Origin of the sequence: Hydrogenophaga sp., assembly GCF_041913525.1 — a bacterium.
Classification (GTDB): domain Bacteria; phylum Pseudomonadota; class Gammaproteobacteria; order Burkholderiales; family Burkholderiaceae_C; genus Hydrogenophaga.
The window spans coordinates 52,203-106,982 of the sequence record NZ_JAYSFD010000009.1; the positions used below are offsets into that span (position 1 = coordinate 52,203).

General features: G+C 66.8%; 55 protein-coding genes and 1 riboswitch (2 of these 56 running past the window's edge). Of the genes, 25 read left to right on the plus strand and 30 right to left on the minus strand.

Translation table 11 applies throughout. From position 1 onward, the window contains the following. The 5 genes in view from ACE3RQ_RS12375 to ACE3RQ_RS12395 are tightly spaced (at most 40 nt apart) and all read left to right on the plus strand, a layout consistent with a single transcriptional unit that may run on beyond the window. Positions 1-503: the 3' portion of an energy-coupling factor ABC transporter ATP-binding protein gene (locus tag ACE3RQ_RS12375; protein WP_374522318.1), read on the plus strand. The gene continues 220 nt to the left of window position 1, outside the view; only the last 503 of its 723 coding nucleotides appear in the window; its start codon lies off the left edge, out of view; it ends in the stop codon at positions 501-503. 9 nt (positions 504-512) lie between these two features. Continuing rightward, the gene (locus tag ACE3RQ_RS12380) at positions 513-1,106 is read left to right on the plus strand and encodes an energy-coupling factor transporter transmembrane protein EcfT (RefSeq protein ID WP_374522319.1); all 594 of its coding nucleotides are present in this window, start codon (positions 513-515) and stop codon (positions 1,104-1,106) included. 40 nt (positions 1,107-1,146) lie between these two features. Then, positions 1,147-1,719 carry a biotin transporter BioY gene (locus ACE3RQ_RS12385; RefSeq protein WP_374522320.1) on the plus strand — a complete coding sequence of 191 codons (573 nt, stop codon included), beginning with the start codon at positions 1,147-1,149 and terminating at the stop codon, positions 1,717-1,719. Beyond that, positions 1,716-3,122, plus strand: coding sequence for an AMP-binding protein (locus ACE3RQ_RS12390; protein WP_374522321.1), 1,407 nt, complete (start codon positions 1,716-1,718; stop codon positions 3,120-3,122). Before ACE3RQ_RS12385 ends, ACE3RQ_RS12390 begins: the two co-directional genes overlap by 4 nt. Further along, positions 3,101-4,276 (plus strand): acetyl-CoA C-acyltransferase, encoded by a 1,176-nt coding sequence (locus ACE3RQ_RS12395; RefSeq protein WP_374522322.1) that lies wholly within the window; start codon positions 3,101-3,103, stop codon positions 4,274-4,276. Before ACE3RQ_RS12390 ends, ACE3RQ_RS12395 begins: the two co-directional genes overlap by 22 nt. Before the next feature lie 7 nt (positions 4,277-4,283). Here ACE3RQ_RS12395 and ACE3RQ_RS12400 read toward each other — a convergent pair whose 3' ends face one another. From ACE3RQ_RS12400 to ACE3RQ_RS12410, 3 genes are all read right to left on the minus strand, one after another. Beyond that, complete coding sequence (locus ACE3RQ_RS12400) at positions 4,284-4,967, minus strand: nitroreductase (RefSeq protein WP_374522323.1); 684 nt, start codon at positions 4,965-4,967, stop codon at positions 4,284-4,286. Positions 4,968-5,031: 64 nt separating this feature from the next. Then, complete coding sequence (locus ACE3RQ_RS12405; RefSeq protein ID WP_374522324.1) at positions 5,032-5,619, minus strand: DUF937 domain-containing protein; 588 nt, start codon at positions 5,617-5,619, stop codon at positions 5,032-5,034. Between the two features lie 31 nt (positions 5,620-5,650). After that, positions 5,651-6,055 carry a DUF3597 domain-containing protein gene (locus ACE3RQ_RS12410; protein ID WP_374522325.1) on the minus strand — a complete coding sequence of 135 codons (405 nt, stop codon included), beginning with the start codon at positions 6,053-6,055 and terminating at the stop codon, positions 5,651-5,653. A 176-nt stretch (positions 6,056-6,231) separates the two neighbouring features. Between ACE3RQ_RS12410 and ACE3RQ_RS12415 the strand changes: the two genes are divergently transcribed. Further along, positions 6,232-7,488: an Hsp70 family protein gene (locus ACE3RQ_RS12415; RefSeq protein WP_374522326.1), complete on the plus strand. Its 1,257-nt coding sequence runs from the start codon at positions 6,232-6,234 to the stop codon at positions 7,486-7,488. Between the two features lie 176 nt (positions 7,489-7,664). Here ACE3RQ_RS12415 and ACE3RQ_RS12420 read toward each other — a convergent pair whose 3' ends face one another. From ACE3RQ_RS12420 to ACE3RQ_RS12470, 11 genes are all read right to left on the minus strand, one after another. Beyond that, positions 7,665-9,767 carry a ShET2/EspL2 family type III secretion system effector toxin gene (locus ACE3RQ_RS12420; RefSeq protein ID WP_374522327.1) on the minus strand — a complete coding sequence of 701 codons (2,103 nt, stop codon included), beginning with the start codon at positions 9,765-9,767 and terminating at the stop codon, positions 7,665-7,667. Positions 9,768-9,850: 83 nt separating this feature from the next. After that, positions 9,851-10,507 (minus strand): hypothetical protein, encoded by a 657-nt coding sequence (locus ACE3RQ_RS12425; RefSeq protein WP_374522328.1) that lies wholly within the window; start codon positions 10,505-10,507, stop codon positions 9,851-9,853. Next, positions 10,507-11,181, minus strand: a complete 675-nt coding sequence (locus ACE3RQ_RS12430) for a cysteine hydrolase family protein (RefSeq protein WP_374522329.1) — start codon at positions 11,179-11,181, stop codon at positions 10,507-10,509. Before ACE3RQ_RS12430 ends, ACE3RQ_RS12425 begins: the two co-directional genes overlap by 1 nt. Further along, positions 11,178-11,987 carry a creatininase gene (locus ACE3RQ_RS12435; RefSeq protein ID WP_374522330.1) on the minus strand — a complete coding sequence of 270 codons (810 nt, stop codon included), beginning with the start codon at positions 11,985-11,987 and terminating at the stop codon, positions 11,178-11,180. Before ACE3RQ_RS12435 ends, ACE3RQ_RS12430 begins: the two co-directional genes overlap by 4 nt. Next, on the minus strand, positions 11,984-12,886 hold the full coding sequence (locus tag ACE3RQ_RS12440) for a DMT family transporter (RefSeq protein ID WP_374522331.1): 903 nt from the start codon (positions 12,884-12,886) through the stop codon (positions 11,984-11,986). Before ACE3RQ_RS12440 ends, ACE3RQ_RS12435 begins: the two co-directional genes overlap by 4 nt. A gap of 11 nt (positions 12,887-12,897) precedes the next feature. Then, entirely contained in the window at positions 12,898-13,659 is a 762-nt protein-coding gene (locus tag ACE3RQ_RS12445; protein WP_374522332.1) for an SDR family NAD(P)-dependent oxidoreductase, read from the minus strand. Next, the gene (locus ACE3RQ_RS12450) at positions 13,656-14,429 is read right to left on the minus strand and encodes an SDR family NAD(P)-dependent oxidoreductase (RefSeq protein ID WP_374522333.1); all 774 of its coding nucleotides are present in this window, start codon (positions 14,427-14,429) and stop codon (positions 13,656-13,658) included. Before ACE3RQ_RS12450 ends, ACE3RQ_RS12445 begins: the two co-directional genes overlap by 4 nt. Before the next feature lie 11 nt (positions 14,430-14,440). Beyond that, positions 14,441-15,451 carry a fatty acid desaturase gene (locus ACE3RQ_RS12455; RefSeq protein ID WP_374522334.1) on the minus strand — a complete coding sequence of 337 codons (1,011 nt, stop codon included), beginning with the start codon at positions 15,449-15,451 and terminating at the stop codon, positions 14,441-14,443. 62 nt (positions 15,452-15,513) lie between these two features. Beyond that, positions 15,514-16,539, minus strand: coding sequence for an ABC transporter substrate-binding protein (locus ACE3RQ_RS12460; RefSeq protein ID WP_374522335.1), 1,026 nt, complete (start codon positions 16,537-16,539; stop codon positions 15,514-15,516). Positions 16,540-16,590: 51 nt separating this feature from the next. Further along, positions 16,591-16,694: riboswitch (guanidine-I (ykkC/yxkD leader) on the minus strand. 209 nt (positions 16,695-16,903) lie between these two features. Continuing rightward, on the minus strand, positions 16,904-17,329 hold the full coding sequence (locus tag ACE3RQ_RS12465) for an Hsp20/alpha crystallin family protein (protein WP_374522336.1): 426 nt from the start codon (positions 17,327-17,329) through the stop codon (positions 16,904-16,906). A 58-nt stretch (positions 17,330-17,387) separates the two neighbouring features. Beyond that, complete coding sequence (locus ACE3RQ_RS12470) at positions 17,388-17,837, minus strand: host attachment protein (RefSeq protein WP_374522337.1); 450 nt, start codon at positions 17,835-17,837, stop codon at positions 17,388-17,390. A 191-nt stretch (positions 17,838-18,028) separates the two neighbouring features. Between ACE3RQ_RS12470 and ACE3RQ_RS12475 the strand changes: the two genes are divergently transcribed. Then, positions 18,029-18,454 (plus strand): universal stress protein, encoded by a 426-nt coding sequence (locus ACE3RQ_RS12475; protein WP_374522338.1) that lies wholly within the window; start codon positions 18,029-18,031, stop codon positions 18,452-18,454. Between the two features lies 1 nt (position 18,455). On the opposite strand, the gene ACE3RQ_RS12480 is transcribed toward ACE3RQ_RS12475, so the two are convergent. Further along, on the minus strand, positions 18,456-19,322 hold the full coding sequence (locus tag ACE3RQ_RS12480; RefSeq protein WP_374522339.1) for a LysR family transcriptional regulator: 867 nt from the start codon (positions 19,320-19,322) through the stop codon (positions 18,456-18,458). A gap of 286 nt (positions 19,323-19,608) precedes the next feature. On the opposite strand from ACE3RQ_RS12480, the gene ACE3RQ_RS12485 reads away from it, so the two are divergent. The 18 genes from ACE3RQ_RS12485 to ACE3RQ_RS12570 all read left to right on the plus strand — a co-directional run bounded on the left by ACE3RQ_RS12485 (position 19,609) and on the right by ACE3RQ_RS12570 (position 39,484). Next, positions 19,609-20,958: an FAD-dependent oxidoreductase gene (locus ACE3RQ_RS12485; RefSeq protein WP_374522340.1), complete on the plus strand. Its 1,350-nt coding sequence runs from the start codon at positions 19,609-19,611 to the stop codon at positions 20,956-20,958. Then, the gene (locus ACE3RQ_RS12490; RefSeq protein WP_374522342.1) at positions 20,955-21,941 is read left to right on the plus strand and encodes a ketoacyl-ACP synthase III family protein; all 987 of its coding nucleotides are present in this window, start codon (positions 20,955-20,957) and stop codon (positions 21,939-21,941) included. The genes ACE3RQ_RS12485 and ACE3RQ_RS12490 overlap by 4 nt, the downstream gene beginning before the upstream one ends. A 47-nt stretch (positions 21,942-21,988) precedes the next feature. Further along, positions 21,989-23,197 (plus strand): multidrug effflux MFS transporter, encoded by a 1,209-nt coding sequence (locus tag ACE3RQ_RS12495; RefSeq protein WP_374522343.1) that lies wholly within the window; start codon positions 21,989-21,991, stop codon positions 23,195-23,197. 71 nt (positions 23,198-23,268) lie between these two features. After that, positions 23,269-24,297: an aldo/keto reductase gene (locus tag ACE3RQ_RS12500; RefSeq protein WP_374522344.1), complete on the plus strand. Its 1,029-nt coding sequence runs from the start codon at positions 23,269-23,271 to the stop codon at positions 24,295-24,297. Positions 24,298-24,400: 103 nt separating this feature from the next. Next, a complete protein-coding gene (locus ACE3RQ_RS12505; RefSeq protein ID WP_374522345.1) occupies positions 24,401-25,219 on the plus strand; it encodes an AfsA-related hotdog domain-containing protein in 819 nt (272 codons plus the stop codon). Positions 25,220-25,281: 62 nt separating this feature from the next. After that, positions 25,282-25,953: an HAD family hydrolase gene (locus ACE3RQ_RS12510; protein ID WP_374522346.1), complete on the plus strand. Its 672-nt coding sequence runs from the start codon at positions 25,282-25,284 to the stop codon at positions 25,951-25,953. A gap of 99 nt (positions 25,954-26,052) precedes the next feature. Then, on the plus strand, positions 26,053-28,764 hold the full coding sequence (locus tag ACE3RQ_RS12515; RefSeq protein ID WP_374522347.1) for a LuxR C-terminal-related transcriptional regulator: 2,712 nt from the start codon (positions 26,053-26,055) through the stop codon (positions 28,762-28,764). 149 nt (positions 28,765-28,913) lie between these two features. Then, positions 28,914-30,014: a TRAP transporter substrate-binding protein DctP gene (dctP, locus tag ACE3RQ_RS12520; protein WP_374522348.1), complete on the plus strand. Its 1,101-nt coding sequence runs from the start codon at positions 28,914-28,916 to the stop codon at positions 30,012-30,014. A 122-nt stretch (positions 30,015-30,136) separates the two neighbouring features. Then, a complete protein-coding gene (locus ACE3RQ_RS12525; RefSeq protein ID WP_374522350.1) occupies positions 30,137-31,447 on the plus strand; it encodes a TRAP transporter large permease in 1,311 nt (436 codons plus the stop codon). A gap of 11 nt (positions 31,448-31,458) precedes the next feature. Beyond that, positions 31,459-31,998 carry a TRAP transporter small permease gene (locus tag ACE3RQ_RS12530; RefSeq protein ID WP_374522351.1) on the plus strand — a complete coding sequence of 180 codons (540 nt, stop codon included), beginning with the start codon at positions 31,459-31,461 and terminating at the stop codon, positions 31,996-31,998. A 1-nt stretch (position 31,999) separates the two neighbouring features. Then, on the plus strand, positions 32,000-32,827 hold the full coding sequence (locus tag ACE3RQ_RS12535; RefSeq protein WP_374522352.1) for an SDR family NAD(P)-dependent oxidoreductase: 828 nt from the start codon (positions 32,000-32,002) through the stop codon (positions 32,825-32,827). After that, entirely contained in the window at positions 32,824-33,882 is a 1,059-nt protein-coding gene (locus ACE3RQ_RS12540; RefSeq protein ID WP_374522353.1) for a phosphotransferase family protein, read from the plus strand. The genes ACE3RQ_RS12535 and ACE3RQ_RS12540 overlap by 4 nt, the downstream gene beginning before the upstream one ends. 18 nt (positions 33,883-33,900) lie before the next feature. Continuing rightward, positions 33,901-35,148 carry an acyl-CoA dehydrogenase family protein gene (locus tag ACE3RQ_RS12545; RefSeq protein WP_374522354.1) on the plus strand — a complete coding sequence of 416 codons (1,248 nt, stop codon included), beginning with the start codon at positions 33,901-33,903 and terminating at the stop codon, positions 35,146-35,148. Between the two features lie 36 nt (positions 35,149-35,184). Continuing rightward, entirely contained in the window at positions 35,185-35,988 is an 804-nt protein-coding gene (locus ACE3RQ_RS12550; RefSeq protein ID WP_374522355.1) for an enoyl-CoA hydratase/isomerase family protein, read from the plus strand. 37 nt (positions 35,989-36,025) lie between these two features. Further along, positions 36,026-37,021: an NAD(P)H-dependent flavin oxidoreductase gene (locus ACE3RQ_RS12555; RefSeq protein WP_374522356.1), complete on the plus strand. Its 996-nt coding sequence runs from the start codon at positions 36,026-36,028 to the stop codon at positions 37,019-37,021. Positions 37,022-37,023: 2 nt separating this feature from the next. Further along, positions 37,024-37,350, plus strand: a complete 327-nt coding sequence (locus ACE3RQ_RS12560; protein WP_374522357.1) for a hypothetical protein — start codon at positions 37,024-37,026, stop codon at positions 37,348-37,350. After that, positions 37,278-38,651: a class I adenylate-forming enzyme family protein gene (locus ACE3RQ_RS12565; RefSeq protein WP_374522358.1), complete on the plus strand. Its 1,374-nt coding sequence runs from the start codon at positions 37,278-37,280 to the stop codon at positions 38,649-38,651. Before ACE3RQ_RS12560 ends, ACE3RQ_RS12565 begins: the two co-directional genes overlap by 73 nt. A gap of 23 nt (positions 38,652-38,674) precedes the next feature. Further along, positions 38,675-39,484 (plus strand): enoyl-CoA hydratase/isomerase family protein, encoded by an 810-nt coding sequence (locus ACE3RQ_RS12570; RefSeq protein WP_374522359.1) that lies wholly within the window; start codon positions 38,675-38,677, stop codon positions 39,482-39,484. Positions 39,485-39,506: 22 nt separating this feature from the next. Here the strand turns inward: ACE3RQ_RS12570 and ACE3RQ_RS12575 are convergent, their stop codons facing one another. From ACE3RQ_RS12575 to ACE3RQ_RS12645, 15 genes are all read right to left on the minus strand, one after another. Next, positions 39,507-41,387 carry a polysaccharide biosynthesis protein gene (locus ACE3RQ_RS12575; RefSeq protein ID WP_374522360.1) on the minus strand — a complete coding sequence of 627 codons (1,881 nt, stop codon included), beginning with the start codon at positions 41,385-41,387 and terminating at the stop codon, positions 39,507-39,509. A gap of 62 nt (positions 41,388-41,449) precedes the next feature. Further along, on the minus strand, positions 41,450-42,010 hold the full coding sequence (locus ACE3RQ_RS12580; protein WP_374522430.1) for a sugar transferase: 561 nt from the start codon (positions 42,008-42,010) through the stop codon (positions 41,450-41,452). Then, on the minus strand, positions 42,007-42,939 hold the full coding sequence (locus tag ACE3RQ_RS12585) for a UDP-glucose 4-epimerase family protein (RefSeq protein WP_374522361.1): 933 nt from the start codon (positions 42,937-42,939) through the stop codon (positions 42,007-42,009). The genes ACE3RQ_RS12580 and ACE3RQ_RS12585 overlap by 4 nt, the downstream gene beginning before the upstream one ends. Next, a complete protein-coding gene (locus tag ACE3RQ_RS12590) occupies positions 42,936-44,072 on the minus strand; it encodes a glycosyltransferase family 4 protein (protein WP_374522362.1) in 1,137 nt (378 codons plus the stop codon). The genes ACE3RQ_RS12585 and ACE3RQ_RS12590 overlap by 4 nt, the downstream gene beginning before the upstream one ends. Positions 44,073-44,148: 76 nt before the next feature. Next, positions 44,149-44,976: a glycosyltransferase gene (locus ACE3RQ_RS12595; protein WP_374522363.1), complete on the minus strand. Its 828-nt coding sequence runs from the start codon at positions 44,974-44,976 to the stop codon at positions 44,149-44,151. Then, positions 44,966-46,219 carry a hypothetical protein gene (locus ACE3RQ_RS12600; RefSeq protein ID WP_374522364.1) on the minus strand — a complete coding sequence of 418 codons (1,254 nt, stop codon included), beginning with the start codon at positions 46,217-46,219 and terminating at the stop codon, positions 44,966-44,968. Before ACE3RQ_RS12600 ends, ACE3RQ_RS12595 begins: the two co-directional genes overlap by 11 nt. A 16-nt stretch (positions 46,220-46,235) precedes the next feature. Next, positions 46,236-47,459: a glycosyltransferase family 4 protein gene (locus ACE3RQ_RS12605; protein WP_374522365.1), complete on the minus strand. Its 1,224-nt coding sequence runs from the start codon at positions 47,457-47,459 to the stop codon at positions 46,236-46,238. Then, positions 47,456-48,373, minus strand: coding sequence for a glycosyltransferase family 2 protein (locus tag ACE3RQ_RS12610; protein ID WP_374522366.1), 918 nt, complete (start codon positions 48,371-48,373; stop codon positions 47,456-47,458). The genes ACE3RQ_RS12605 and ACE3RQ_RS12610 overlap by 4 nt, the downstream gene beginning before the upstream one ends. Positions 48,374-48,377: 4 nt before the next feature. After that, complete coding sequence (locus ACE3RQ_RS12615; RefSeq protein ID WP_374522367.1) at positions 48,378-49,247, minus strand: alpha-1,2-fucosyltransferase; 870 nt, start codon at positions 49,245-49,247, stop codon at positions 48,378-48,380. Beyond that, positions 49,244-49,930, minus strand: coding sequence for a methyltransferase domain-containing protein (locus ACE3RQ_RS12620; RefSeq protein WP_374522368.1), 687 nt, complete (start codon positions 49,928-49,930; stop codon positions 49,244-49,246). Before ACE3RQ_RS12620 ends, ACE3RQ_RS12615 begins: the two co-directional genes overlap by 4 nt. A 113-nt stretch (positions 49,931-50,043) precedes the next feature. Then, a complete protein-coding gene (locus ACE3RQ_RS12625) occupies positions 50,044-50,814 on the minus strand; it encodes a DUF268 domain-containing protein (protein WP_374522369.1) in 771 nt (256 codons plus the stop codon). Between the two features lie 30 nt (positions 50,815-50,844). Beyond that, positions 50,845-52,167, minus strand: coding sequence for a lipopolysaccharide biosynthesis protein (locus ACE3RQ_RS12630; RefSeq protein WP_374522370.1), 1,323 nt, complete (start codon positions 52,165-52,167; stop codon positions 50,845-50,847). Continuing rightward, positions 52,164-53,153: a UDP-glucuronic acid decarboxylase family protein gene (locus tag ACE3RQ_RS12635; RefSeq protein WP_374522371.1), complete on the minus strand. Its 990-nt coding sequence runs from the start codon at positions 53,151-53,153 to the stop codon at positions 52,164-52,166. The genes ACE3RQ_RS12630 and ACE3RQ_RS12635 overlap by 4 nt, the downstream gene beginning before the upstream one ends. A 30-nt stretch (positions 53,154-53,183) precedes the next feature. Next, positions 53,184-54,317: a GDP-mannose 4,6-dehydratase gene (gene gmd, locus ACE3RQ_RS12640; protein WP_374522372.1), complete on the minus strand. Its 1,134-nt coding sequence runs from the start codon at positions 54,315-54,317 to the stop codon at positions 53,184-53,186. After that, a protein-coding gene (locus ACE3RQ_RS12645; protein ID WP_374522373.1) for a GDP-L-fucose synthase family protein crosses the window boundary here: on the minus strand, positions 54,314-54,780 show its 3' portion. It continues 511 nt past the right edge of the window; 467 of the gene's 978 nt are visible here — the last part of the coding sequence; its start codon lies beyond the right edge, outside the window; its stop codon occupies positions 54,314-54,316. The genes gmd and ACE3RQ_RS12645 overlap by 4 nt, the downstream gene beginning before the upstream one ends.

Sequence of the window (54,780 nt, forward strand, 5' to 3'; positions counted from 1 at the left end):
CCGGCACCGTGGGGCTGATGTTCCAGAACCCCGACGAGCAAATCATTTTTCCCACGGTGGAAGAAGAGCTGGCCTTCAGCCTGAGTGCGCGTGGCCTGCCCCGGCGCGAAGCGCGCGAGCAGGCGCGGGCCTTCCTGGCCCAGCGCGGCCTCTCGGCCTGGGGCGAGCGCGCCATCGGCAGCCTCAGCCAGGGCCAGCGCCAGCACGTGTGCTGGCTGGCGCTGGTGATTGGCGCGCCGCAGGTGCTGCTGCTGGACGAGCCCTTTGCCAGCCTCGATTTGCCCGGCCAGGCCCTGCTGCGCCAAGAGATCGCGCAGGCCGCGCAAACCGTGATCGTCTCCACCCACTTGCTGGACCACGTGCGCGACTTCGGCCGCGTGCTCTGGCTGGAGCGCGGCCGCGTGCGCGCCGACGGCCCGGGTGCCGAGGTGTGCGCCGCCTACGAGGCCGACGTGGCCGCCCGCCTGGCCGCGCACCAACTGTCGCTGGCCGACGCCGCCTGAACACACCCCATGCACAGCCTCTACAGCGAACACCGCACCTGGCTGCACCGCGTGCCCGCGGGCACCAAGCTGCTGGCCCTGGCCGCGCTGGGCACGGGCCTGTTCTGGCTGCAGACCTGGCAGGCCCTGGTGGCCTGCACCGTGGTGTGCGCGGCCTTGCTCGTGTCGCTGGGCCCGGCGGCGCGTGGGGCCTGGCGCGTGATGCGCTCGCTCTTGGTGGCGGCGGTGCTGATCGCCGCTTTCCACGCGCTGTGGCAGCAGCCGCTGCTGGGCATCACCAGCGCCTTGCGCCTGCTGTGCACCGCCTCGCTGGGTACCATGCTGACCCTCACCACCCGCCACACCGATCTGCTGGCGGTGATGGAGCGCCTGCTGGCGCCGCTGTCGCGCTGGGGCCTGCGGCCCGAGCGAATGGCCCTGCAGGTGGCGCTGATGCTGCGCTTTGCCGAGCATTTTTTTGTGCAATGGAAGCGGCTGGACGACGCCCACCGCGCCCGATCGGGCCGCGCTGGCGGCTGGCGCCTGATGGCGCCGCTGACGATTCAGATGCTCTCGGCCGCCCGCCGCGTGGCCGACGCCTTGCACCTTCGCCTGGGGCCTTAATGCCCCAGCCTTTCTGGTTTTCAACGAGGAGAGACCGACCATGAACAACCCCCGCCACACCACCGCGCTCGTCGCCCTGTTCGCCGCCCTCATGGCGGTGTTCGGCCTCATCCCCAAGCTCGACCTGCCCCTGGGCGTGCCCATCACCCTGCAGACCCTGGGCGTGATGCTGGCCGGTGCCCTGCTGGGCCCGCGCCGCGCCTTGCTGGCCATGGGCCTGTTCCTGGGCGCGGTGGCCATTGGCCTGCCGCTGCTCTCGGGTGGCCGGGGTGGCCTGGGCGTGTTCTTCGCGCCCTCGGCCGGTTACCTGGTGAGCTGGCCGCTGGGCGCTTTTGTCACGGGCCTGGTGATGGCGCAACTGCCCACCGGCACGCCGCGCGCGGCCGCCCTGAGTGCCTTCGTGGCCGCCTGCGTGGGTGGCCTGCTGGTGGTGCACGCCGGTGGCGTGGTGGGCCTGGTGCTGCTGGCCAAGATGGGCTGGGCGCAGGCCATCACCGGCACCCTGGTGTTCGTGCCGGGCGACCTGATCAAGGCCGTGCTCACCGCCGCCGTGGTGCACACCGTGGCCCGTGGCCTGCCCGACTGGCAACTGGGCGGTCGCGCCGCGCGATGAGCGATTTGGCCGAGCGGGTGCACGCCCCGCTGGCCCGCTGGGCCCATGAGCGCGGCCAGGCCATCGCCATTGACGACGGCCATTCGCCGCTGAGCTTTGCCGCGCTGCACGCCGCCGTGCAGCAGGCCCAGGCCGCGCTGGCCGACGCGCCGCGCCACCTGCTGGTGGACGATCGCCAGCCCACCGCGGCTCAGTTGGTGCAGTTCCTGTCCATCGTGGCCTCGGACCGCTGCGCCGCCGTGAGCGACCCCGACTGGACACCCGCCGTGCGCCAGGCCGTGCAGGCCCTCATTGGCGGCCTGCGCGATGCGCCCGTGCCGCCATCGCCCACGCCGCCGTTCTACATTGGCTTCACCTCGGGCAGCACCGGCGTGCCCAAGGGCTTTCGGCGCGACCACCGTTCGTGGACCGAGAGCCTGCGCGTGTGCGTGGACACCTTTGGCCAGGCCGTGACCGGCACCGTGCTGGCGCCGGGGCGCGTGTCGCATTCGCTGTTTCTGTTTGGCATGGCCCTGGGCCTGTGGACGGGCGGTGGCGTGGTGGTGCAAGACCGCTTCTCGGCCCCGCGCTGCCTGCAGACCTTGCGCGAAGGCCGCGCCACCTGCCTGGTGGTGGTGCCCAGCCAGTTGCTGCTGATGCTGGAGTGGGCCGCGCACCGGCAGGCCGCGCCCATCGAGGCCACGCGGCTCATCCTCATCAGCGGCGCGCGCTGGATGCGCGAGCGCACGGCCGAGGTGCGCGCCCTGTTCCCCAATGCCCGCGTGGTGGAGTTTTATGGCGCGTCCGAGACCAGCTTCATCGCCTGGCAAGACGCCGCGCCCGACACCCCGCCCGAGGTGGTGGGCCGCCCCTTCGCCAACGTGCAGATCGACATTCGCCAGCGCACCGGGCCGCAAGAGCCTGGCCTCATCTTCGTGCGCAGCCCCATGCTGTTCATGGACTACGTGGGCGGGCAGGGCGACGCCACCGCCGCGCTGCGCGAGGGCGATTGGCTCTCGGTGCGCGACATGGGCCAGCTCGACGCCCAAGGCCGCCTGTGCCTGGCCGGGCGGCAGAACCGCATGATCGTGACCCAGGGCAAAAACCTGTTCCCTGACGAGGTGGAATCGGTGCTGCTGGCCCACCCGGCCGTGGCCCAGGCCTCGGTGTTGGGCCTGCCCGATGCGCTGCGCGGCCAGCAGCCGGTGGCCGTGCTGCAGTGGCGCGCGGGGCAAGCGCCCGTGCCCACCGCCGAGCTCGCCGCCTGGTGCCGCCAGCGCCTGGAGGCGCACAAGGTGCCGCGCCGCTTCTGGCACTGCGCCGACTGGCCGCTCACCCGCAGCGACAAGACCGACCACGGCCGCCTGCGCGAGTGGCTGCTGGCCCACCCCGAGACCCCACCATGCCTGAGCCCCTTGCCCTGATTCCTGCGTGGGCGCGTTGCGCGGTGGCCCCGCTGGGCGGCGCGCTGGGTCAGTGCGCGCCCCACGAATTGGCCGCGCCCGTGGTGCAGGGCCTGCTGCGGCGCGCCGGCCTGCCGGCGCAGGCGGTGGACGCGGTGGTGGCCGGCAACGCCATGGGCGCGGGCGGCAACCCGGCGCGGCTGGTGGCGTTGGCCGCTGGCCTGCCCGAGCGCGTGGCCACGTATTCGGTGGACACGCAGTGCTGCGCCGGCCTGGACGCGGTGGCCCTGGGCGTGGGGCTGATCGCCTCGGGCCAGGCCGAGCTGGTGGTGGCCGGCGGCGTGGAGGCCTGGAGCCGCGCGCCCATTCGCCAGCACCGCCCGCGCCACCCAGGCGATGCCCCGGTGCCCTTTGATCGCCCGGCCTTCGCGCCCGAGCCCTGGCGCGACCCCGACATGCTGTGGTCGGCCGCGCAGCACGCGCTGGTGCAAGGCGTCACGCGCGCCGCGCAAGACGCGTACGCGCTGCAAAGCCACGCCCGCGCCCTGCAGCACCAGGCGCAGTTGGCCGACGAGATCGTGCCGGTGGCCGGCGTGGCGCACGACCTCTACCCCCGCGCGCTGGACCCCAGCCGCATGGCCCGGCTGCCCGCCGTGGTGAAGCGCCGCGAACTGGGCCTGCCCCTGACCGAGGGCGAGCCCGACACCAGCCTCAGCGCGCTCACCATCTCGGCCAAGGCCGATGGGGCGGCCTTCGTGCTGCTGGCCAGCCCGGCCGCCTGCCAGCGCTGGGGCCTGCGCCCGCGCGCGGCCTGGGTGGGCCACGCCTCGCTGGGCGGTGACCCGGCCACGCCGCTGGTGATGGCGGCGCAGGCCGCCTTGGCGCTGCTGCGGCGCCAGGGCGTGTTGGCCGATGCCTTGCACACCATCGAGTTGCACGATGCCTTTGCCGTGCAGGGCCTGCAGTTCGCCCAGGCCCTGGGCCTTGACCCGCAGCGCCTGAACCGGCGCGGCGGCGGGCTGGCGCGCGGCCACCCGATTGGGGCCTCGGCCGCGGTGGCGCTGGTGCGCGCGCTGGCCGACCTGTGGCGCGATGGGGTGGCCGGCGACCTGGGCCTGTGCGCCGTGGCGGGCGCGGGTGGTCTGGGCTCGGCAGCGCTGCTGCGCCGCCTCTGAACCCCGCTTAGCCGATCACGCGGAAGAACTCGCCCAGCTCGCAGCGGGTGGTGCGGGCCTGGTTCACCGGGGCCTGCGGGTCGGGGTGGCCGATGGCCATGCCGCACACGATGAACTCGCGCGCGTCCAGCCCCAGTTGTTTGCGCACGATGGCCGGGTACGAGGCCAGCGCGCCAATGGCGCAAGTGCCCAGGCCCTGCGCCTGCGCGGCCAGCATCAGGCCATAGAGCGACATGCCCAGGTCCATGTAGCCGCCGGGGCCGAAGTCGCGGTCGATGGTGACCACCAGGGCCACGGGAGCGTCAAAGAAACAGAAGTTGCGGCCGAAGTGCGCGTCGCGCCCGGCGCGGTCTTCGCGCCCCACGCCGAGCGCGCCGTACAGCGCCTGCGCGGCGGCCACCTGGCGCTTGCGCAGCGTCATGGGCATGGGGCGGGGGAAGTAGCCGTAGTCCTCGGCCTCGGGCTCGCCGCGCTGCCAGGCCTCGGTGAGCGCCTCGCTCAGGCGCTGGCGTGCCTCGCCCTGTACCGCGATGAAGCGCCCCGGCTGCAGGTTGGCGCCGCTGGGGGCCTGGCGGGCCTGGCGCAGCAGGTGGTGCAGGGTGGCCTCGCTCACCGGCGTGGGCAGAAAGGCCCGCACCGATTGGCGGGCGAACACGGTCTGGTCAAGGGCGGTGGTGGGGGTGTCGGGCATGGGCGGGGCATTCTAGCCAGCGCCCGCTGCCCACTTGGCGCCGGCCAGACCCTGCCCCCGGCCGTCAGCGCATGGTCTTGCCGGCCATGCGCAGGATGTCGTCCAGCGGGTTGCCGTCGCCATTGGCGTCCAGCAGCGCCCCCAGGCCGCCCAGGCCCGGGCCATTGCTGGCGGGCGCGCCGCCGCCCAGCAGGCCGCCGAGCAGATCGCCCAGGCCGCCCCCGGCGCCGGCTGGGGCGCCCGTGGCCGCCGCGCCGCCGCCCTGGCGGCTGAGGTAGCCGCCCACCAGCATGGCCAGCAGCGGCAGCATCTGCTTGAGCAGCGAGGCGTCCAGCCCGGTTTGCTGCGCGGCCTGTTGCGCCACGGTGCGGCTCACGTCTTTGGAGCCGAAGATCTGGCCCAGCACCTCGTTGCCAGGGGCCGTGTCGGTGGGCTGGGGCGAGAGCACCTGCTCCAGCAGGCCGCCGAGGCCGCCCAGGCCACCCATGTCGCCCAGGCCCGCGCCCTGGCCTTGGGCCTGTTTCTGAAAACCGCCCACGATGGCGGGCAGCAGCGCCTCGGCGCCTCGCGCCACCTGGCTCTCGCTCACGCCAAGCTGGCGCGCCACGGATTGCAGGCCGCCCATCTGGGCCAGGATGTCGGTGAGTTGCATGTCGCGTCTCCTGTGTGGGGTGCCGCGCCGCTCAGTCGAGCAGCTCTTTGGGCACGTTGCCGCCATTGGCGGCGATGTGGGCCAGCACGTTCTTGTGCAGCCACATGTTCATCTTGGCCGAGTCGGTCATCAGCTCGTCGGGGCAGTACAGCTCGGTGGCGAGCTGCTTGCGCGCGGCCAGGCTGCTGTCCATGTCGAGCAGCTTGAGCAGGTCAACGATGGAGGTGCGCCAGTTGAGCTTTTGCGGGTTGGCCGCGGCGCGCTGTTCCAGTTGGGCCACCACGTCCACCATGGCGATGGGGTTGACCACCGGGGCCGCGCTGGGCGCGGGCGCGGCGGCGGGCGCTGTTGATGGCGCTTGTGCGCTTGGCGTGACGGGGTGGGCGGCGGCGCTGCCGAAGCCCAGTTTGTCCAGGATGGTGCCAAAGAAACCCATGGTGCATTCCTCCACTCAAGACCGGTGCCGCCTGCCGGACCCCCCTGGCCCAGGCTTGTGCAGACCGGTACCGGGGCATGGTATGCCCGTTGGGTGTCGTCAGGGTGGCACCGCCCGTCAACTGGCAGAATCGCGCCTCCCCGAAACGGCCCCGGCGCCTCATTGTTTTTCGTTTCATGACCCATTCCCCCGCCGGCACCCTCGGCATTGACTTCGGCACCTCCAACTCCGCCATGGCCTGGGCCGACGCCAGCGGCCAATCGCGCCTGCTGCCACTGGAAGGCGCGGCCACGGCCATGCCCACGGCGGTGTTCTTCAACGCGGAAGAGGGCAGCACCCATTTCGGGCGCGACGCGGTGGCGCAGTACCTGGCTGGCACCGAGGGGCGGCTGATGCGCTCGCTCAAGAGCCTGCTGGGCAGCTCGCTCATTCACGAGACTACCGAGGTGCACCACCGCCCGATGAGCTTTGCCGACATCGTGGCCCTGTTCCTTACCGAGCTGCGCCGGCGCGCCACGGCGCAACTGGGCCAGGCGCCCACGCGGGTGGTGATGGGCCGCCCGGTGCACTTTGTGGACGACCACCCCGAGCGCGACGCGCAGGCCCAGCAGTCGCTGCTGCAGGCGGCGCGCGCGGCGGGCTTTGCCGAGGTGTCGTTCCAGTTCGAGCCCATCGCGGCGGCGCTGGACCACGAGCAGCGCCTGAGTGCCGAGAGCCTGGTGCTGGTGGTGGACCTGGGCGGCGGCACGTCTGACTTTTCGGTGGTGCGCCTGGGGCCGCAGCGGCGCGGGCAGGCCGACCGCAGCGCCGATGTGCTGGCCACCACCGGCGTGCACATTGGCGGCACCGACTTTGACCACAAGCTCAGCCTGGAGCGGGTGATGCCGCTGCTGGGCTACCGCCACCATGGACCCGATGGCCGCGAGGTGCCCAGCCGCACGTTCATGGACTTGTCCACCTGGCACCTGATCCAGTGGCTGTACCAGCCGCGCGCGCTGGCGCAGGCGCAAGGGCTGCGGGTGAACTACAGCGACGTGCGCCTGCACGAGCGCCTGATGCGCGTGCTGCAGCAGCGCGAGGGCCACCGCATCGCGCACGAGGTGGAGCAGGCCAAGATCCGCTGCTCGCAACACAACGCACCCACCGAGGTGGACCTGGCCTGCGTCGAGGCTGCCCTGGCCGCCGGCCTGTCGCCCGATGACATGGCGCGCCACCTGCAGGCCTTGCTGGCGCGGGTGATTGATTGCGCGCGCGATTGCGTGCGCCGCGCCGGCGTGGCCGATGGCGCGCTGGACGCCATCTACCTCACCGGCGGCTCGTCCGCCTTGCGGCCCTGGCAGCTGGCCCTGGTGCACGAGTTCCCGGGGGTGGAGCTGATTGAGGGCGATTTGTTCGGCGGCGTGGCCGCTGGCCTGGTGCACAGCCGGGGCTGAGGCCGGGGCGTTTCGATCTGGTGTCTGCAGAGCGGCTTCGGGCATGGTGTGACCTTTGACGTCGCGAGCGCGCAGCAGCCAGCCCACTGCCCGCGTTGAGTCCGCGTGTGTGCGATGAACCAATTGGCGCAGGCGCCTGACGATGTCAACATCGCCAAGTCCTTGATTGGGGGTCGTCAGAGCTCAGGTGTCAGTGCATGCAGCCATGCCCAGGCCGTTGGGGGCAGGGTTTCGCTCAGCGCTCGCAGTGCTGCCTGGAAAGCCTCGGGGTCTCGCTGGGCATGATCGCGCACCGACCGGGCCAACGGGTCTTCCTCAGGCGCAGGCAGGGCGGTGAGGTCTTCTCGGTCGTTTGGCGCGACCCAGCTTAGCAAGCTGGCCCAGGCCACCACGGCTTGCCAGTGGCCCGTCTCCAGGCCTCGGCGCAGCGCGGTGGTGTGGCGATTGGGCGATCCCTTGAGCAACGACGCCCGCTGGCCGGCCGGCACCGCCTCCAGACAGGCACCCCACTGGTGAATGAAGGCCACGCTGCCCGGCAGGGGGTCGTCTGGGTTGGCGCCCGCGCCGGTCATGGCCCGGTAAAGCACTGGGGCATAAGGCCAGTCTTCCTGGACCGCGGTCAGAGCAGAGGCCCGATGCTCTTCGGGCAGTTGGCGCCACAACTCGATCCACGCCTGCATCGTGGCCGGGTGGTGTTGCCTGGCCAGTGCGAAAAGGCCGTGCTCACCGCCAGGGCCCAGGCCCTGCAAGAGGCGCGCCTGGTTGGCGGGCGCAAGGCTGGCGCACCATTCGCCCCACAGGGCAATCCAGCCCGTGGCGTGCGCCACCATGGCACGGTGCAATGCGCTGACGCCTTCGCTGTCCTGCGCCAGCAGCAGGAAAAAGCGATCGCCATCACTCACCCTTGGCAGCAAGGTTGCCCACTCGCGCAGCGCTGGCAGGCGCTCGTCGTTCGCGTATGCCGCCAGCATCGGCACATTCTCCGGTCCGGAGGAAGCCAGGATTTTTCGGATGATCCCGGGGCGATGGGCGCGAATGCTGTCCACCACGAAAGGCCACGGGGTCGACACGATGGGCAGCTGGCTCATGACCCAGGGCTCCATGACGTAGTAGCCGATTTCGTCGTCGATCTTCAGCACTTCCAGCATCAGGTCCACCGGCAGGGTGGCCACCAGGCCCAGCCACCATTGCATGGCTTGGGGACACCAATGCTCAGCCGACAAGAGCAGGTGATCGCCGAGCCTGTTCGCGCCCCTGAGCAATTGCACCTTGAGCGTTGCGTCCGGCGTCTCTTGCCAGCACGCTTGCCAATGCGCTTGGCCGGCGCCAGCTCGGCTGTACAAGACGAACTGCAGCACCGAGCGGTCCAGGTCGGGCCTCTCGAGCAACAGCTGCGGGTGGTGCAAGGCGTCGACGTCGGGGTCGTTGAAGAAGCGCTCGATCGCCGTGTCCAGCAGACCAGGTTCTTGAGCTTCCAGGGCAAAGTGCATTTGCACGCGGCTGTTGGTGCACCAGTTTGTCTCCAGCGGCGCCAGAGCAGTGTGTTTTACCCAGTCGCCACTCTCATCGGCCCGGATCTCAAAGAGCGCGATGTGGGCTTCAGGGTCGAGATCGGTGAAGTAGTCGGCCTGAACTTCGTCTCGTCGCTCTGGCGGGTCGTCGCTGGTGCACAGGAAGCTCAGGAAATCGTGAGCCTCGCCGTCGCGTCCCCAATCTTGCGGCCCGGATGTGCGCGCAATGACGTGCACTTGGGTCTTGTTGGGGTCGTAAACCTGGGCCACCAGTTCTCTTGAGCCGTCGTTCTTGGTCTTGGCGCGCAGCCGAAGGGCCAGTGAATGGGTGAGGGTGGAGACCTTGTAGACCGCACGGGGTTGACCTGGCTGGCTGAGCAGCACCTCAGAGGCTTGCCGAAGAAAGTCACCGAAGCGGCACGAGGGAAGAAGGTGCCAGGCGCGGCAGTACAGGGGAAGTTCTTGCAGCAGCTGAAGCAGTTTCCGGGGGTCTTCTTCGCGCGGGTCGTCGCTCGCAAAAAAAGCCTCGGGGTGAAACTGGGGGTTCTTCAGCAAACGTTGGCAATACAGCAACGCCAGGTGCCTGCAGGCGATCACTTGCTCAGCAAGAGGTACTTCGTCAGCGCGCGTGAACGCAAAAGCGCAGTTGAGGTTATCGGATGCCTGTGCCTGGTGCAGGCTGAGGTAGGGGCGCTGTTTGTCTCGTGTTCGCCGTGGCGAAGGGGAGGGAGACACTGCGACTTGGTGGACGAGGTCTTGTGCAAGCATGTGGGACTGAGGCGGTATCGATCACTGGGTGGGTGACGGCTGAGTGGGCCCCGTCCCCGCCTATGGTGTCTGCGCCCGACCCTTCAACGGTGGCTTGTGTCCAGCCCCAGCCAATGGCCCGCCAGATCGCGGTGTCCCATCAGCAAGTAACCATCTCCCTCAGCGCGCCAGGCGCAGGCCATGCGCAGCCCCTCATATTCCACATGGGTGGCGCGCGTGATGTTCCAGTGCTCGCCGTCGAGCAGTCCGTAGGCGATGCGGAAGTCGCTTCGGCGCTCGGCCGGGCGCAGGTGCATGGCGCAGCGTCCTGCCACCAGGAAGAGCTCGGGCGCGTGCGCAGGCCCACGCCCCATGGCCAGGGTGGGGCCGATCGACTCGGGCACGCGCTCCCATACCTCCAGGTAGGGGCCGTGAATCCCCGTTTCCACGACGCGGTCGTGGCTCTCGAACACCATGTGACCTTCGTCGGGCGCTGGCCCAGGGGGTTCCAGGTCGATGCGGCGGTGCCAAGTGCACACCTCGGGCAGTTTGGGGTCGGGCCGGGCCACGGTGGTGAGGCCGCCAAAGCCTTGCGCCAGGCGGCGGTTACCGTCGGCGGGCACGCGCAGGTCGCCGTGCCAGTGCGTGGTCTGCAGCCAGTGCACCCAGCTGGTGGTGTCGGTGCGCTCGGGCGTGCTCAGCAGGGCGCGGCGCCAGACACCGAGGTAGCGGGGCGGCAGGCCCAGGGGCATGGGGCTCATCATCCGCTGAAGGCCTGTACCCAGGCGCTCACCCGGCCATTCCCCGTCTGGCTGGCCAGCATCTCGGTCAGCACCTGGTCGGTGCGTAGCACCTGACCAAAAATGCCGCCCTCCACGCCAATCATGGCCAGGGCCGGGGCCTGCAGCTCGGGTTGGCTGGCGGCGGTGGCGTCGCCCACGGTGACGCAGGCGTAGCCCCGGTCCACCGCCTCGCGCAGCGTGGAGTGCACGCACACCTCGGTGGTCACGCCGGCCACGATCAGGCGCTCAATGCCGTGGCTGTTCAACACGTGTTCCAGCCGGGTGTGGTGAAAGGCGCCGTAGCCGGGTTTGTCGATCACCACCTCGCCCTTGATGGGGGCCACTTCGTCCACGAAATCGTGCCCGTGCTCGCCGCGCACCAGCAGCCGGCCCAGCGGGCCGGGGCTGCCGATGGGCGCGCCCGCCGCGTGGCTGCGCGCCAGCTTGGTGGGTGGGCAATCGCTCAGGTCGGGCCGGTGGCCTTCGCGGGTGTGCACCACCAGCCAGCCGGCCTGTCGGGCGGCGTCGAGCAGGCGGCGGGCCTGGCGCAACACCGGGGCCATGCGCGAGATGTCCAGCCCCGCGCGGTGGGCGTAGCCGCCCGGGGCGCAGAAGTCGCGCTGCAGGTCGATCAGGATGAGGGCGGTGTTCATGCGGCCTCCGTTCCAGCAGAACCCCGCGCAAAACCGGTGGCGATGGCCTCGGCCATGCGGCGTGTCACCTCGTCGGCCAGCAGGCGGCCCTTGTGGGCGTCAGATCCCTTGGCCGAGGACAGCACGCCCGAGGGCGGCACCCACTCGGGGCGGATGGGGTAGATCTCGTAGGGCGGGAAGTCGGCCGGGCCGTCGTCGGGCAGCAGGTCCATGCGCACCAGCGCGGGGTGGTAGTGCAGCATCATCGAGGTCTCCAGCACCGCCGCGTGCTCCAGCGCGAAGCCGGGGAAGCCCTCGGGGAACACGTGGCCCAGGGTGTCAGGAGTCATGAAGTCCCAGTACTCCAGGCGCATCACCTGCAGCGCGCACGCCGGGTTGGCGGCGCGGGCATCGCGCAGGCCCAGGTCAATGCCCTCGATCAGGAACCACTGGTTCTCGTAGTGGCCGTTCACCAGCGCCAGCTTGTCCACGCCGTGGCGGGCGAACTCGCGCACCGCGTCGCGCACCTGGCCGATCAGGGTGGCCGCGTCCACGCTGGTGGTGCCGCAGAAGTGCTGGCCACCGCCGCACTTGGGCTGCGATTTGTAGCCATAGCTCAACGTGGGCGCCACCAGGCCGCCCACGCGCGCAGCGGCATCACCGGCCACGGCGCTGGCCAGCAGGCCGTCGGTGCCCAGGGGCAGGTGCGGGCCGTGCTGCTCCAGCGCGCCCACGGGCAGCAGCACCGGGGGCTGGCGCTCCTGCAGCAGGGCCTGGTACTGCACCCAGGAAAGCTGGTTCATCCAAACGGTGGCGGGAGCGGTCATGCGGAACTCGTGGTCGGAGAAGGGGAAACGGGTCGGGTGTCGAAGGCCTCGGCCAGGGCAGCCAATGCAATCAGCGTGCCACCGGCCCATTCGCGGGCCGAGAGGCTGTCGGAGCCCAGCCACACGGCGCTGAGCACGGCCACCACCAGCTCGGCCAGCAAGATCACGCCGGCGCGGCTGCTCTCAATGTGCGTCACACCGAACTGCCAGGTGGCCGTGGCCAGCAGCAGCCACACGCCGCCATACGCCAATACCGCCAGCACCGCCAGCCACCCCAGGCCGGGCAGCGCGGGCAGGCCATGGCCCAGGCCGGTGTGCAGGGCCAGCGAGATCAGCCCGCAGCCCACGAACACGGCAAAGGTCTTGCTCAGCATGGGCACTTGCTGCGCGGCGCGGGCGATCACGTTGTTGGCCGCGAAGCACAGGCCCGCGCTCAGGGCCAACAGGTCGCTGGCGCTGAATTGCAGCGTGTGCAGGTCTTGGCCCAGGAACAGCCACAGGCCCAGCAGCGCCGCGCCCACGGCGGCCCATCGCAGCGGCGGGATGTGCTCTTTCAAGAACAGCCAGCCGCCCAGCACCGCCCACACCGGCGAGAGGTAGAAGAGGAACATCACCCGCACCACCTCGCCCTGCATCAGCGCGTGCACGAACGAGGTGTTGGCCCAGCCGCCCACCAGCACCAGGGCCAGCAGCAGGCCCCACTGCGCGCGCCAGGCCCGGCGCTGGCGCCAGATCAGGGGCAGGGCCAGCAGGCCCACCAGCCCGTAGGCCAGCAGCGTCACCAGCGGCCCGCCCAGGCCCTGTGCGGCAAACCACTTCAGTGGCAGCCACGACAGGCCCCACAGCGAGGCCGAGAACAGCAGCACGCCTGCGGCCAGGCGCGGGGCGGGGGCGGACATGGCGAGCAGGCTCATGGCATCACCGATCCACCGTTGGGGCCCAGCACCTGCCCGCAATAAAAGCGCGAAAGGTCGCTGGCCAGGAAGAGTGCGGTGGCGGCGATTTCTTCCGGCTCGCCCAGGCGGTGCTGTGGAATGGCCAGCTCTTTTTCCACCCACTCGGCGCTCATGTGCGCCAGCGACACCATGGCGGTGTTCACCGGCCCGGGGGCGATGGCGTTCACGCGAATGGCGGGGGCGAACTCGCGCGCCAGCGAGCGGGTGAGCCCGATCGCCCCGGCCTTGGCAGCGCAGTAAGGCGCGTAGCGCTCGCGGCCCAGGATGCCAAGGTCGGACGCGATGTTCACGATGGCCCCGCTGCCCTGCGCCACCATGCCCGGCAGCACGGCGCGGCAGACGCGGAACACCGAGCCCAGGTCGGTGTGGATGAGGCGGTCCCAGTCGGCGTCGGTGGTCTCCAGAAAGGGCTTCTCTTGAATGACGCCAGCGTTGTTCACCAGCACGTCCAGGCCACCCAGGGCGGCGTGGGCCTGCGCCACCAGGGCCTGCACCGAGGCGGTGTCGCTCACGTCGGCCTCAATGGCCACGGCCTGCGCGCCCAGGGCCTGCAGCTCTTGCACCAGGGCGGCGGCCTCGGCGGGCTGGCGCCAGTGGTTCACCACCACGCTGGCGCCGGCCTGCGCGAACAGGCGCGCGGTGGCGCGGCCGATGCCGGTGGCCGCGCCGGTGACCAGGGCGCGGCGCCCGGCCAATGACAAGGTGGGCGCGCTCATGCCATCACCTCGCCGTGGCTCACCACCAGCGCCTGTCCGGTGATGGGGCGGGCCGCGCCGCTGGCCAGGAACAGAAAGGTGGCGGCCAGCTCGTCGGCGCTGAGCCACTCGGGCACGGCCTGGCGGGCCAGCAGTTCGCGCTCCACCTCGGCCTCTGGCCGGCCTTGCGCTTGTGCCATGGCGCTGAGCGAGCGCAGCGCGGCCTCGGTCTTTACCCAGCCGGGGCAGACCGCGTTCACGCGAATGCCGCGCGTGCCCAGCTCCAGCGCCAGCGAGCGGGTGAGGCCGATCACCGCGTGCTTGCTGGCCGCGTAGGCCGAGAAGCCGCTCACGCCCACGCGGCCCCAGATGGACGATTGGTTGATGACGCTGGCGCCCGGCCCCATCAGGGGCAGCAAGGCGCGCGTGAGGCGCAGCACGGTGCTCACGTTGTTGTCCAGCAGCGCGCCCCAGCGGGCGTCGGCCTCGTCGCTGGTGTCGTCCAGCGGCGTGGGGTATTCCTGCCCGGCGTTGTTCACCAGCACGTCCACGCCGCGCCAGGTGCGTTCCACCTCAAGGGCCAGCGCCCGCACCTCGGCGGGTTGGCCCAGGTCGCAGGCGCTGTGGGGCACACCGCCCAGGCGCTGGGCCAGTTCGGCCAGCGCGGGGCCGGCGCGGTCCACCAGCCACAGGCGTGCGCCCTGGCCGGCGAAGGCCTGGGCCAGGGCCTGGCCAATGCCGCCGGCCGCGCCGGTGATGAGCACGCGGCGTTGTTGCAAGGAAAAGTCCATGGCGCTGCCACTCAGACCGCGGTGAGGAAGGACACGCCCACGGCGCCAATGAAGCGGTCGGCCCGCCCCGGCGTGCCGGGTGGCAGCACCTCGCCATAGTCTTGTGCCAGCACGCGGGTGACGCGGTGGCGGTGGTAGGCGCTCAGCAGCTCGCCCACCGTGACCACTTGCGCGTAGCCCTCGGGGTACAGCTCGCGGTGCAGGGCCGGCAGGCGGTACCAGGGGGCCACCGGGCGCTCGTGGTGCGCGTTGTGAAAACCGAAGTTCAGCCACAGCAGGTTGAGCCACTTGGCGTCCACGCCGACCACGTCGGTGTAGGTGTTGGCCTGTTCGTAGGCGCGGTCGCGCACCTTGTCTTGCGGAATGGGCGCGTTGTCCAGAATGGGGTAGGCGTCGTAGGTGTGCTGGAAGCAGTCGGCAAAGCGCAGCAGGTGCACGAACACGAGGTAGGCCACCAGGTACAGCGCCACCGCCTTGGGCGACCACCACAGCAGTAGGGCCCACGCGCTCAGGCGCACAGCGCCCACGGCCAGCACGCGGGCGCGGGCGTCTTTTTTGCGTTCGTCGATGAAGGGCAGGGCGATCACCACGCCGCGCATCACGAATTCCACCGCCGGAATGTGCAGCCATTCCAGCGCCAGCACCACGCGGCGCACCAGCGGCCGGGCGCGCAGAAAGCCTTGCAGGTCAAAGGTGATGACGTCGGCGCGCTCGACGTGGTGGCGCATGTGCTTGCGCCGCAGGTCGGCAAAGCGGGCGAAGGCCGAGCCGTTGATCCAGCTCATCAGCGTGCCCCAGCGCTCGTTGGTCTGCGCCGACTGAAAGATCGCGTAGTGCGCGAACTCGTGAATGAAATACGCCGACCAGGTGAGCGTGAGCACGACCAGCGCGAAGCCCATGGCGTTGAGCCACCACGCCGCCTGCCCCAGCAGCCACACGCCCAGCGGCCAGCCCGCCAGCGTTACGCCCAGCGCGGCCACGTTGCACCACGCCCCTTCGTTGTCACGGAAAACCTTGGTCATGAGACCCACACCTTTTTGCTAAGGCGCGCCACGGCCCGCGGGCCGGCGGCGCGCGGAACACATCACTTGGCCAGGGCCTTCACGAACGCGTCGTGGAAGGTGGCCTCGGTGGGCGGAATGGTGGTGATCTGGCCCTTGGCCTTGAGCAATTGCCCGATCACCTCGCCACTGCCGTAGTACGAGGTGGTTTCCTTGCTCTTGGCAAAGGCCTTGGGCATCTCGGCCAGCGGGATGTTGTAGACGCCCTTGAGCTGTTCCTTCACCTCGGCGGCCGACACGCCCATGAGCTTGCCGATGATCTTGGCCGACTCGTCGGGCTTGGCCTTCATGTAGGCCAGGCCGTCGAGGTAGGTCTTGACGATGCCCTCAATCTCCTTGGGCTTGGCCTGGATGACCTTCTGGTCAAACACCAGCACGTCGGCGATGAGGCCGGGCGCGTCTTTGGACGAGAACACCACCTTGAACTTCTTGCCCCCGCCCTGGCCCAGGATCTGCGACAGGCTGGGCTCGTAGGTCACGCCAATGGGCAGTTGGCCCGAGGCCATGGCCGCCGGCACCGACTCGGGCGTCATGTTCACCGGGGTGATGTCCTTCTCGCTCAGGTTCACCGTCTTGAGGGCGTAAGACAGCAGGAAATCCGATGGCGACAGAGGGTTGTACCCAATCTTTTTGCCCTTGAAATCGGCCACCTTGGTGATGCTCTGGTCGGCCACGATGGCGTCGCCACCGTTGGAGTAGTCAATGGGCATCACCACCTTCATGGCGCGCCCGGCGGCCACCTGGCCCACCACCTGGTCGTAGGTGAGCATGCCGCCGTCCACCGCGCCCGAGGCGATGGCCGCGGGGATGAGGGCCGGGTCGTTGAACACCTGCAGCGACACCTTCAGGCCGTGCTTTTTGTACAGGTTCAGCGCGTCGGCCACGTAGAAGGGGCCATAGCCCACCCACACCACGGTGGCCAGCTTCATGGACGCGGGGGCTTGCGCCATGGCGCCAGCGGTGGCCAGCGACAGGGCCAGGCCCAGTGCAGGCTTGAGAAAGCGCTCGCGGCGCGAGAGGGTGGGCAGTGAGGGCTTGGCGGTGTTCATCGAAGACTCCAGGAATTGAAGGACGTGCGCAGGAAGACCGATCGGCGATCGTTCTCCCGGGCTTTTGTCCCTCCGTGGAGCCTGCGATAAGGCCGGCCCGCTCTCGGACCAGACACCGCGCTGGGCGCGCGGCCGGAACCCTAGCGGTCCTGTTGCTGAGGTAGCGGGTGGGCGGTCCCCGTTCGCTCTTCTTGCACCATCACCTCAGCAGGTTGCGTGCCAACTGGCCTGGCCTTCAGGGCAGTGGGTACAGGGGTGGGGAGAGAGCCAAATCGGTGCTCGGTCGCGGTCATCGGCGCCTCGCGGAGAGGCATGTTGCGCCAGTTTGGTGCATGGCGAGCCCCTCCTGCCACTGGCCCCTTGTTCAATCGACGGCGATCTTGCGCGTTTCGGTCGGCGGTTTCTGCGGCAAAGTCAACTCCAGCACGCCGTTCTCGAAACGGGCGCTGGCCTTGGCCTCGTCCACTGCCTTGTCCAGCCACAGGCTGCGGCTGGCATAGCCCACCTGGCGCTCACTGCGGATCACCTTCCCCTGAACCTGGTCTTGCGATTCCCTTTTCACGGTGGCGCTGAGCGTGAGGCGGTTGTTGTCGATCTGGATGTCAATGTCTTCCTTGCGCACCCCGGGCAGATCGGCCTTGACCCGGTAGGCACCTGCGGTCTCGCTGAGGTCGATCTTGATGCTGGGCGAGATTTCGCCCTGTCGCTCCAGCCAGGGGCGCAGAAAACCGCGAAACGCATCGTCAAAGGACTCCAGTGGCAGCAACTCGTTCTGTTGGGATTGGCTCATGGTTTTCTCCTCGTGACCGGGTCAGCCCGCACTCGCGGGCGGACTGACCATGGGCTGCTCAGGCTTTGGATTTCGCCAGTGTTTGCAGGCGCGCCTCCAGGCTGCTGACGTCAAGTCCGGTGAAGTCGGCATCGTGAGACAGACGAACCCGCGGCGCCACGGCATCCGACAAGGCGCTACGCAGGCTTCCGAGAAAAGGACTGGAGGCAATCACCCATAGCCCGCTGTAGGCGCCATCGGCCAAACCGTCGTCCAGGCGCTCGGCCAGTTGGTGAGCAAAACGCTCGTGAAGCTTGTGCTTGAGCGACGTGCGGGGCTCCAACAGCGCGCCTGACGAGCTGTTGTCACTGCGATCGTGGCCTGGGCGGTCACGGCCCACCTCGTGGGCTTGTTGACGTCCCTCTGGAAAATCAATCGTCTCCAGCGCCACCAGGGGATCGCCCGAGCCGGCGCGGGAAAACAGGCGGGCCATGGAACCGTTGGCCACCAGAATCCATTCGTCTTGCATTGCATGCTCCTTGCTGGTGGGTCCAGACGCCCACCCAGCCCAGATCAAGACACGCGCCGTGCCCACTTGCATTGAGTAGGCTCAGTCCTTTGGCGAGACAGGCCTTTGCCATGCCCGCATAGCGACCCATGCGGATTGCGCAGCAGGCCATGGCGGGTGCACACTGGCGGCACTCAATCCAGGAGGCCACCATGTACCGCATCCTCATTGCCGTGGACGGCTCACCTCACACCGATCGCACCATAGAGGCCGTGGCCGATCTGGCCCGCACCCAGGCGAAGTTCGAAGTGGACCTGGTGCATGTGCTCGCCCCCATGTTGCTTGGCGACATGGCGCCCACGCTGGTGCAGCAGGTAAACGACAACCTGCGCACAGAACAGACCGTCTTGCTGGAAACCATGGCCGCATTAGCCCGCTCGCACGGCCTCACTGTGCGCCATACCCATGCCACGGTGGGCAATCCGGCGGTGGAGATCGCCAACATCGCCCGCGACAGTGGCGCTCATCAGATCGCCATGGGCACCCACGGACGTGGCGCCCTGGGCAGCCTGTTCATGGGCTCGGTGGCTCAGGCCGTGGTGCACCACGCTGGCGTGCCGGTTTTGCTGGTGAAGTGAATCACGCCGGGGCTCGACCTGCCAGTCGATCCGCCGCTTGATGAAACACCTCGATCACGAAATCGGCCACTACCCGTACGCGCTGCACCTCGATCGAATCGTTGTGCAGCACCAGATAGATGCGTTGTGCCAGCAGCCCTTCAGGGCCTTGCACGCGATGCAGACCTGGGGTGGCGTCGCCCAGGAAGCAAGGCAGATAGGCCTGCCCGAGCCCCGCTCGCACCGCCGCCACCTGTGCCTGTAAGCTGTTGAACCGCCACGTGGGTGAATGGCCCCGCGGGTGATTCAACGCGGCTTGCGCGATCGGTGTGTTCTCGCAATCGTGTGTCCAACCCAGCAAACCCGGCTGCATGGGCTCGATGCCCGAGGCGCCATAGACGGCGTGAGCCATCAGTCCGATGGCGCGCCCTTTGAAGTTGCCCGAGCTGGGCAGCGACAGCCGCACCGCCAGGTCCACCTCGCGGTCGCGCAATGGCGTGGTCTGTGCCCCTGCCTTCAGCTCCAGCGCCAGGTTGGGCTGCGCCTTGAGCAGGCGCGGCAGCGCGGGCAGCACGATGTGGGTGGCCAGGTTCTCTCTGGTGGCCAGTCGCACCACGCCCTTTGCGCCGAGCTGCGACAGCGGCAACAAGCGGGCTAGCGATGAAAACGCGTCGTCAATGGCCTCACATCGTGCCAGCAGGGCCCGTCCATCCCGAGTGAGCAAGTAGCCGGTGTGGGTGCGGGTGAACAAGGTGGTGCCGCAGTCGCGCTCCAGCGCCGCGATGCGCCGAGACAGGGTGGCTGGGCTGGTGCGCAATGCCTGTGCGGCCAGCGTCAGAGAACCGGCCCGCGCGGTGGCGATGAAGTGCTTGATGTTGTCCCAGTTCATGCGTTGCTCCCGTTGAGGGTTCTTCCTTCAACCACCCCTGGCCCAGGGTAGGGCGAAGGCCCCTTTTTTCATTCGTGAAAAGGCGCTTTTCGGTGCCTGTTCTACCCGCGCTCTGACCCCGCCGATAGCATCCCAACGCATTGAAAGTGGACAGGGAGAGAGCAGTGGAAACAGCGCTCAAGGCGCTTGTTGGCGTGGCCGCGCGGCCAGATGCCAGCGGGCAGGACGAGGCAAGACTGTCCGGTGGCGAGGCACCACTTGGCTGTGTGCCATCAGGAGGTTGGAAGTGAGCGGGCGCGTGGTCATCGCCGGGGCCGGTCCTACTGGGCTGGTTCTGGCGCTTTTGTTGCGCCACCGGCGTTTTGAGGTGCAGGTGTTTGAGGCCTCGGCTGAGGTGGACGAGCGTCCCCGGGCGGTGATGCTGCATGCCCGAGGTCTGGAGATACTGCATTCGCTCGATCTGAGCGACGACCTGTTGCGCAAGGGGTGGTGGCAGAGCGCCATTGCTTTTGACCGATCTGACGGGTTGCGGCTGGAGATGCGCTTTGCTGACCTGCCTTCGCGCTTTCCCGGTGTGCTCAATGTGCGCCAACCCGACATCGAGCGGACCCTGTTGACGGCGTTGCGAGAGGCGGGCGGTGTCGTGGTGCGCGGCGCAGTGCTCAGGCATTGTCGGCAGCTCGGCTCAGGGGTGCTGGTCGAGGTATCCCGCCCTGGCCGCTGCGACGTCTTGGAGGCCGACTGGGTGTTTGGTTGTGACGGTGCCCGTTCCACGGTTCGGGCGGCCCTGGGATCGGCCTTCGACGGTCACACCCTTGACCACCCCTACCTACTGGGCGAGGGCATGCCTTTTTCCCGTCCTTTGGCGGGCGACGTGAGCGCCATGCTCATCTCCGACCATGGTGTGATGTCGTGGTTGCCCTTTCCCGATGGTTCCGTGCGGGTGGCTGGTCCTGGGCGAGCCAGGCCGGTGGACCAGAGCGCCGAGCTGTCGATGCCCGATTTCCTGTGTGAGCAGGAGCGCCTGGTCGCAGACCCCGCGCTGCGCATTGTCGACGTACACCGGTGCGCGCACTACCGTGTCCATTCTCGGATCGCCAGCGTCTGGGGACGAGGGCGCGTCTGGATCGCAGGTGATGCTGCCCATGTGCACCCGCCTGCCGGTGGTCAGGCCCTCAACCTGGGGCTCGCAGATGCTCAGGCCCTTGCGATGCGGATAGCTGGCAAGGGCGGTCCCAGCTGGTCCAGCTACCAGTCCGAGCGTGCTGCCGTGGCCGAGGCCACTCTGGCGCAAGTGGCTGTTGGTCCTTTGATCGATGCCATTCGTGCCGCCCGAACCGATGCCGATCTTGAGCGCCTTCAGGCCACGCTGGACCTGATGGCCATTCGCTTCAGTCACCTGGCCACTGACTTTGCCGCCGCTGGGGCCGATCGCCTGGGCAGTGCCGATCCGCGTGTGCGCCACGCCGTCAGCGTGGGGCGTCGCCTGTATGGCACCAGGCCGCTGCTGCCTGTGGAGGGCTGCCCGGGATGGTGGCAACACCCGAACCTGCCTGACCGCATCGTGCAGGTCACGCCAGACCAGCACGTGCGCGCTATCGAAACCGCGGCTGTATCCGTGGGGGCGTTGTCTTGATACCCGACCTCTCCATCCTGGGCCTGGCCACAGCCTTGCCTGCATATCGACTCAGCCTGGACGAAGTGCTGGCCAAGCACCCGAACGAGGCCGATCGGCTGCGCCAGGCTGGCTACACATCGGTGGCCATCGAACACCAGCGCACCGCCGGCGAGTTGGCGCTTCTGGCCGCTCAAGGTGTGCGCCGTTGGGCCGATGAGCGCGTGCGCTGGGTGATGCATGCCTCCATCCACGACCAGGGCATGGGCGTGTTCTGGAACCCGGCCACCGCGCTGCAGGCCGAGCTGGGGCTCCCTGGCGCCTTGCCATTGGCGCTGCGGCAGGGCTGCGATGGACTTCTGGTGGCGTTTGATCTGGCCGTGCGCCAGTTGCAAGCGAACCCAGGGCAGCGGGCCCTGCTCGTGGGCAGCGACCGCTTCGCCGGCACGGGTTTCTGCCGCGTCACGTCCGACTACGGCATCGGCTACGGCGATGGCGCGGCCGCGGTGGTGCTGGGCCAGGGGCCAGGGCTGGCCCGGGTGGTGGCCGTGCACACCGTCACCGATCCCGGGCTGGCCAGCTTGCACCACAACCCCGGCCCTGATGCGTTCGATGTGCGCGCCGCCAAGCGCCAGTTCCTGGCTGAGCACGGCCAGCACCGCCTGCGCAACGCGACGAGGGCCGCGCTCATGGCACTGAAGCAGCAGATGGTGGGCCACTTGCGCCCCCAGGCCCTGCGCCACGTGCTCGTGCCTCACCTGGGGCGCGATCTGCTTCGCGACAACTACTTCTCGGTGTTTGAAGGCGCCGAGCCGCTGTGCCCGGTGGATCTGGGCCTGTCTCTCGGCCACCTGGGCACCACGGACCAACTGGTGGCCTTGCACCACCTGATGGCGAGCGGTGCGGCGAAGCCGGGCGAGCAGGTCTTGCTCATTGGCGCGGGCGCGGGCTTCTCCTGGACTGCTGCTTTGCTTGAGTTGCAGGCACTCCCATCACCCGGCTGACCACATCTTTTTTACCCAGGCCATTGCGCCATTCAAGGACCACACCCATGCCAGACCATTCCGCCACTGTCCCTCTGCCGCGCCAGTCAAGGCCGTGGTACCAGCCGTTCATGGCGCTGCTCATCGTGGCGCTGGCGCCCATCGGGCAAATGGCCATCGACATCTTCGTGCCCTCGCTGCCGCTCATGGCCGCCGAGTTCGCCACCGACCGCCAGGTGGTGCAGTTGAGCGTCACGCTCTACCTCACGGCGTTTGCTTTGGGGCAACTGGTCTATGGCCCCTTGTCGGACAGCTGGGGGCGGCGCAACACCTTGATCGTGGGCCTGCTGGTGTTCCTGCTTGGCTCCGTCGTGTGCATCCTGGCGCCATCGATCGGCTGGTTCATCGCCGGGCGCGTGGTGCAGGGCGCCGGCATCACCGCCGCCTCGGTGCTCATGCGGGCCATCGCCACCGACTGTTTCCAGGGCCCGCGTCTCACCCAGGTGCTGACCTACATGGTCATTGGCTGGGGCATGGGGCCCATCGTCGCGCCGGTGATCGGTGCTTTTTTCCAGATGAGCCTGGGCTGGCGCTATTCGCTGGCCTTTCTGCTGGTGTATGGCACGGTGCTGCTGGCCATGGTGGCGCTGGTCATGAAAGAGAGCCATGCCAAGCCCGTGCCGTTCAGCCTCAGCCGGCTGGTGCAGGGCATCGGCACCATCTACGGCAACCGCCGCTTTGTCCTGATCTTTCTCGCCATGGGCTGTTGTTATGGCGCGCTGCTGGCGTTCAACCTGGTGGGCCCCTTCATCGTGCAAACCGTCATGGGCCATGGCCCCGCCGTGTTTGGCGCGGCGGCCCTGGCCATGGGCGCCATGTACTTCGGCGGTGTGTTCTCCAACCGCCTGATGCCGGCGTCGGTGTCGGTGCGCACGCGGTTTCGCGTGGCGTCCCAGGCGGCCTTGTGGGCGGCACTGGCGCAGGTGCTGCTGGCCTGGGCATTCGACGGGCAGCTCTGGGCCCTGGTGCTGCCATTCGCTTTCGTGGTGCTCTTCGGCGGCGTGATGTACCCCAACCTCATGGCCCAGGGCATGTCGGCCTTCCCGCAGATGGCGGGGCTGGCCAGTTCCTTGCTGGGCTTTTCCCTGATGGTGATCGCCGCCGCCATCATGGGGCTGTCTTCGCTGCTGCAGGTGCAGTCGCTGCTGCCGTTCGCGTTGATGACCCTGATGCTCATGGGCGCGGTCTTCTGGCTGGTGCGGCGGGTGGTCAATTGACGGCCGCGGCATTGGCTGCGGGCGATGGCGCCACCACGGCCCTGGCGCCGCATAGCCCGCTGGGGGCCCCCTTGCCACTGCGCCAGGCCCGCGCGGGCGGTCTGGCGGTGACGGCCCTGGGCCTGGGCTGCATGGGCATGTCCGAGTTCTATGGGCCCAGCACCGAGGCACAGGCACGTGAGGTCATGGAGGCGGCCCTGGCGTCGGGTGTGCGTTTTCTCGACACCGCCGATGTGTACGGCAACGGCCACAACGAGCGCCTGCTGGGGGCCTGCCTGCGCGAGCATCCCCGGCGCAGCGACCTGACGGTGGCCACCAAGGGGGGCATTGTTCGAGACCCCCAAGACGCCTCTCGGCGCGGCGTGGACAACTCGCCCGGCTACCTGAAGGACGCCGCCAGGCGATCACGAGACCGGCTGGGCACGCCCATCGACCTGTACTACCTGCACCGCATCGCCGACGGCGGGCGGCGCATCGAGGACAGCATGCGCGCCATGGCCGATTTGCTGGCCGACGGCGTCATCGGTGCCGTTGGCCTTAGCGAGGCCGATGTGCCCACGATCTGCCGTGCCGACGTGGCCCTGCGCCAGCTCACCGGCGGGCGGCACGGCGTGGCCGCGGTGCAGAACGAGTTCTCGCTGTTGACCCGCACCGTGGAAACCCAGGGGGTGTTGCGCGCATGCGAGCGCCTGGGCATCTTGCTGGTGGCGTACAGCCCGATTTGCCGCGGCTTGCTGGCAGACCCAGGCCTAGACCCCGAGGCGCTGGCGCCAGATGACTTTCGCCGTGGCCTGCCGCGCTTTCAAGGCGACGCCCTGCAGCACAACCGACGCCTGGCCTCGCGCTTGCACGAACTGGCTTGCCAGTTGCAGGCCACGCCAGCGCAGTTGGCGCTGGCCTGGGTGCTGTCGCGGGGTCCCCATGTCGTGCCCATCGTTGGCATGCGCCAGGTGCGGCGCGTGCGCGAAAACGTGGCCGCCTGTGCCCTTGAGCTGCCGTTGCGGGTGCTGGGCGAGCTTGAGGATGCCTTTGCCCCAGGCACTGCGGCGGGCGGGCGTTACGCCGCTTCGGCCATGGCGGTCTATGGCTTGAGCGAATGAGCAAGGCGCGGCGCGGGGGCGGCACGCCGCTGGCCTGAAGCGCCATCTGGCCGGGGCGTGTGGGCCAGTCCTAACCGCGCGCCAGACAACACCAGGAGGAATCATGCAAACCTATATCGTGGTCGCCGACGCATTCACCCGATTCGCCGACAAGCCCACGCTTTGGCGCTACAGCGACATGCTCTCGGCGCTTCGCCAGGCCCACGCCAGTGACCTACGCGGCAAGCGCTTTGTGGCTGGCCAGGGCGTGGACGACCTGCAGATGGACCACCTCTACTGCCTAGCCTTGAGCAAGGGGCTGGACGCCGAGTTCAAGCACTGGCGGCAGTGGCGCAGCCGCCCGATGGTAGACATGGCCGCGTGCCACAAACACCGCGCCGAGAACGTGCTCATCACCGAGCCTCTTCGCTCAGAGACCGACACCTTCGTGTCCGACCTGGTGCTGCACGCCAGGAACGAACTGATGCAAGACCACCTCACCGGTGAGCACATCCAGGGCATGGTGCTGGCCGAAGCCTGCCGGCAGATGTTCCTGGCCGTCACCGAACTGCACTGCCTGCGCGATTTCTCGCCCGGCAAACGCTATTTCGTGATCAATGAGATGGCCATTCGGTACCTGGCCTTTGCCTTTCCCCTGCCTGCACAGGTGCGGTATCGGCAGCTGACTCAGGTACAAGGCCATGTCGACCGGCGTGCCATTGAGGCCGACATCGAGGTGTTGCAGTGTGATCAGGTGGCAGCATCCATGCGTGTGTCCTTTGTGGTGTTCGACGCCGGCCCGCTCGCCCTTCGCGAGGCCCAACTGGCGCGGATGGCGATAGAGAAGTGTCTGTCCCAGCTGGAGCAACCGGCCGATCTGCCCGCGTCGGAAGCTGACCTTGTGATTGCAGGTCCTTCATTTGCCGCGCGTCAGCCGGCTTGAGCGCGTCGGCCTGCGCCCAGGCGCCAACCCAAGCCCACCCAACTTCAGCAGACCCAATCCCCATGCCATCTCAGCGATTCGCCTTCTTCGATGTGGACGAGACACTCATCGGCCTCAAGAGCATGTTCAGCTTTCGTGCCCACTTTTTCCGGCAAACCCTCGGACAGGAACTAGGGCGCGTGGCAGAAGACGAAGCGCAGCGCAGTCTGCTGGACTTGCTGGCCCATGGGGCAAGTCGTCTGGACGTGAACCGCCACTTTTACCGCACGCTTCAGGGGTACAGCCACTCGGCGGTGTGCGCCAGCGCCCGAGATTGGTATGCCCAGCACCGGCAGACCCCTGGCTTCTTCGTGCAACCGGTGCTGGAGCGCCTTCGTGCCCACCAGGCCGATGGCGTCGGCGTGGCCCTGGTCTCTGGCTCTTGCGCCGAAATTCTGTTGCCCTTGGCACAAGACCTGGGCGTGGAGCACCTGCTGGTCACGCAACTGGATCTGTTGGGTGGCGTGATCACGGGGGAGGTTCTGGGCATGCCCGCCATTGGAGAGGGAAAGCGCCTGCTGGTGCAGCGCTTTCTGCAGCGCATGCGGATCGACCCAGTCAATTGCCTGGCCTACGGCGATCACCTGTCTGACCTGCCCATGCTGGAGCTGGTGGGTCACCCAGTGGTGGTGGTGCGCGACGATGACCTCGTGGCACTGGCCAGGTCGCGACGCTGGCCGCTTCTGCTGCCATGATCGCCGGCTTTCCGAGGCGCTCTGTCCCCTGCGCTACCAGTACCGCTGAGGGTATGTGTCACCATGCGCGCCCAAAACGCCCGTGGAGACAGAGAGGACATGCCCGACCAAGCCGCGACCGTGCCGCGCCTCGAGCCAGGAAGCATCGAGCGCACGCGGTTGCTCGCCCGGCTGGCGCAGGCCCGGCGCAAGACCTGCCTGCTGATCCTGGGCCCCGCTGGCAGCGGCAAGACCACCTTGGCGCTGCAGTGGCGCATGCAGGCCCTGGGTTATGGCCACGACGTGGCCTGGATGACGTCCATGCCCGGCGACGACGCGGCCGCGCTGATGGACGCCCTGTTCACCGCGCTCGACCGGGTAGACCCGCAAATCGCCCGTGAGGCGCACTTCATCTTCAACCGCGACAGCAGCATGCGCTCGCCCGAGGCCGTGGCCATCTCGCTGCTGCGGGGCATTCGCCAGCATGGTCGGCCCCTGTCCCTGGTGATCGACGACTGCCAGAACGCGGTCGATTCGCGCGCCCACGCCCTGCTGCAAACCTGGCTCGATTTCGCGCCGCCGCATTTCCAGCTGGTGCTGGTCTCGCGCAGCGTGCCGCCCCTGTCCTTTGCCCGCCTGCGCGACCAGGACGCGCTGCTGGAACTGGGCTACCCCGACCTGCGCTTCTCGCTGGACGAGGTGCAGGCCTTCGCCCGCAGCCGCCAGATTGGCGCCGACGAATCGGGCATGCGCCGCCTGGCCGACCTCACCGACGGCTGGGCCGCCGGCCTGCAGTTGGTGGCGCTGGACCTGCGCCGCCAGCCCGAGCGCCTGGGCCAGGTGGTGCCCGTGCAAAACCCGCACGACTTCACCGCCTACTTCAACCGCGAGGTGCTGGCGCAACTGGCGCTGGACGAGCTGGACGCCATGACCCGCCTGGCCGCCGCCCAAGGCTTCAACCAGGCGCTGGTGGTGCTGCTGGCAGGAGACGAGCTGGGCGCGAACCTGCTGGAGCGCATGCGCCGCGACCACCTGTTCCTGGTGCCCATGGACGGCATGGAACGCCAGGGCTGGTACCGCTTTCACCCGCTGCTGCGCGACCTGCTGCTGGAGCGCCTGGGCCGCTGGCCGCAAGACGAGCGCCGCCAGACCCACCTGCTGCTGTGCGAGTGGTTTGGCCGGCGCAAGCAGTTGCGCGAGGCGGTGCGCCACGGCGTGGCCGCGGGCGACCTGGAGCGCGCCGCCGGCTGGCTTGACCGCTGGGCGCGCGAGCACTTCCTGAACGGCGACCTGCAGCGCCTGGTGCGTTCGGTGAGCGAACTGCCGCGCGACCTGCTGCGCCAGCGCCCCAGCCTGCTGCTCTGGGTGGGCTGGACGCAGCTGTGTTACCGCCGCTTTGCCGAGTGCCACGCCACCGTGAACACCTTGCGCGAGCAGTGCCGCGACGGCGACGCCGAGGCCATGGCCCATTGGGTGCTGCTGGCCTTCTCGCTGGCGCTGCAAGAAGACGACATCGCCACCGCCCGGCAGTTGCTGAGTGCCATGCACGCCCTGCGCGCCAATGGCGACGCGGTGCTGGTGGGTGGGCGGCGCAACCTGCTGGGCTGGATGCACATTCACCTGGGCGAGTTCGAGCAGGCCCGCTCGCTGCTGGCTGGCCCGCCGCCGCTGCGGGAAGACGGCACGCCCTTGCTCGATTCGGCCTTTGGTGCCCTGATGAGCTGCGCGCTCATGGGCCTGGCCTGGCTGCACGACGGCGACGCACGCCACGCCGAGCCGGTGCTGCGCGATGCCCTGGCCAGCGCCGACCGCGAGCTGGGCCCCTATTGCGAGCCGGCCAGCAACGCCGCCGGTTTGCTCACCGAGGTGCTGTACGAATCGAACGACCTGGCGGCCTTGCGGCAGTTGCTGGACGACCGGCACGACGCCATCGAGCGCGTGGGCCTGCCGGACGCGGTCATCACCGCCGCCGTCAGCCGCGCGCGGCTGTACCGATCAGAAGGGCAGTGGCGCGAATCGCTCGAAGGGCTGGAGCGGCTGGAGGAACACGCCCAGCGCCGCGGGCTTGACCGCGCGCGCGCCTTTGCTCTGTACGAGCGCCTGCGCACCGCCCTGGCCATGGGGGACGTCGCCCTGGGCCAGGCCTCCCTTCAGGCCCTGGAAACCCTGGCGCAACAACACGCCGACCAGGCCTTGCCCACCAGCCGGCGCATTGGGGTGCTGGCCCGCGTGGCGCGCGCCTTGCACGAGATGCACCAGCGCCGCGACCGCGAGGCACTGGCCGTGCTGGCCCCGCTGAGCGAAGCGGCCCCGGCCGATGCGGGCGGCCCCTGGCTGCTGCGGCGCGACTTTGGCGTGGCCCAGGCGCTGCGCGCCATGGTGCTGGCCCGCCTGGGCCGGCACGAAGAGGCCCTGGCCGTGGTGCCCCAAGTGCTGGCGCTGGCGCAGCAACTGGGCCTGCTGCGCCGCCTGATCGACATGGGCCCCGAGTGGCTGGCCCTGGTGGCCCGCTGGGTGGCCAGCGCGGGCGAGGCCGACCCCGCGCTGCTGTTCTACGCCGAGCACCTGCAGGCCCATGCCGGGCGCGACCAGCCCATGGCGAGTGCGCCGGCGGCGCCGCTGAGCGAGGCCTTGAGCGAGCGCGAGCGCGACATCCTGCGCGCGCTGTCGCAGGCCATGTCGAACAAGCGGGTGGCCCAGGTGCTGGGCGTGTCGCCCGAAACCGTGAAGTGGCACCTGAAGAACGTGTACGGCAAGCTGGGCGTGTCGGGCCGCGACGAGGCCGTGGCCCGCGCGCGCGACCTGGGCCTGATCGCACCACCCAGCGCCTGAGCTTGAGGGTGAGCCTGGGGCAGGGTGGGTGGCTCGGGGAAACCCTAGCCACCCGATCCGGGGGGGCGCCGCGCCGGGGGGCTTGTTGATGATGGGGGCACACAGGCGATGAGAGCGACCTGTGTCCACGATTCACACAGGAGACAAGCATGTTCAACCGCCTTTCGCGCCCGGCCCGCGTGGCCGCCACCGTTCTGTCTGCCGCCGCCGCCCTGGGCGCTGCCAGCGCCACCGCCAAAGACCTCACCATTTCGGCCTCGTTGCCCAAGGTGCACTTCTGGGTGGGCGGCCACATGGACCCGTTTGCCAACCAGATCGAGGCCAACACCGGCATCAAGTTCAAGCGCTTCTACGCGGGCGAGCTGGTGGCCGTGGGCCGCGAACTCGATGCGCTCAAGGGCGGCACCATCGACGTGGCCGCGCCGCTGCTGGCCCCGTACCACGAAGGCCGCTTCGCCCTGTCGGACGTGACGCAGCTGCCCACCTACAACACCAGCGCGGTCTCCATCACCAAGGCCTTTCAGAAGCTGCTGGACTCGCCGGTGAAGGTGAAGGGCGACAAGACCTTCTACCAATACGAAATCGCCGACAAGGGCATTCGCGTCTGGCCGCTGGGCGCCACGGCGGCCTATGCGCTGTCCACCACCGGCAAGACCTTGCAGAACCCGGCCGACATGAAGGGCCTGCCCCTGCGCGCGGGCTCGGCCATGCACACCATCGCCCTGCAACAGATGGGCGCCACGCCCGTGACCATGCCGGCCTCGCAGGCCTATGAGGCGCTGTCGCGCGGCACGGTGAACGGCCTGGTGCTGTCGGTGGGCGACTGGAAGTCGTATTCCTTCCAAGACCTGATGAAGTACACCATCACCGGCGTGGCCATTGGCCACTGGGAGAGCTACCTGGCGGTGGAAGAGGGCATGTGGAACAAGCTCTCGGCCGACGAGCGCCAGAAGTGGGACCGCATCGCCCGCGACGTGGCCATGAAGAACGCCGAAGGCATCGACAAGCAAGACGTGGAAGTGCGCGACGCCGCCGAGAAGAAGGGCAGCAAGTTCGTGGACATCAACACCTTGTCGAAGGACATGCAGGCCCACATCGCCAAGGCCTCCACCGCCACCTGGGTGCAGTGGATCGAGCAGACAGAGAAGAAGGGCCACCCGGCCAAGGCCACCGCCAAGCTGTGGGCCCAGCTCATCCAGGCCGAGGGCGGCAAGGTGCCCGAGGGCGTGGCCGAGTACCTGGCGCGCTGATCCCCAGCCGCCTCGCGCGCGGCCCCGGCGGGCGCTGTGCCCGCCACCCACCGCTCAAGTGCCCACGGCCTTGATCGGGCGGGCAGGGCTGCGCCCCTTCATTCCCCAACTTCCCTTTCGCCATGTCACAAACCGCCATTCTGTGGTTCGTGGGCGCCTGGTTCACGGTCTTCCTGATCCTGGGCCAGAACGTCTCGACCGTGCTGCTGGGCTCGGGCATCGTGGGCATCGTGCTGTGGATCGGACCGCGCGTGTTCGACGGCATCATCGGCCCCGACATCTTCTACACCGCCTCGATCTACTCGCTCTCCATCATCCCGCTCTACCTGGTGATGGCGCAGCTGCTGCTGCGCGGCGGCGTGATCGTGGACCTGTTCCGCGTGGCGCACCGCCTCTCGGGCTACAAGCGCTTTCCCCTGGGCGTGGCCACCATCCTCACCGGCGGCCTGCTGGGCGCGGTGTGCGGCTCGGGCTCGGCCAGCGCCGCGGCCCTGGCCACGCTGGCCGCGCCTGAGCTGGAGCGCGTGGGCTACACGCGGCGCTACGCCATCGGGCTGGCGGCGGTGTCGGGCTCGCTCTCGGCGGTGATCCCGCCCAGCCTCATCGTCATCATCTACGGCTCCATCACCATGGTGCCCATCGGCCACCTGTTCATCGGCCTGCTCGGCCCGGGGCTGATCTGCATGCTGGTCTACATCGTCTGCATGGTGTTCTACGCCGAGACCAAGCCCGGCGCGGTGGACGGCGTGAAGGTGGACGAAGACGAAGACCCCGCCCTGTTCCGCCGCAGCGTCAACGCCTTTGTGTTTGTGCTGGTGCTCATGGGCGTGGTGTTTGGCGGCATCTACGGCGGCATCATCACCGTGGGCGAGGCCGGTGCCATCGGTGCCTTCACCGCCCTGGTGGGCATGGTGGCCATGGGCCGCGTCACGCTCAAAGACATTGGCCTGTCGATGGCCGACTCGGTGAAGGTCACCGGCATGCTCATGATGCTGGTGATCGGCGCGCAGATCATGGCCCGCTTCCTGGCCTTCTCGCGCGTGCCCCGCGAACTGGTGGCCCTGCTGGAGCCCTGGCTGGACCAGCCCATGCTGCTGGTGGCGCTGATGATGGTGCTGTTCTTCTTCGCCGGCATGATCCTGGAGTCGGCCGCCATCATCGTGCTGGTGGTGCCCATCCTGCTGCCGCTGCTGCAGGCCGCGCAGATTGACCTGCTGTGGTTCGGCGTGGTGGCCTCTTTCATGATCGCCCTGGGCCTGCTCACGCCACCCGTGGGATTGTCGGTCTACGCGGCGGCCAGTGCGGCGCGTTTCCCGGTGGGTGAGGTGTTCCGCCCCGCCACCGTGTTCGCCGTGGCCGCTGGTCTCATCGTCACGGCGCTGATGATGATGTTCCCCGCCCTGGTCACCTGGCTGCCCAGCCACATCGGTTGAAGGAGAACCCCATGTCTTTCTGGAAAACCATTGACCGCATCGAAGGCGGCATGGCCTCGGTGGGGGCTGGCCTGTGCCTGCTGGCCATGATCGTCATCACCGTGCTCAGCGTGATCGGGCGCTACATCCTGCAGCAAGACCTGATTCCGGGCGCGTACAACCTGATTGAGCGCGTCACGTTTCCGCTCATCGTGTTCTGGGCCGTGCCCCTGGCCCACCGCCAGGGCACCTTCCCGCGCTTTGACATGGTGATCAACAGCTTCTCGCCGGCCACGCGCCGCTGGGTGAGCGCCGTGGTGCTGCTGGTGGAGCTGGTGGTTTATGCGGTGGTCATGTGGTACGTGCTGCGCTTCACCTGGACCAGCATCGAGAACGACCGCACCATGCAGATCGGCACCGACTTCTGGCCCATCTGGCCGATTCTGGTGATGCTGCCCCTGGCCTTCGCGCTCATGATGCTGGAGATGTGCCGCCTGGTCTGGGACGAGATCAGTGGCGCCTCGCTGCAGCGCGCCAAGGCCGAGAGCGACAACGTCAACGCCGCCTTCTGACATGGCCCAGGCCACTGCCCCTGCCGCCCAGCCACCGCGCGTGGTGCTGGTCACCGGCGCCTCCAGCGGCGTGGGCGCGGCGGTGGCACGCCAGCTCGCCGCGGAAGGTGCCTGCGTGGCCATCAACTACCGGCGCGACCGCGAGTTGGCCGAGGCCGTGGCCCGCGACTGCCGCGCGCTCGGCGCGCAGGCCCTGGTGCTGGCCGGCGACGTGGCCATCGAGGCCGACGCCGAGGCCCTGGTGGCCCAGACCGTGGCCCACTGGGGCCGGCTTGATGGCCTGGTGAACAGCGCGGGCGTCACGCAGTTCGTGCCCATGCAGGCGCTTGACGCCCTCAACGCCGCCGACTTCCAGCGCCTCTACGGCGTGAACGCCGTGGGCGCGTTTCAGGTGTGTCGCGCAGCGGCCCGGCACATGGGGCAGGGCGGGGCCATCGTCAACATCTCGTCGGTGGCGGCGCAGACCGGCAGCGGCAGCTCGCTGCCCTACGTGATGTCCAAGGCCGCGCTCAACGCCATGACCTTGGGCCTGGCCCGTGCGCTGGCCCCGCGCATTCGCGTGAACGCCGTGCTGCCCGGCATGGTGGAAGGCCGCTGGATGCGCGACGGCCTGGGCGAGGCCGCCTACCAACAGGTCAAGGCCGCCTACGCCCACACCGCCGCGCTCGGGCGCATCGCCACGCCAGAGGACATTGCCGATGCCGTGTGCTGGCTCTTGCGCCCTGGTTCGGCCGTCACCGGCCAGCTCATGGTGGTGGACGCCGGTTTCCTGCTGGGCAAGTTGCCCTCGGCCACCGGCCCTTCTTCCGATTCCCCAGCCCGCTCATGACCACGCTCGCCCCTTCCCCGACGGCTGCCACGCCAGCCTTTGACCCGGCCGTGCTGGAGGCCTTCGCCCGCGAGCACATCGCCGGCCTGCAAGGCCGCATGCGCCTGCAGGCCATTGGCGGCGGCCAGTCCAACCCCACCTTCTTTGTCGATTTCGACAACCGCCACCTGGTGCTGCGCAAGAAGCCCGGCGGCGAGGTGCTGCCATCGGCCCACGCGGTGGACCGCGAGTACCGCGTGATGAAGGCCCTGGCCGCCAGCGCCTTGCCGGTGCCGCCCACCGTGCTGTACCACGAGGGGCCCGAGGTGGTGGGCACGCCCTTCTACCTGATGGAGCGCGTGCCCGGGCGCGTGTTCGGCGACAACAGCCTGCCCGGCATGGCCCCCGCCGAGCGCCGCGCCATCTACCTGGCCATGGCCGACACCCTGGCCACCCTGCATTCCCTCGACTGGGCCGCGCTGGGCCTGGGCGACTTTGGCAAGCCGGGCCAGTTCTTCCAGCGCCAGTTGCGCCGCTGGCAGCAGCAGTGGGCCTTGTCCAAAACCCGCGAGAACCCCGCCATCGACGAGCTGCAGGCCTGGCTGGCCGAGCACCTGCCCCACGACGACGAGACCACGCTCACCCACGGCGACTTCAAGCTCAACAACCTGCTCTTCCACCCCACCGAACCGCGCGTGGTGGCCGTGCTGGACTGGGAACTCTCCACCCTGGGCCACCCGCTGGCCGACGTGGCCTTCAACACCGTGGCCTGGCGCACCCTACCGGCCGAGTTCGGCGGCATTCGCGGGCTTGACCTCGCGGCGCTGGGCATCCCCACCGAGCACGAGTACCTGGCGCACTACTACCGCCGCGCCGGGCGAGGCGCTGCGCAGCAGGCCCGGCCCTTCCATTGGGCCTTTGCGCTGATGCGCTGGGCCGTCATCTTCGAGGGCATCGCCGCCCGCGCCGCGCGCGGCAACGCCGTGGCCGACAACGCCGCCGAGGTGGGCCAGCTCAGCCTGGTGCTGGCCCAGCGCGGACTGGAGGCCCTGCGCACCCCCGTGCCCCTTTTGTGAGCCACCCGAGAGACCGCCATGCAGTTCCAGTTCAGCGACGACAACCTGCAGATGCAGCGCACCCTGCGCCAGTTCATGGACCGCCACGTGCTGCCGCAGAACGCCGAGTACGAGCGCCTGGCCGCCTCTGGCGTGTACCCGAGAGCGGTGATCGAGCCGCTCAAAGACCTTGCCCGTGAGGCCGGCCTGTGGAACCTGTTCCTGCCCGGCCTGAAAGACGACGAGCCCGGCACCCGCCTGAGCAACATGGACTACGCGCCGCTGGCCGAGATCATGGGCCGCCTGCCCTGGGCGGCCGAGGTGTTCAACTGCAACGCGCCTGACACCGGCAACATGGAGCTGCTGCACCTGTTCGCCACGCCCGAGCAGCGCGAGCGCTGGCTCAAGCCCCTGCTGGCGGGCACCATGCGCTCGTGCTTCGCCATGACCGAGCCCGACGTGGCCTCGTCAGACGCCACCAACATCCAGACCAGCATTCGCCGCGACGGCGATGAGTACGTGATCAATGGCCGCAAGTGGTTCACCACCGGCGCCATCCACCCGCTGTGCCGCTTCGCCATCGTCATGGGTGTGAGCGACGACAGCCCCGACGCCCCGCGCCACGCCCGCCATTCGATGGTGATCGTGCCCATGGACACGCCCGGTTTCCAGGTGGTGCGCAACGTGCCGATCATGCACCACCATGCCCCCGAAGGGCATTGCGAAGTCACCTTCACCAACGTGCGCGTGCCGCGCAGCCATCTGCTGGGCGAGGAGGGCGCCGGCTTCGCGCTGGCCCAGGCCCGCCTGGGCCCGGGCCGGGTGCACCACTGCATGCGCACCATCGGCCAGTGCGAGCTGGCCATGGAGCTGATGTGCGAGCGCGCCATCACCCGCCGCGCCTTTGGCAAGCACCTGAGCGAGTTCTCCAACGTACAAGACTGGATCGCTTACTCGCGCGTGGAGATCGACCAGGCCCGCCTGCTGGTGCTGCAGGCCGCCTGGAAGATGGACACCTTCGGCAACAAGTCGGCGCACGTGGACGTGTCGGCCATCAAGCTGGTGGCCGCGCAGTTGCAGACCCGCGTGGTGGACCGCGCCATGCAGGTGTTTGGCGCCATGGGCATCACGCCCGACACGCCGCTGAGCTACCTGTGGTCGTGGGGCCGCGCCATGCGCTTCTTTGACGGCCCCGACGAGGTGCACCTGCGCACCCTGGCGCGGGTGGAACTGGCCAAGGCGCGCGAGAACCTGGGCGCCACCGCGCCGTATTACAACGTGCACTGAACACCCCCCATCACCCGAGAGCAGAAAGGTTCTTCCATGGCTTACCCCGACCACCCCGGTGAATCCGCTGACGTGCTGCTGGCCTGGCGCGCCAACGGCGTGGCCCACCTCCGCTTCAACCGGCCCAAGGCGCTGAACGCCATCGACGTGGCCATGGCCCGCGCCTTCCACGAGGCCTGCCGCGCCATCGCCGCCGACGAGCAGGTGCGCGCCGTGTGCCTCAGCGGCGAGGGCCGCGCTTTCATGGCCGGTGGCGACCTGGCCGCCATGCGCGAAGACCCGCAAGGCGTGGCGCAACAGCTCATTGACGGCATGCACGGCGGCCTGCGCCTGCTGGCGCAACTGAAGGCCCCAGTGGTGGCCAGCGTGCACGGTGCCGTGGCCGGCGGCGGCCTGGGCGTGGCGCTGGGTTGCGATCTGGTCATCGCCGCCGAGGGCACGAAATTCGGCATCGCTTACCCCGGCATTGGCGCCAGTTGCGACTGCTCCACCTCGTGGGGCCTGCCGCGCATCGTGGGCGTGCGCAAGGCCATGGAACTGGCCTTCCTGGGCGAGAACTTCGACGCCGCGCAGGCCTTGGACCTGGGCATCGTCAACCGCGTGGTGCCCGCGGCCGAACTGGCCAGCGCCACCGAGGCCCTGGTGCAGCGCCTGGCCCAAGGCCCCACCCAGGCCTACGGCCACCTCAAGCGCCTGCTGCGCGCCTCGCTGCAAAACGACCTGGACACCCACCTCGACGCCGAGGCCGCGGGCTTTCGCGACTGCGCCGGCACACAAGACTTCCGCGAAGGCGTGGCCGCCTTCTTCGACAAGCGCCCCCCGGTGTTCCAGGGCCGCTGACCGCTGGCCCCAGTTTCTTGTTTTTGGAGTGCAGACCATGAGAACCCGCGTCACCGAACTGCTGGGCACCCGCTACCCCATCGTCCAGGGCGGCATGCAATGGGTGGGCACGGCCGAGCTGGCCAGCGCCGTCTCCAACGCGGGCGGCCTGGGCATCCTCACCGCGCTCACCCAGCCCACGCCCGAGGCGCTGGCGCGCGAGATCGACCGCTGCCGCGGCCTCACCGACCAGCCCTTCGGCGTGAACCTCACCATCCTGCCCACGGTGAACCCGCCGCCTTACGCCGAGTTCGTGGACGTGGTGATCGACAAGGGCGTGAAGGTGCTGGAGACCGCCGGCCAGAGCCCCAAGGCTTTTGTGGAAACCCTCAAGCGCCACGGCGTGCGCATCGTGCACAAGTGCACCAGCGTGCGCCACGCCCTCTCGGCCGAGCGCATCGGCGTGGACGCCATCAGCATTGACGGCTTCGAGTGCGCCGGCCACCCCGGCGAAGACGACGTGCCCGGCCTGGTGCTCATCCCCCTGGCCACGCGCGCGCTGCGCATTCCGGTGATCGCCTCGGGCGGCATCGCCACCGGGCGCGGCATGGCCGCTGCTTTCGCGCTGGGGGCCGAGGGCATCAACATGGGCACGCGCTTCTGCGCCACGGTGGAGGCGCCCATTCACGAACACATCAAGCAGGCCCTGGTGAACGCCAGCGAGCGCGACACCAACCTCATCTTCCGCACCCTGCACAACACCGGCCGCGTGCTGAAGAACGCCGTGTCCGACGAGGTGGTGGCCACCGAGCGCCGCCCAGGCGGCTGCGCGTTCGCCGACATCCAGCCCCTGGTCAGCGGCCAGCGCGGCCGCCAGGCCCTGAGCAGCGGCGACGTGAACGCCGGCCTGGTGTGGGCCGGCCAGGTGGTGGGCCTGATCGACGACATCCCCACTTGCCACGAACTCATCCAACGCCTGGTGGCCGAGTGCCGCGAGGCCCTGACCATGGCCAGCGCCCTGGCCGGTGCCCCCGACGCGATGGCCGAGGTTTGACCATGACGACCACCCCACCCACCCCAGCCAAGCACCTGCCCACCCGCCTGGAGAGCCACTTCGGCGACCGCGTGGTGCGCTGTTTTCATCCTCGCCCGGCTGACCTGAACGCCATGTGGCGCCCGCACGCGCGCCGCCACCCCACCAAGGAAGCCGTGGTCAGCGGCGACGAGCGCCTGAGTTGGGGCCAGCTGGAAGACCAGGCCCTGGCGCGGCCAATGGCCTGCGCTCGCTCGGTGTGGGCAAGGGCGACCGCGTGGCCCTGCTCATGGGCAACCACAGCCAGTTCATCGTGGCCTTCTTCGCGGCCCAGGCGCTGGGCGCGGTGATCGTGCCCCTGAGCACCCGCGACCAGACCCCGGGGCTCACCTACATCCTGGCCCACAGCGGCGCCAAGGTGCTCATTTCTGACCCCGACCTGCAAGAGCGCTGGCCCCTGCCGGCCGACGTGCCCGAGCTGCGCCACCGCCTGCTGGCCGGCGTGCCGGCCACGCACCCGCAGGCCTTCGCCGCCCTGCAGTCGCACGCGCCCTTGCCCGAGCTGGAACCGGTGGCCGAGGAAGACCTGGCCCTCATCATGTACACCTCGGGCACCACCGGCTTCCCCAAGGGGGCCATGCTCACCCACCTGAACGTGGTGCACTCGGTGATGCACTACCAGCAGGCCCTGGGCCTGGACGAGAACGTGCGCGGCGCGGTGGTGGTGCCGCTGAGCCACGTGACCGGCCTGGTGGCCATCATGCTGGTGGCCCTGGGCCTGGGTGGCACGCTCATCGTGGCCGCCGCCTTCAAGGCCCCTGACTTCCTGCGCCTGGCCGCGCGCGAGCGCATGAGCTACACCATCCTGGTGCCGGCCATGATCAGCCTGTGCCTGCTGCAAGACGACTTCGCCCAGCACGACCTCAGCGCCTGGACGGCCTGCGGCTATGGTGGCGCGCCCATGCCCCCGGCCACCATCGACCGCCTGGGCCAGCAACTGCCGGGGCTGCGCCTCTCGAACTGCTACGGCGCCACCGAAACCACCTCGCCCACCACCGTGATGCCGGCCGCGCTCACCCGCGACCACCTCGACAGCGTGGGCCTGCCACTGCCGTGTGCCGAAGTGGCCGTGATGGACGACGAAGGCCGCGAGCTGCCGCGCGGCGAGATCGGCGAGCTGTGGCTCAAGGGGCCCATGGTGGTGAAGGGCTACTGGAACAACCCCCAGGCCACGGCCGAGAACATCATCGGCGGCCACTGGCGAAGCGGCGACGTGGGCCGCATGGACGAACACGGCTTCGTGTACGTGATGGACCGCCGCAAAGACATGCTAAACCGTGGCGGCTACAAGATCTTCAGCGTCGAGGTGGAGAACACCCTGTGCCAGCACGCCGACGTGCTGGAGGCCGCCGTGGTGGCCAAGCCCTGCCCGGTGCTGGGCGAGCGCGTGCACGTGTTCGTGCACCCGCGCGAAGGCCGCCAGATCGACACCGCCGCGCTGCGCGCCTTCTGCGCCGAGCGCCTGTCCGACTACAAAGTGCCCGAGAGCTTCACCGTGAGCGCCGCCCCCCTGCCGCGCAACGCCAACGGCAAGCTGCTCAAGCGCGACATGCGCGAGCAACTGCTGCGCGAACTCGCCGCCACCGCCTGACCCGTCCCACAGGAGCCCCCGCCATGACCGACGCCGTTCTTTCGTCCGTGCTGGAACGCCCCGAGCCCGGCATCGCCGTGCTGCGCCTGAACCGGCCCGACCGCCTCAACGCCCTGGAAGTGCCGGGCGTGCGCCTGATCCACGCCCAGCTCGACGAAGTGGCGCGCGACCACAGCGTGCGCGTGCTCATCGTCACCGGCGAAGGCAAAGGCTTCTGCGCCGGCCTTGACCTGAAGGCCATGCAAGAAGGCGGGGCCGCCTCGCGCACCGTGCGCGAGCACGACGAACTGCAAACGCTGTTTGCCAACCTGGCGCTGCGCCTGCGCTCGCTGGAGCCGGCCGTCATCGCCGCCGTGAACGGCGTGGCCGTGGGCGCCGGCATGGCCATGACCCTGGCCGCCGACATCCGCCTGGCGGCCAGCACCGCGTCGTTTCACATTGGTGCGGTGAAGATCGGCATCACCGCCGGCGAGTGCGGCATCAGCTACCACCTGCCTCGCCTGGTGGGGGCATCACGCGCGTTTGAAGTGATGCTCACCGGCCGCCCCGTGGCCGCCGACGAGGCCCTGCGCATCGGCCTGGTGGCCGACGTGGTGGAACCCGCGCAGCTGATGGACCGCGCTTTTGCCTGCGCCCACCAGATCCTGGGCAACAGCCCCTACGCCACCCGACACACCAAGCGCCTGATGTGGGCCAACCTCGACGCCCCCAGCCTGCAAGCCGCCATCGAACTGGAAAACCACGCCCAGGTGCTCGGCCTCATGACCGAAGACTTCCACGAGGCCACCAGCGCGTTTGCGCAAAAGAGGAAGCCGGTGTTCACGGGGAGGTGAGGGGATGGGCGCGTCAGCCAGTTCAGCGGGCCATGCCCAACTTGTTGGCTTCCGCTTCCTGCTCCAGGTACACCCAGTCGACGATGTCGTCACTGGGCACGTAGCCCGAGACCAGCTCCTGAACGATCACGCGCATCACGCCCACATCGTTCACGTTCAGCGCGATTTCCAGGGCTTTCAGCTTCGCTTCAAGCTCTTCCCACGGCAGGAACTCCTCGTGGGCCTTCATGATGCGCGGGTGCAAGGTCGGCTTGGGGTTGTCACCGATCAACAGCTCTTCGTAGAGCTTTTCGCCTGGGCGCAGGCCGGTGACTTCAATGGCGATGTCTCCGTCGGGAGAAATCTCGTCTTTGACGGTCAGGCCAGAGAGCTCCACCATGCGGCGCGCCAAGTCCATGATCTTCACGGGCTCTCCCATGTCCAGCACGAACACATCCCCGCCCTTGGCCATGGCGCCGGCCTGAATCACCAGCTGTGCCGCCTCCGGAATGGTCATGAAGTAACGGGTGACCTCCGGGTGGGTCAGCGTGATGGGGCCGCCTTCGCGGATTTGCTGGCGGAACCTGGGCACCACCGAGCCAGACGAGCCCAGCACATTGCCGAAGCGCACCATGCTGAACTTGGTGCCCGTGGCGGTGGCCGCCAACGCCTGCAGCGCCATCTCGGCCATGCGCTTGCTGGCGCCCATCACATTGGTGGGCCGAACCGCCTTGTCGGTGCTGATCAGCACAAAGTCCGCCACGCCGCTTTCGGCGGCAGCCTGTGCCGTGCGCAAAGTGCCCAGCACATTGTTCTTGATGCCCGCTGCCGGGTTGTGCTCCACCAGCGGCACGTGCTTGTAGGCGGCGGCGTGGTACACCGTGTCGGGGTGCCAGGTGGTCATGATCTCGCGCATGCGGTCTTCGTCCTGCACCGAGGCAAGCAGGGGCACGAGTACGGTGGCGCGATCGGCGAGCTTGCTGTCCAGTTCCTGGTGAATGGCATAAAGGGCGAATTCGCTCTGCTCAATCAGCAACAGCGTGGACGGGGCCAGGGCCAGAATCTGGCGACAAAGTTCGCTGCCAATCGAGCCACCCGCGCCCGTCACCAGCACCACCTTGCCCACGATGTTCTTGGCCAGCAAGATGTGATTGGGCGACACGGGCTCGCGCCCCAGCAGGTCATCGGCATCCAGTTCTTGAAGGTCCGACACGCTCACCTTGCCCTGGGCCAATTGCGTCACGCTGGGCAGCGTGCGAACCGCCACCCGGGCGCTGCGGATCTGGCTCAGGATCTCATTGCGGCGCTGGCGGCTCAGGCTGGGCATGGCCAGCAGCACATGCCGGATGTCGCGCGCCGTGGACAGATGGTCCAGGTCAGCGGGGTCGTAAATCGGCAAGCCATTGAGCACATGCCCGTGCAGGCGGTCGTCATCGTCCAGAAAGCCTGCCACTTGCATGTCATGGCTATTGCCCATGGCCGCCGCCAACTGCCGACCCGTGGTGCCTGCGCCATAGATGAGCACCTTGGGCCGAGAGGCCCGTTTCAGAATGCCCAGGTACTGGTCGCCCAGCCACACGCGCGCCAGTGCCCGCGATGCCCCCACGAACAAGAGCAACAAAATCGGTTGGATGATGCCCACCGTGCGCGGCACACCCGCCACCCCAATGGCCGTGAAGATGGACGCGTACAACAGGCCGTAAATGCCCACAGCCCGCGCCACCGCCAGCAGCGCCGGCCAGCCGCTGTAGCGGAAGATGGCGCGGTAGAGGCCCGACACCACAAAAATCGGCAGTGCAATTGCCACCGACGCGCCGGTGGCCCACAAGGCATTGCCCGACAACGGAACAAATTCGCCCAGCCGCAGGTAATAGGCTAGCCAAACCGTCAGCACGCACAGGCCCAGGTCCACAGACAGCGCCACCAGGCGCTTCGCCGCGCGGGGTAGGGCAAGGACTGGGATGGCCAGTTGAAAGAGCGGAGTTTTCAATGCGACACCCCGTCTCTGGCGATCACTTTCATGGCGGTCATCCACAAAATCTTCAAATCAAAGAGAAACGAACGGCGTTGCATGTAGTCGGCGTCCAGGTCCACCTTCTGAGGAATGGGCAATTCGTCCCGCCCATTGACCTGCGCCCAACCCGTCAAGCCCGGCACCAGTTCATGAACGCCTTTTTCGGTGCGCAAGGCGATCAGGTCGTGCTGGTTGAACAATGCGGGGCGCGGCCCCACGAAGCTCATGTCACCGACCAGAATGCTCCACAGCTGCGGCAACTCATCCAAGCTTGACTTGCGCAGAAACGACCCAATGGGCGTGAGCCATTGGTCCGGGTTTTGCAGCAAATGGGTGGCCACGGCAGGCGTGTCGATTCGCATGCTGCGGAACTTGGGCATCTTGAAAATGCGGTTGTGTCGGCCAACGCGATCACTCCAGTAGAGCGCCGGGCCAGGGGAGGTGAGGCGCACCGCCAGGGCGACCAGCAGTACCGGTATCGCCAGCATCAGGGCGGCGGCGCAGGCCAGGGTCAGATCAAACAAACGCTTCATGAGCGAAATCCTTTGGCTGCTTGGCGCAAGCCCTCGTCCACTGACAGTGGCGGTGTCCACCCCAGCAGTTCGCGTGTTTTGCCAATGTCCAACTGCAGCGACCCGCACAGGCGCTGGTAGATGCCGGGTTTGTGCAACAAGTCGGCTCCCGCCTTCAGCAGAGGGGTGGGCACAGCAAACAATCGAGCGGGACGACCCAACGAACAGCCCATGCGCCTGAGCAGATCGGCAGTGGAAAGATCCTCGCCATCGCTGACCAGGAAAGTCTGGTTCGCGGCCGCTGGGTGCTCAAGGCAAGTCACGATCAGGTCAACCAGGTTGTCCAGCGCCACCAGGCTGCGGCGGTTGTGTGTCACCGCAGCCAGTGGCAACGGAATGCCTCGCGAAAGCCACCGCATCATCGACGCGAAGTTGGCCTTCACGCCAGGCCCATAGACAAGTGGAGGGCGAATGATGACCACCTCCATGCCGGTTTCCTCGGCGATTTGCCGCAACACCAACTCGGCCTCATGCTTGGAGATGCCGTAGGGGTCTTCTGGTGCTGGTGTGTCGTCCGCTGCGAAAGGTTGCCCTTCCTGAGTGGCTTCGCCGTTGACTTTCGCGGAGCTCAGAAAAACAAAACGGCGAACGCCTGCGGCAGCGGCCTGCCGTGCGAGGTTGGCCGTGCCGTCCACATTCACCCGGCGAAATTCGGACAAGGGGTCTGCGCTCTGGTCGTTCATTACATGAACACGGGCGGCCAAGTGGACTACCGAATCGCAGCCCTGCAAGGCTTCGCGCCAAGAGGTGTTGCCGTCCACGTTGCCGATCAATACCGAATTGGATTGCGTTTGCCGAACCGCGCGCACCACGTCGTGGCCAAGCGCCTGAATGGTGCTGGCCAGCAACTGCCCCACAAACCCGGTTGCACCGGTAATTAGAACTTTCATAACGCAAGCATTTTTTCGTACACCTGCAGGGTCTGTCTGCAGATGATCGGGGAGGCAAACTCAGCCAAAACCATCTCCCTGCCGCGTTGACCCATCTGGTTACGCAGGTCGGGGTTCTCGATGAGCAACCGAAGTGCCTGAGCCAGGGCCTTTGAGTCGCGAGGTGGCACCAGCCACCCGTTCTCTCCGTCCCGTACGGCTTCCCGACAACCAGGCACATCAGTTGTGACACAGGGCAGGCCAGCTGCCATTGCCTCAAGAAGCGCCTTGGGCAGACCCTCCCGATAGGAGGGCAGGCAGACGATGTCAGCCTCGGCCAATACCTGTGGCATGTCCCGCCGAAACCCCCATAGCTCAACCACGCCTTCAGCCTTCCATTCGTCTAGTACAGCAGGGTCGATGCTGGCTCTGTTGTCAGCGTCCAGATCACCGACGAGCGCAAACCGAGCCTGGATGCCTTGGGCTCGAAGCAGGCGAGCCGCGGCCACGAACTCGCCGAGTCCTTTGTCCCAAAGCAGCCTTGCCGTAACGATGACCAAGGGCGTTGTCCTGGAGACGGGGTGCGGCTGATAGAGATCACCATCCACCCCAGCACCCCGTATTAGCACGGCATCTTCTGCTCGAACCAGATGAGAACGCACAAAGGAGCTAAGGTCATCTCGGTTTTCGAACACGACGGAGCTACCTGGAGGGTTCAGCAAGAGCTTCAGTGCTAGTCGCATCAGGGGGCGGATTGCGCGCATCAGTGGCGAAGTTGAGGTGAACACATAACCACCGCCTACCACAGCATTGACGACGCGCCTGATCCCGGTGAGGCGCGCGGCAAGGCCGCCCAGAAGGATGGGCTTCAACGCAATCTGATGCAGAACGTCTGGACGCTCACGACGAAAGACATAGATCAGTTGAACAAGCGTTTTGAAAGCCTCCAACGGATTGAGGCTCCGACGGTCAATTGCCAGCGGAATCAGACGAAGGCCTGCCTCTTCAATCACTGACCGGTGCCGATCCACTCGGGTCAGTACGATGACGTCGTAGCCCGCTCGCCGCGCAGCCTTGGCTCTTTCGATGAAATGAGAACAGAAGAACCAGTCGACGGTTACGAAAAATAGCAGCTTGGGAGCGCGAGGTCTCATCGGCAGCAGGTAATTGTGGTTGCACTTGGCGGGTAGACCGGCGCATTAGCGGTTAGGTGATTGGCTTCGCGTTTCATCATGGCCGATCGGCACGCGCAAAGGACTTGGCCATGCTCAAGGTGGCGCCGACGAGCCAGCGAACATCTCGAGTGATCAGGAACTGCCGCAGCTGCGCGCCAGCCACGTTGCCATAGGCCTCTCGGGAGCGGCGGGCGGCGCCGTCTGGCGACACGTTGTAGGAAAGCAAGGGCGACGCAAGGTTGGCAAAACGGCAATGCTTGTTCATCGCCAGCCTGAGCCAGAGATCGTAGTCCTCCGCGTTTCTGCCCCCGAGGTAGGCGCCCGCACGCAACACCACATCCCGGCGTAGCATGACCGACGGGTGGCAGATGGGGTTGCGAAAGTACAAGGCCTTTCGAATATCCAGGTCCGTCAAAGGCGCGTCGACCTTGCCTCTCACTTCCCCTTGGGGGTCGATCAGGAAGTAGGACGATCCCAGCACTGCCACGTCCTCATGGGCTTTCATGAATGCGAGTTGCGTTGCCAGGCGTTCCGGATGCGATACATCGTCGGCGTCCATGCGAGCCACAAACGGCGCGCGTGCCAAGTGCAGACCCAGGCTAAGGCTGAAGTTCAGCAGATGGATCGGCGTGCCGATCACGCGAACCCTTGGGTCGACTGCGTACGCCTGGGCTAGTTGAGGTACGAGGCGCCCGGTATCGGGCCCGTTCACCACCAGAAGCAACTCGAAATCTGCCATGGTTTGTGAAAGGCAGGACTGCACGGCCCTTTGCAGCAACGCATCTTCTCGATGTGTGCACAGCAACCACGACACGCGCGGCGACGAGGAAGTTGGAAGTCCGGAGTTCACGAGGGTTGCAGAAGGGTAACGCTTACCACACATAGGCGGGTGTTGTCGCAACGTCAGGGGTGGCCGTGGGAGGGGACCGATCAGTCATAGCAAGTACCGACATCACCATCAGGGCAAGAGCCAGGGCCAAGGTGACGCTGCCATAGCGCGGATGGACTGGCAGTGCCCCCATCACGCCAAAGGCAATGGGCAGCATGGGCATGAAGTAGCGTGGCTGGATGAAAAGAGACAGGCTGATCATGAACCAAGTGGAAAGTGCCAGAGCGGCTGCCAAGCGTTGGTTTGAGTCGCCAACATTTGTCAGCCACCGCCACGCGCAGCCGATGCAGGCCATCAGCGCCATGAGCCCATAAACCCAGTAAGCCACGCCAATCCAGTAAATGTTGCCACTGTCAGTCAGGAACACTGGAAAGAAGGCCTGTGCCACCACGTTGTACACAAGCCTGGTGGCATAGAGCACCACCCCACCCACCGGTCCGAAAGGATCGAGGGCCAGGGCAGAGGCCAGCGACCCGACCGCCTCCGGGTCGTCGAACTGTGCGCTGTAGATGCTAAGGTTGCGTGCCATTGTCGGCACCAGTGACGCGAGGTCGGACCAGAGTGCAGCAGCGCTCACCATCAGGGCCAGTACGACCAACGGCAGCAGGCGCTCGCGCTGCCCCAACAGCCAGGTGATGCTTAGCAGACCCATCATGAAAAGCCCGTAGCCGTCTCGCAAGAGGTACATGGGGATGCAGATCGCGCACGCCAACCACCAGCGACGCGGGCTTCTGAGCATTGCATCCGCGAACAGCAGCGTTAGGAACATCAGCGGCATCTCTTTGTTGGGGCCTGGCATGGCCAGGATGAGGTAGGGGTTGGCCAGCAGGCCCAACAACGCCCAGGCAGGAGCCCTCAGGCGCTCAAGCACTACCTTCTTGAACAGGGTCGCATTACCGAGCATCAGCACACAGTTCACGGCGAAGCAAAGCGATGGGTGGAGCAGCCAGGTCCAGCCGTAGAGCGCGGCAACGGCCTGGAAGCCGCTGTCGGGGGTCAGGATGCGGTCTTGTTGCGACAGGTATTGCAGGGTCTGGGTCATGTTGACCGAGTCGGGAACGGTCAACCCATGGGCCAAGGCGAATTCAAAGTCGAGTTGCTGAATGAGCCAGACTAGGCCAGAGCACAGCAGGAAGCCTGCGAGTGCCATCCGGCAGAAATAGCCCTTGCGTCCGGTGCCGGCCATGGGCTCGTTGGAGAGACCGCAGTGGGCCACCGCTTGTGCCGATGAGTTCATGGGGCAACTCCTGGCGTCATGGCACCAACGCCTCGGGTGCGAGCATCAGGCGTTTGTATTGCTGAACGATCTGGTCCCAAGTGAAGCCTCTTGACCAAATGTGTGCCCTGGCCGTGCAACCCATTTGTTTGAGCCGATCGGGGTCGCGCATCATTGCCTCCATCGCCGCGGCCAGCGCTCCAACCGACACCTCGGCTGAGGTGGCCCGTTCGCGTGGCATGACCTTGCCGCCTCCGGTCCAATCGGCAATCTCCGCGCTGTTGCCTGCTGACGATGCCAGGAAAGCAGTGCCAGCCGCGGCTGCTTCGAACAGCACCAGCGGCGAGTACTCGACGTGCGACGCCAGCACGAACAGGTCTGCTGCTTTGTACAGGTTGACCAGGTCTTCGCGCGGCAGATCGACGATGAGCACGCGCCTTTGCAGCGGTCGGCGTCCGTGCCACCAGGCGAGCCATGACAGGGGACAACGCCCTGTCAGCGCGTGCTTGAGGTGGCGCTTCACGAGAGCCGTCCATCGACTGCCGGGGGAGTTCGCGTTGATGACCAGGGTAGCGGGGCGTTGCAGGCGAGCCTTTCCAAATGCTCTGACAAGCTCCCAATGTCCTTTGCCGGCCAATTGGCTGCCAACGCTGAGGATGAGATCGTGTTTGGGATCAATCCCCAGGCGCTGGCGAATGCCGTGATCGTCGGGGGCGAGGAACTCTCGCTCGTCCACGCCATTGGGGATCAGGTGCAGCGGCTTGAGACTGTGTGCTCGGGCGAAGGCGATGTCCTGATAATCATTGGCGTAGAAGATCAGTCCATCAAATCGCCTCAACCACTCGGGCATCTGTCGGAAATACGTTGAGTAGAGTGGATCCTGGAGGCCCGAAAAACCGCAAGGGATGAACAGCTTGCGACACGCCAGTCCGGGGACGACGTCCACGGCAGCGTCGAAAGTCCACTGTTGCGCGGCCTTGATGAGCAAGGCATCGAAGCTGCCATGCCGAAGAAATGACCGGTATTCCTCGATCTGTCCGGTCATGCCCTTGGCCCAGTTGCCCGTGACGGCGAATGACACCACCCGCACACCGTTTCGCACCGCGTCTGGCGCGCGCTGCGGGTGAGGGCTGGTGGCCACCGTCACGTCCACCCCGTCGGCGGCCAGGCGTTCGGCAATCTGGCGCATCACTTCCTGAACGCCGCCCACGCTGGGGGGGTAGTGCTCGCAACATAGCAGCACACGAGGCGCACAGGTCATCGCGATTCCGTCCTGCTTCGGTGGGCGCGCCACAACTTAGCCTGTGCCTTCAGCCAGCGCAAAGGCTCCTGGGTGAGCCGGAGGTCTTGGAAATAGCTCTGCGCGTCCGGCAGGCCCAGGTCCAGGGCGTAGCTGCCCAGCAAATACCCAAAATTGCTTCTGGCATGGGCCCGGTACCGGGCGGGCAGCAGTGCCAGCTGGCGGTGGAAGAGATGGCGTTGGCGTTCAAACTGCCGCGCGTTGAACGTGCTGATCTGGTCCGATCCCACCCAGTACGCACCCAGTGCTTCCGGGATGAATTGCAGCCTGGCGCCCTGGGCAGCCAACCGAAGCCAGGCGTCAAAGTCTTCCACTGAGGCCAATTCGCGGCTTTCGTCGAACCCCCCGATGGTCATGATGAGCTCGCGCTTCACCGTGGTGCCCGACGTGGCGAGGGGGTTACCGAATCGAATCATGTGCCAGACCGGATCCTGGTCGCGCAGTGCCTCGCCGATCTCGGCGCCATGTGCCGGCTTGGCGGCACTGTCGTGGTCGGCTCGCTCGACACGAAGGGGGTGATAAACGATGTCCCGGTCATCGTTGAGCTCGCCTCTGAGGCGAGCCATGCGCGACGGGTACCACCAGTCGTCTGAGTCCAGGTAGCTGATCCAGCGGGTGGTGGCGGCTTGGGTGGCCACATTGCGCGGCCGTGCCGGCCCGCCCGAGTTGTCGATGCGCATCAAGCGAAGGCGCAAACGGCCATGGAAGCCCTGAATCGCCGACGCGATGTCTTCTGTTGAGCCATCGTCGCAAACGATCACCTCGAAGCCGGTGTCTGTTTGTGCCACCAAGCTGTCCAGTGCGCGGACGAGCTCATGGCTGCGGTTGTAGGTGGGGATGACGACCGTCAGGTCGAGCGGTGTGCTGGTAGTCATGAGTTCACCCCGCCAGCCGTGTCCAACGGGCAGGGATCAAATCCGGTGTGGGCCGATCCACTGCGTACCAGCGCTCGGGCGCAATCACCAGACCGTCGGCAGGGTCAGACAGCCACGCCCCCCACCAGCTGAAGCTGCTGTTGGCCAGGACGTGGTGACGGCACAGGGACATCAGGCGCAGGTCCTGAAACGCCTTCTCCGATGGGTTGTGATCGACGTAATGGGTGGGAAACGGCGACTTGAGATGGGCCTTGGTCCATTCAGGGTCGTCTGAAAAGACAAATAAGGTCGGCGAGGGAACCCGCTCTGCCACGTACGCAATCGCCTTGCGGTAGTAATCCAATGTGCAAAGCCCGTGGTAGGCCGATGCCGAGGCCAGGCTTACGTAGTCGCCACGGCGCACATGCACAGACACCGACTCGCCCAGTTGCATGCGATCCATCATGGCCAGGTCTTTGGGCCCGGGTGGCTCGATCGGGGTCAGCTCTTGCAGCAGCTGTTCACGAATGTCAGCGAAGTACGCCTCACTCTGCCAGAAGCCCGACAGGTAGCTGTTCGCAGGCGCCGACAGCACATCGCGGTTGACGCCGTGGCCGTGCTCGCGGAGCAAGTTCATCGGCATCAAAGGTTTGAGGTACTGCCCCCAGCGCGAACGAAGGGGTGTCCAGCGCAGCAACTCGAAAGGCGTGGCCAGGCGCATGGCCACAGGGTATCGGTTGAGTTCCAGCGGGCGCGGCGTCTCGCCAGGTCGGGGGTGGTCAAACCAGTGGTGATCGATCACCAGTTGGCAGCCGTGTCGAACCGCCAGGCGTCGGCCCGCAGCGTATTGGAAAAGTTGGTTGCCCAAGCCGCCTTGGGCCTGAAAGGTGATCATCGATCAGACCTTGTGTTTTGCGGGAACAGCGCTTCTACCTTTCGAACGAGGCGCCTTGCCAGGCCCGTGCCCGGGTTTTCCCACCGTTGCCGGTACGCGTTCAGTGAAGGCGCCTCACGGACTGCGAAAGGCGTGGAGAACTCGAAACCTTGAATGAAAAACGGCAGGTTGTTGCGAATGAGGTCGTCCCACCCGAGCTCCAGTCCACGTCGAAGTTCGGCGGTGATGGTGGAGAACTCGTTCAGCACTGGGCGAGGTTTGCGCACGAAGTGCAGCGTCTGGTCTGCTAGAGCGAACCACACGTAACTCAGGTGCACATCCAGATCAAACAAGTATTCGTAAGGGGGAAGCGGGAATTCGAGATAGCCCCTGCCTCCGCCCACGCGAAAAACTTCTGCCATGAATCCTTCTGGGTCAGGGGTGTGCTCCACCACGTGTGAGGCGATCACGTAATCAAACGCCTTGTCTGCAAATGGAAAGCGCCCGCCGTTGTAGTAATGAACCCTTCTTCCGCTGAAGTTAGGGTTGGTCGATACATTGCCTCTTTGTTCCAGGGCAACCTTCGGGTCATTGAACTGATACTCAAGGAATTCATTCGCCCTTGGGTGTGGCGTGGAGCCTGGACCAATTTCCAATACCTTGTCTGTGGGCAGGATCGATGCTATGCGTTCGGCAAAGAACATGAATTCCTCAGTTTTCAAGACCGACGCTATGATCAGTCTTCATGTTGACATTTGAACTCACTGCGGGCTTCAAGGTGAATCCGGTATTCAGGACGACAGTGCTATGTTGTGCGTCATGCAATTTTCTTCGTCGTTTGTTTCGTGAAGTGGAAACACCCGCACCCGTAACGCTGCTTTGACACGAGCTGCGGGTCTGCATGGCGGATCAACCCTTCTTTGATACCGTCGTCAGGAATCAGGGAAAACTCCACCAAGTCCATATCAGGAAACAGAGCCAAGACCTGCTCGTAGGTGTAAATGCGATGCGCGTTGAACTGAATGCGTGCTTGACCGCCGATGGGCACCACAAATAGCAATGAGCCGCCAGGGGCTACCACTCGGGCCAACTCCCGGGCTGATTTGATGTCTCCATCGTAGTCCAATGGGTCTCCGTAACGACCAAGACCCACATGCTCCACCACGTGCATGCATGACAGCGATTCCACGCTGTTGTTGGCGAAGGGCAGCAGCATCAGGTTGCCTGCTTCGCTGATCAGGCCTGAGAGGCCCAGATCAGCTGGGCGAAAGTCGATGAATCTTGTCGGTACGAAGGCAGACACTGAGCTCACGAAGTAGAGTGAGCTCGCGATGTCGACGTGCCGGGTTGGGCGCGTTTCCGCAATTACCCGAGACGCCCACGCCGTATGAAAAACGTAATGTTTGTCAAACCCAGTCGTGGCAGTGGCGTCTCGGAGGTGCAGCCACCGATCTTTCCAAGTGATTGCAAACCTTGGCGCCGAGTGGCCCTGAAGTTCGCGAAATTGCCTCACAACGGTGATCAATTGTTTGCTGAGCACGAGGGCGCGGCGCACCTTGTGGGGAATTCGTTTGATGAATGAGAGCATAGGCAAAGGGTGTCGAGCAGCTTGGCGCACTTATCGCTGGGCTGTTGCGAGCCAGATGGTGCCGAGGAGCAATTGCGTAAGGGCAATGGCGATCCAGATGATTCCACCCAGAACTAGTTCGCCGTCCATGCCCCATAAATAGATCGTCACAGTTGCTGCCATCAAAGAAATCAAATTGAATTGCAGTACTTGGTGTGATTGCCCCTTTGCGATGATGACCTGGTAAATGCAGCCGTAAAGGCTGTTCAGTGCGATCGCCAGCAATAGCAGTCGAAGCGGCATCGTGCCGAGTTGCACCACACTCATGTCATGTAGCCAAAGCTCGAGAATCGTCGGTGCAAGCGCACAGGCGAGCAGCGCCGGCAGGGTGGCCGAGAGGATGGTGCCTCTTAACAGGGCTTTCATGTGAGCCGCTGACACCCTGCCATGGTGCTGGATGTCTCGAACAATCAAGGGAAAGAATGCACGTGTCACGGGCGCTTGCAGCTGCAAGAACGCCAAGGCCAGCGTGGCCACCACCGTATAGACGCCGAAAGACGCCACGTCCACCGTCCGGCTGAGAATGATTCGGTCGAGCTGGCTCACCAGCAGGCCCACCAAGATACCGCCGGACAACACGGACACCTCTTTCAGCAGGGGGGCCAACGCCACCTTGCTATCTGGGGCACTGCTGGCCTCGTTGCCAAGCATGCGATGCACGCTGAGGGCGTTGGCACCGACTTCGATGCAGGCGACGCTGGCGAAGGCCAGGGCATATACCCAGGCCTGCTGCGTGCCCGCCGTCAGGGCCAGCAGCGCAGCCGCGTGTTTGAGCGTTCCAAAGCCACAAGCCCGCGCATTCGCCAGCACTTGGCGCTGCAAGCCGTGCCACACCCCGATGTGGAGGTTGTTGATGAACTGGAACAGGAACTGAAAGCTGACGATGCGGATGGCCAGTTCCAGTGCGTCTGCTCTCTCGACCGGTACCTGGAACCATTGGTGTGCCAGGTAGGCAGCCGATGCTTGTAGAACTCCAAACATGGCGAGTCCAAGGCCTATGTACAGGCGCCTGAACAGAGCGACGTGCTGCCGAAGTCGCGCCGGGTGCTGAGCCTCTTGCGCCGCCCACCGAGGCACGATCTGGCTAAAGCCCGCGTCGATGAAGTTCGACAGGATCTGCAGGCTGGCACACGCCGCCACCAGGCCCCATTCCGAAACCCCGAGCAATCGGATGTAGATCGGGATGGTTAGCATGGAAAGCAGGCTCAGCCATGCCAGCGCCAGAAAGCTGGATGCCGCGTTGCGCGCAGTCAGGGACGCGAGCGGCCCTGACACCCTGGCCTTCCAAGATCGCAGGCGCTCGCGTCGGCTCATGATCCCGTGCGGAGCACTGACTCGAAATACGCAATCGTCTTTTTGAGGCCAGCTTCCAACGGAATGCTCGGCTCCCAGTTCAGCAGTTGCTTGGCCAGTGTGATGTCAGGCTGACGCTGCTTGGGGTCGTCGGCAGGTAACGGGCGGAACACCAGCTTCGATCGGGAGCCCGTCAGTTCAATGACGAGCTCTGCCAGTTGGCGAATCGTGAATTCCCGCGGGTTGCCCAGGTTCATCGGGCCCGGGAATCCAGGGCCGCAGTCCGCACCTGCGGGGAGATCCATGAAGCGCAGGAAGCCCTCGATCAGGTCATCCACGAAGCAGAAACTGCGGGTCTGAGCACCATCGCCATACAACGTGATGTCTTCGTTGTTCAATGCCTGAACGATGAAGTTGCTCACCACTCGGCCGTCGTTGGGGTGCATGCGCGGGCCGTAGGTGTTGAAAATGCGCGCCACCCGGATGTCCAGGCCGTGCTGTCGGTGGTAGTCGAAGAACAAGGTCTCGGCACAACGCTTGCCCTCGTCGTAGCAGCTGCGAGCGCCGATCGGGTTGACGTTGCCCCAGTAACTCTCCGGTTGCGGGTGCACGGTCGGGTCGCCATACACCTCGCTGGTACTGGCTTGAAAGATGCGGGCGCGAAGCCGCTTGGCCAGGCCCAGCATATTGATCGCACCGTGCACGCTTGTCTTGGTGGTTTGCACCGGATCGTGCTGGTAGTGAATGGGGCTGGCTGGGCACGCCAGGTTGTAAATCTGGTCCACCTCGATGTAGAGGGGGAAGGTCACGTCGTGCCTCAAGAACTCAAATCGGGGGTGGGTGTGCAGGTGTTCGATGTTGAGCTTGGTGCCGGTGAACAGGTTGTCGGCGCAGACCACCTCATCGCCCCGCTCCAGCAAGCGTTCGATCAGATGGGATCCTAGAAAGCCGGCGCCGCCTGTGACAAGGATGCGTTTTCTGGGGTTGTATTGGCGGGCTGAAGTCATGGTGTGTGGGTCCTGGAACGGCAATGGGCTTTACTCAGCGCAGACGCTGACCTCGTAACCGTGCTGCTTTAGCAGGGCGTGCTGTTTGGCCTGTTGCAGGTCGTGGGCCACCATTTCGGTGCACATCTCGCGGGCCGTGATCTCTGGCGTCCAGCCCAGCTTCTCCTTGGCCTTGCTGGGGTCGCCGAGCAGGGTTTCCACCTCCGCAGGACGGAAGTAACGCGGATCGATACGGACCACCACCCGCTCACCGGGCGCGGTATTCGCGTTGGCGGGCGCGTTGGTCCAGATGGCCACTTCCTCTACACCGCTGCCTTGCCAACGCAGTGTCATGCCCAACTCTTCGGCGGTCCATTCGATGAACTGGCGCACGCTGTATTGCTGGCCGGTGGCGATCACGAAGTCTTCCGGCTGGTCTTGCTGCAGCATCAACCACTGCATGCGAACGTAGTCCTTGGCGTGGCCCCAGTCGCGAAGCGCGTCGATGTTGCCCATGTACAGGCAATCTTCCAGACCTTGATGAATGTTGGCCAGGCCGCGCGTGATTTTCCGGGTGACGAAGGTCTCACCCCGGCGCGGGCTTTCGTGGTTGAAGAGAATGCCGTTGCATGCGTACATGCCGTAGGCCTCGCGGTAGTTCACCGTGATCCAGTAGGCGTAGAGCTTGGCCACCGCGTAAGGGCTGCGCGGGTAGAAGGGCGTGGTCTCTTTCTGGGGCACTTCTTGCACCAGGCCATAGAGCTCGCTGGTGCTGGCCTGGTAGAAGCGGGTCTTCTTCTCCAGGCCCAGGATGCGAATGGCTTCGAGCAGGCGCAGGGTGCCCATGGCGTCCACGTCGGCCGTGTACTCGGGGCTTTCGAAGCTCACCGCCACGTGACTCTGCGCGCCCAGGTTGTAAATCTCATCGGGCTGCGTCTGCTGGATGATGCGCACCAGGTTGCTGGTGTCGCTCAAGTCGCCGTAGTGCAGCTTGAAGCGGGCGTTCTCGATGTGGGGGTCTTGGTAGATGTGGTCGACGCGCGATGTGTTGAAGCTGGACGCACGGCGCTTGATGCCGTGCACCACATACCCTTTTTCGAGCAGGAACTCGGCCAGGTAGCTGCCGTCTTGGCCGGTGATGCCCGTGATTAGGGCTGTCTTGGTGGGGGCGGATGCAAAACTCATGCTTGACGTGGGGATGAATGAAGAAAGTCTTGGTAAGCCAGACGCAGGCCGTCGGCCAAGGAAACGGTGGGACGCCAGCCGAGGGCGTGCAAGCGGTCACTGTTCATCCACTTGCGGGGGGTGCCATCTGGCTTGCTGGTGTCAAAGGTGATGCGCCCCTCATATCCCACGGCTGCGGCAACGGTGTGAGCGAGTTCGGCGATGGTCACGTCGCTGCCAAAACCCGCGTTGATGTGGCTCAGCATCTCGGTCGTGTGGGCACGGTAGACAGCGGGGTCAAGTTGCATCACGTGCACCGAGGCCGCGGCCATGTCGTCAACATAAAGGAATTCGCGGCGAGGGGTGCCGGTTCCCCAGATGGCAACCTCAGGCTTGCCTTCCACCTTGGCTTCGTGAAAGCGGCGGATGAGAGCGGGGATGACGTGCGAATTCTCGGGGTGGTAGTTGTCGCCGGGGCCATACA

Excerpts from the sequence above, each read along its gene's own strand:
- ACE3RQ_RS12380 (WP_374522319.1), top strand. The coding sequence starts at position 513 with ATGCACAGCCTCTACAGCGAACACCGCACCTGGCTGCACCGCGTGCCC.
- ACE3RQ_RS12385 (WP_374522320.1), top strand. The coding sequence starts at position 1,147 with ATGAACAACCCCCGCCACACCACCGCGCTCGTCGCCCTGTTCGCCGCC.
- ACE3RQ_RS12390 (WP_374522321.1), top strand. The coding sequence starts at position 1,716 with ATGAGCGATTTGGCCGAGCGGGTGCACGCCCCGCTGGCCCGCTGGGCC.
- ACE3RQ_RS12395 (WP_374522322.1), top strand. The coding sequence starts at position 3,101 with ATGCCTGAGCCCCTTGCCCTGATTCCTGCGTGGGCGCGTTGCGCGGTG.
- ACE3RQ_RS12400 (WP_374522323.1), bottom strand. The coding sequence starts at position 4,967 with ATGCCCGACACCCCCACCACCGCCCTTGACCAGACCGTGTTCGCCCGC.
- ACE3RQ_RS12405 (WP_374522324.1), bottom strand. The coding sequence starts at position 5,619 with ATGCAACTCACCGACATCCTGGCCCAGATGGGCGGCCTGCAATCCGTG.
- ACE3RQ_RS12410 (WP_374522325.1), bottom strand. The coding sequence starts at position 6,055 with ATGGGTTTCTTTGGCACCATCCTGGACAAACTGGGCTTCGGCAGCGCC.
- ACE3RQ_RS12415 (WP_374522326.1), top strand. The coding sequence starts at position 6,232 with ATGACCCATTCCCCCGCCGGCACCCTCGGCATTGACTTCGGCACCTCC.
- ACE3RQ_RS12420 (WP_374522327.1), bottom strand. The coding sequence starts at position 9,767 with ATGCTTGCACAAGACCTCGTCCACCAAGTCGCAGTGTCTCCCTCCCCT.
- ACE3RQ_RS12425 (WP_374522328.1), bottom strand. The coding sequence starts at position 10,507 with ATGAGCCCCATGCCCCTGGGCCTGCCGCCCCGCTACCTCGGTGTCTGG.
- ACE3RQ_RS12430 (WP_374522329.1), bottom strand. The coding sequence starts at position 11,181 with ATGAACACCGCCCTCATCCTGATCGACCTGCAGCGCGACTTCTGCGCC.
- ACE3RQ_RS12435 (WP_374522330.1), bottom strand. The coding sequence starts at position 11,987 with ATGACCGCTCCCGCCACCGTTTGGATGAACCAGCTTTCCTGGGTGCAG.
- ACE3RQ_RS12440 (WP_374522331.1), bottom strand. The coding sequence starts at position 12,886 with ATGTCCGCCCCCGCCCCGCGCCTGGCCGCAGGCGTGCTGCTGTTCTCG.
- ACE3RQ_RS12445 (WP_374522332.1), bottom strand. The coding sequence starts at position 13,659 with ATGAGCGCGCCCACCTTGTCATTGGCCGGGCGCCGCGCCCTGGTCACC.
- ACE3RQ_RS12450 (WP_374522333.1), bottom strand. The coding sequence starts at position 14,429 with ATGGACTTTTCCTTGCAACAACGCCGCGTGCTCATCACCGGCGCGGCC.
- ACE3RQ_RS12455 (WP_374522334.1), bottom strand. The coding sequence starts at position 15,451 with ATGACCAAGGTTTTCCGTGACAACGAAGGGGCGTGGTGCAACGTGGCC.
- ACE3RQ_RS12460 (WP_374522335.1), bottom strand. The coding sequence starts at position 16,539 with ATGAACACCGCCAAGCCCTCACTGCCCACCCTCTCGCGCCGCGAGCGC.
- ACE3RQ_RS12465 (WP_374522336.1), bottom strand. The coding sequence starts at position 17,329 with ATGAGCCAATCCCAACAGAACGAGTTGCTGCCACTGGAGTCCTTTGAC.
- ACE3RQ_RS12470 (WP_374522337.1), bottom strand. The coding sequence starts at position 17,837 with ATGCAAGACGAATGGATTCTGGTGGCCAACGGTTCCATGGCCCGCCTG.
- ACE3RQ_RS12475 (WP_374522338.1), top strand. The coding sequence starts at position 18,029 with ATGTACCGCATCCTCATTGCCGTGGACGGCTCACCTCACACCGATCGC.
- ACE3RQ_RS12480 (WP_374522339.1), bottom strand. The coding sequence starts at position 19,322 with ATGAACTGGGACAACATCAAGCACTTCATCGCCACCGCGCGGGCCGGT.
- ACE3RQ_RS12495 (WP_374522343.1), top strand. The coding sequence starts at position 21,989 with ATGCCAGACCATTCCGCCACTGTCCCTCTGCCGCGCCAGTCAAGGCCG.
- ACE3RQ_RS12505 (WP_374522345.1), top strand. The coding sequence starts at position 24,401 with ATGCAAACCTATATCGTGGTCGCCGACGCATTCACCCGATTCGCCGAC.
- ACE3RQ_RS12510 (WP_374522346.1), top strand. The coding sequence starts at position 25,282 with ATGCCATCTCAGCGATTCGCCTTCTTCGATGTGGACGAGACACTCATC.
- ACE3RQ_RS12515 (WP_374522347.1), top strand. The coding sequence starts at position 26,053 with ATGCCCGACCAAGCCGCGACCGTGCCGCGCCTCGAGCCAGGAAGCATC.
- dctP (WP_374522348.1), top strand. The coding sequence starts at position 28,914 with ATGTTCAACCGCCTTTCGCGCCCGGCCCGCGTGGCCGCCACCGTTCTG.
- ACE3RQ_RS12525 (WP_374522350.1), top strand. The coding sequence starts at position 30,137 with ATGTCACAAACCGCCATTCTGTGGTTCGTGGGCGCCTGGTTCACGGTC.
- ACE3RQ_RS12530 (WP_374522351.1), top strand. The coding sequence starts at position 31,459 with ATGTCTTTCTGGAAAACCATTGACCGCATCGAAGGCGGCATGGCCTCG.
- ACE3RQ_RS12535 (WP_374522352.1), top strand. The coding sequence starts at position 32,000 with ATGGCCCAGGCCACTGCCCCTGCCGCCCAGCCACCGCGCGTGGTGCTG.
- ACE3RQ_RS12540 (WP_374522353.1), top strand. The coding sequence starts at position 32,824 with ATGACCACGCTCGCCCCTTCCCCGACGGCTGCCACGCCAGCCTTTGAC.
- ACE3RQ_RS12545 (WP_374522354.1), top strand. The coding sequence starts at position 33,901 with ATGCAGTTCCAGTTCAGCGACGACAACCTGCAGATGCAGCGCACCCTG.
- ACE3RQ_RS12550 (WP_374522355.1), top strand. The coding sequence starts at position 35,185 with ATGGCTTACCCCGACCACCCCGGTGAATCCGCTGACGTGCTGCTGGCC.
- ACE3RQ_RS12555 (WP_374522356.1), top strand. The coding sequence starts at position 36,026 with ATGAGAACCCGCGTCACCGAACTGCTGGGCACCCGCTACCCCATCGTC.
- ACE3RQ_RS12560 (WP_374522357.1), top strand. The coding sequence starts at position 37,024 with ATGACGACCACCCCACCCACCCCAGCCAAGCACCTGCCCACCCGCCTG.
- ACE3RQ_RS12570 (WP_374522359.1), top strand. The coding sequence starts at position 38,675 with ATGACCGACGCCGTTCTTTCGTCCGTGCTGGAACGCCCCGAGCCCGGC.
- ACE3RQ_RS12580 (WP_374522430.1), bottom strand. The coding sequence starts at position 42,010 with ATGAAGCGTTTGTTTGATCTGACCCTGGCCTGCGCCGCCGCCCTGATG.
- ACE3RQ_RS12585 (WP_374522361.1), bottom strand. The coding sequence starts at position 42,939 with ATGAAAGTTCTAATTACCGGTGCAACCGGGTTTGTGGGGCAGTTGCTG.
- ACE3RQ_RS12590 (WP_374522362.1), bottom strand. The coding sequence starts at position 44,072 with ATGAGACCTCGCGCTCCCAAGCTGCTATTTTTCGTAACCGTCGACTGG.
- ACE3RQ_RS12595 (WP_374522363.1), bottom strand. The coding sequence starts at position 44,976 with ATGTGTGGTAAGCGTTACCCTTCTGCAACCCTCGTGAACTCCGGACTT.
- ACE3RQ_RS12600 (WP_374522364.1), bottom strand. The coding sequence starts at position 46,219 with ATGAACTCATCGGCACAAGCGGTGGCCCACTGCGGTCTCTCCAACGAG.
- ACE3RQ_RS12605 (WP_374522365.1), bottom strand. The coding sequence starts at position 47,459 with ATGACCTGTGCGCCTCGTGTGCTGCTATGTTGCGAGCACTACCCCCCC.
- ACE3RQ_RS12610 (WP_374522366.1), bottom strand. The coding sequence starts at position 48,373 with ATGACTACCAGCACACCGCTCGACCTGACGGTCGTCATCCCCACCTAC.
- ACE3RQ_RS12615 (WP_374522367.1), bottom strand. The coding sequence starts at position 49,247 with ATGATCACCTTTCAGGCCCAAGGCGGCTTGGGCAACCAACTTTTCCAA.
- ACE3RQ_RS12620 (WP_374522368.1), bottom strand. The coding sequence starts at position 49,930 with ATGTTCTTTGCCGAACGCATAGCATCGATCCTGCCCACAGACAAGGTA.
- ACE3RQ_RS12625 (WP_374522369.1), bottom strand. The coding sequence starts at position 50,814 with ATGCTCTCATTCATCAAACGAATTCCCCACAAGGTGCGCCGCGCCCTC.
- ACE3RQ_RS12630 (WP_374522370.1), bottom strand. The coding sequence starts at position 52,167 with ATGAGCCGACGCGAGCGCCTGCGATCTTGGAAGGCCAGGGTGTCAGGG.
- ACE3RQ_RS12635 (WP_374522371.1), bottom strand. The coding sequence starts at position 53,153 with ATGACTTCAGCCCGCCAATACAACCCCAGAAAACGCATCCTTGTCACA.
- gmd (WP_374522372.1), bottom strand. The coding sequence starts at position 54,317 with ATGAGTTTTGCATCCGCCCCCACCAAGACAGCCCTAATCACGGGCATC.